The sequence below is a fragment of the Streptomyces sp. NPDC012835 genome, from assembly GCF_042900885.1.
Lineage (GTDB): Bacteria > Actinomycetota > Actinomycetes > Streptomycetales > Streptomycetaceae > Streptomyces.
In genome coordinates this window covers 310,972-361,912 of sequence record NZ_JBIBBW010000007.1, presented here as the reverse complement: position 1 = coordinate 361,912, position 50,941 = coordinate 310,972, and the positions used below count along the sequence as shown (strand labels likewise).

Below are 50,941 nucleotides of genomic sequence, written 5' to 3'. Positions count from 1 at the left end.
GGGGGGACCCTGTGGGAGAGTAGGACGCCGCCGAACAATCATTGTGGGAATGCCCCGCACCAGGTATCTGGTGCGGGGCATTTCTGCGTTCAGGGGGAAAATATCCAGGAGTCCGGGCTGCTCGGCGCGCTGGTTCGGGGCGCTCTCGACTGGGCGTGGTCGCTGGAGGAGCCCCGGCCGGGCCGGATGCGGCTCTATGTGCACGAGGCGAACCAGCGGGCCCGTGCCGCCTATCCGAAGCTCGGGTTCACGCCGACCGGCGACAGCGTGCCCACGGCGGACAATCCGGCTTCCAGCCGAAGTGGAGTTGGCGACTGCCCGACCGTGAGGCGCGTCGCCCCTGCTCACCCGCACGGACCGCACTTGTGCTCAAGCGCGGCCGGTGGCGCCTGCCTGCGATCACTCGCGAAGTCGGGAACGGTACTCGCCCGGCGGCATGCCTCGGGCACGTCGGAAGGCACGGCTGAAAGCGTGCGGAGAGGCGTAGCCGACCGCGCCGGAGATCGACTCCACGGGCTCATCGGTATCGCGGAGCCGGACGGACGCCAGGTCGATGCGCCACTGCGTCACGTACGCGCCCGGCGTCTGTCCGAGGGCGGACCGGAAACGCCTGGACAGCGTCGCCCGGGAGACGCTCGTCGCGGCGGCCAGGGTCTCCGTGGTCCAGGGGTGTCCCGGTCGGGCGTGGACACATGCCAGAGCGTCGCGCACCACCGGATCACGCATCGCACCCAGCCATGAGCCGGAGTCCTCCTGCGGGTGGCGGGCCAGCCAGGCGCGTACGAACTGGACGAGCAGAAGGTCGACGATGCTGTTGATGGCGGCGGTGGTGCCGATCTGCGGCTGTGCGAGCTCGGCGGCGAGAAGTTCGACGGTCCTACTGAGCTGCGCGTTCTCCTGGGCTGTGACGTGCATCGGCCGAGCGAGGGAGGTGAGCACCGGTGTGCGCACCTCCGCGTCCTGCTCATAGTGCAGGACGATCACCTCCGTCCGCACCGGCTCCGCGCCCAGCCGCAGGGCCCGGCCATCGCCGAAAGCCCGGGCCGTCTCCTCACGGTCGCAGGAACCCATCGTCACGCCGGCGCCGCCGGCTATCCCGTGTGCGGTGCCCGGCGACACCAGAACGGCGTCACCGGCCCGTACCTGAAGAGGTTTCTCACCTTCGACGTGGAGCCACATCGTGCCGCGGGACACCACGTGCAGGGCCGCTCCTGGAGAGGAGTCCAGCCACAGGCCCCAGGTTCCACCGGCCTTCAGCATGACCCCGAGCGCCCCACGCGCACCCGATACGCGCAGGGCCTCCGCGAGTACGTCCATCGTTCCATTCTCGTCGACGGGCGTCAGACCACGTCAAGAACGATCTTGCCGTGCACCTTCCGCGCGAACAGCGCCCGGACGGCGTCGTCCACGTCCTGCCAGCTGCCTCGCAGTCCGACCGGTGCCGAGAGCCTCCCGGCGGCCATGAGGCCCAGCAGGTCCGTCAGCTCCCCGCCGGTCGGCGTCATGTCGCCGTAGGTGGCGATGCCGCGGGGCTCACCGAAGCCGAACAGGGCCCCTGGCGGGAAGGTGGTCTCCTGCCCCGAGGAGTAACCCACCAGGTGGATGGTGCCGCCCTCGGCGAGGGAACTCCACGCCTGGGCCACCAGCGGCCCGCCGACCGTGTCCAGGACGAGATCGAACCGGTCCTCGGTCTCGGCCAGGTCGGTCAGGACCCTGCCGGCGCCGAGTTCGCGGAGCCCGGCGGCCCGCTCCGGCGAACCGACGAGTGCCGTCACGCGGGCGCCCGCCAGCGCCGCCAGCTGGACGGCGAAACGCCCCACGCCCCCGCTGGCGCCGGTGATCAGTACGTCGCGCGCCAGCAGGGAACGCTTGCGCAGCACCCGGAACGGGGTGACCCCGGCGATCCCCAGCGCGGCCGCGTCGGCCAGATCGACGCCCTCGGGGACGGTGCCGAGCGAGGCGGTGCCGACCGCCACCCGCTCCGCCCACGCGTGGGGAGCCATTCCCACCGCGACGCGCGTACCTTCGGGCGGCCCCGAGCCGTCGGACGCGGCGCGCACCACGACGCCGGCCGCGTCGTGACCGTGCACAGCGCCGGCCGGCCACTGGTCCACGTAGTTCAGCTCTCCGAAGTTGAGACCGATGTGCCGTACCTCCACCAACGCCTCACCGGCGGACGGTACGGGCTCATCGACATCGGCGAACCGGATGGGTCCGGCCGCACTGTGATCGACCACAAGGGCGCGCATAAGGGGTGTGTTTCCTTCTCTCGCGGGTGCGCCGGAACACTCGGCGCGGCGGCAGATCGAGTGCGCACATGCCGCACTGCCGCCTCCTTGAAACCCTACGCAGGGCCGGCACAGCGACCAGCCCCGTGAGAGCCGATCAGTTGACGATCTGTGTCAACGCGGCCCGCGCGCGGCGTCGAGCCGTGCACGTGTCCCGGTGGACGGATCGGAACGCCGAGGCGGCGCGAGTGCGGCGCAGCAGACGCCCTGAGCAACGCGCCCTCCGGGCGGACGGCGCTGCTTTCGCCGCACGCCCTAGTCCGGCAGGCTCCGGCCCGACAGCTCGTGCTGCGGCCAGCGGTCCTTGCCCTGCTGCGCGGAGCGGAGCAGAGCCAGCGTGGGAAGTCCCTGGCGCTCGCCCGCTTCCAGCAGTTCCGGAAGCCGCTGGAACGGCGCCACGGCCGCGATGTCGTCCAGGACCAGTGTCATTGGTGGGTCGAGCCGACCGTCAGATCGCCGTGCGGCCATGCGGCGGCCGTGCTCGACCACGTGCGAGGTGAGTGCGGTGAGCAGAGGCATCGCACCCGGGCGGGATCGGGGATCTTCGATCGCTTCACCCACCACATAGAGCGTGCCCCCCTCGTCGGCAAAGGAATCCAGGACGAGCGCATCAGTTCGGTTCGGTGTGCAGGCGTCCCGGATGTGGACCGACGACAGGGCGGCCAGCGCATGGCCCGTCAGCCGCTGTGCCGTCTCGCGGCGTTCGGGATGGGCGGTGAGCGCGGACTCCAGCAGGCCCGCCTGTCCCGACGCCGCCTTCGGGTGGGTGCGCAGTATCCGTACCGCCTCCTGGGCGCCGCCGCCCTGGGTCCAGCGCAGCACCTGCTTCACGGGCCGGCCGTCCACCGCCGCCGCGTGCAGCCAGCAGCGCAGCAGGGTCTCCGCTGTGTCGGCCATGGCGGCGTCCAGCAGGGCGCGGGGCCGTACGGGGGAGAGCAGCGCGCTCGCGCGCGCCGCCGCCGTGGCCGGGTCCTCGCACCCCGCGGTCGGGGACCAGTGGAGCCGGGCCGGGGTGTCGCAGAGGTGGCCGGGGTCGTACACGAGGACGGGGCCGAGCTTGGCCCGCGCGTCCTTGGTCAGCGCCCACACGGCCGGGTCGGACGTGACGACCAGCGCGGGGCCCCGGGCCTCCATGAGCGTCCGCACGGCGTACGGGCGGCGGGTCGCCTGATCGCCGTACCGGACGCGGGGGACGGGGACGGGAGCGGGGACCGGCGCCGGTTCGAGGGGCGCGGCCACCGGTGCCGGTACGGGTACGGTCGCGGGCCCGGCGGGCGCCGTCACGGGTGCCTGGCCCGTTGGTGCCTGAGCGACCGGTTCCTGAGCCACCGGTACGGGTGCCGGAGGCGGCTGAGGCGCCGGGGACGGCGGTACCGGCCGGGCCGGCTGCCGCGGCGGGCTCTCCACCGCCGTACTCCCCGCCCGTGCTTCCCTCGTTTCCTCCACCGGCTCCGGCTCCGGGCCCTGCTCCCGGCGCCGGGCCCGTACCGCGCGGTAGCGTGCCGTGACCCCCAGCGCGAACACCGTGAGCACGGTCAGCACCATCAGCTGACTGATCAGCAGGCCCCAGAACAGCCCGTATCCCGACAGCTCCCCCGGCGGGGTGCCCGGCCAGGCCGCCGGCAGGTCGTGCGGGGCCGCGGCGAGTTCGCGCATGGCCATGGGTGTACGGGGGAAGGTCACGCCCTCCGGCCAGCTGCCGTGCGCGAACAGGCCCGCCAGACCGGTGGCCGTCCAGACCAGCAGCGTCAGCCCCAGCAGGAAGCCCAGCAGCCCGACCAGCAGGCCGTCGGGGATGCCGCGTTGGGGCCCCGGCCCGCGCGGCGCTTCGTACGGGGGCGGGTCGTAGCGCGGCATGTCATGCCACCGTCGACTCGGAGGACTCGTTCAGCCGTCGTTGCCTCTCCAGGAGCGCCGCCCGCTGTTCCGCCTCCCAGTCCGCGGCTCTCATGTCCTCCGGCAGCGCGCCCGCCAGCGCGAGGGCGTCGGCGGCGTCCGATGCGTCGGAGGCGGCGGAGTTCTCCGTCATGGCGCGGTCGGTGAAGACGAGGGGCCGTTCCGCCTCCGTCACCAGGTGTTTGACGACCTGGACGTTGCCGTTGACGTCCCAGACGGCGATGCCGGGGGTGAGCGTCGGGATGATCTCCACGGCCCACCTGGGCAGGCCGAGGACCCGGCCGGTGGCTCTTGCCTCGTCGGCCTTCTGGGCGTAGATGGTGCGGGTCGAGGCCATCTTGAGGATGGCCGCCGCTTCCCGGGCGGCGGCGCCGTCGACCACGTCGGAGAGGTGGTGGACCACGGCGACGAAGGAGAGCCCCAGCCGGCGGCCGAACTTCAGCAGTCGCTGGAACAGCTGGGCGACGAAGGGGGAGTTGATGATGTGCCAGGCTTCCTCGACCAGGAAGATGCGCTTCTTGCGGTCGGGGCGGATCCAGGTGTGCTCCAGCCAGACGCCCACGATCGCCATCAGGATCGGCATCGCGATGGAGTTGCGGTCGATGTGCGAGAGGTCGAAGACGATCAGCGGGGCGTCCAGATCGATGCCGACGGTCGTCGGCCCGTCGAACATGCCGCGCAGGTCGCCGTCGACCAGCCGGTCCAGGACCAGGGCGACATCGAGGCCCCAGGCCCGTACGTCGTCCAGGGCGACGTTCATCGCCTCGGCCGACTCCGGCTCCGGGTGGCGCAGTTGGTCCACGATGTCCGTCAGGACCGGCTGGCGCTCGACGATGCTCTCGTTGACGTAGGCGTGCGCGACCTTGAGCGCGAAGCCGGAGCGTTCGTCCAGGCCGTGGCCCATGGCGACTTCGATGATCGTACGGAGCAGGGCGAGCTGCCCGGTCGTGGTGATCGCCGGGTCGAGCGGGTTGAGCCTGATGCCGTGGTCCAGCGCCGCCATCGCGTCCAGCCGGATGGGGGTTATGCCCAGCTCCTGCGCGATCAGGTTCCATTCGCCCGCGCCGTCCTCGCCCTGGGCGTCGAGGACGACGACCTGGCGGTCGCGGAACCGGAGCTGGCGCAGGACATAGGTCTTCTCCAGCGCGGACTTGCCGTTTCCGGACTCGCCGAGCACCAGCCAGTGGGGGGCGGGCAGCTGCTGTCCGTACAGCTGGAACGGGTCGTAGATGTAGCCCTTGCCGCTGTAGACCTCGCGGCCGATGATCACGCCCGAGTCGCCGAGCCCGGGGGCGGCGGTGGGCAGGTAGACGGCCTGGGCCTGGCCGGTCGAGGTACGGACCGGCAGGCGGGTCGTCTCCACCTTCCCGAAGAGGAAGCTGGTGAACGCGTCCGTGAGCATGGACAGCGGGTCTCGCACCACAGGCCCCTTTCGGCTCGTCGGCTGGCGGCGGTCGTCGGCTGGCGGCGTCCGGCGCTGGTCGGATTATCGGCGGATGCCGGTCGCGAACGGCAAGGTGTTCACAAAGGCGCGGTGGTGCTCGCGGTCGCACCACTCCAGCTTCAGATAGGACTTGCCGGCCGAGGCTCTGATGGTCCTCTTGTCTCTGGCGAGGCTCTCGGGGGACCTGGACGACACGGTGATGTACCCGACGAGGTTGACGCCGGCCGCTCCGCTGGCGAGGTCCTCGCCCCGCTGGTCGAGCCGGCCGTGCGCGGCGATGTCGCGCGGGTCGACCGTGCGGTTCATCTTGGCGGCGCGGCTGGCTTCCGCGTCGTCGTTGGTCTTCTCCGTCAGCATCCGCTCGATGGCGATCTCGGTGGGTTCGAGGTCCATGGTGACCGAGACCGTGCGGATCACGTCGGGGGTGTGGACGAGCAGCGGCGCGAGGAAGTTCACGCCCACCGGGGTCATCGGCCACTCCTTGACCCAGGCGGTGGCGTGGCACCAGGGCGCGCGGGTGGACGACTCGCGGGTCTTGGCCTGGAGATAGGTCGCTTCCATGGCGTCCAGCTCGGCCGGCCAGGCGTTTCGTTTCGTCATGGCCTGGATGTGGTCGATGGGGTGGTCCGGGTCGTACATGGAGTGCACGAGGGACGACAGCCGGCCCTGGCCGAGGGGCTGGCGCACCCGGATGTCGGCCTCGGCGAGGCGGGCGCAGATGTCGGTGAGTTCGCGCGCCATGACGACGGCGAGCCCCGCGTCCCGGTCGAGTTTCCGCGTACCGGCGGCCTGGCGGGCGGCGCGGGCCATGGCCTGGCCCTCGGCGGCGAGTTCACGGGTGTAGTGCATACAGGCGACGAGGTAGGCGCGGTGCTGCTCGCTGGAGGTGGAGACCATCGACTGGAGCTGGTCGTAGGAGTCCTGGAGCCAGCCGGGCGCCTTGGCGTCGCCGCGCTGGGCGACGTCCTTCTCGTGGGCGTCGGGGTCGGCGGGCAGGGTGCGGGCGAGCATCTGGAGCCGGGTGACGAAGCCGTCGCCGTTGGCGACGTGTTTGAGGAGGGTGCCGAAGCGGTCGACGAGGGCTTCCTGGTCCTCGCTGTCGCGCAGTCCGACGCCGGGGCCCTCGATCTCGATGGCGGCGGTGACGGTACGGCGGTCGGCGTGCAGCAGGACGGCGATCTCGTCGGGGCCGAAGGGGGCGGCCAGCCAGTTGATCCGGCCGATGCCGGGGGGCGGGCCGACCTCGACCTCGCGGCCGTCGAAGCGCGTACCGGCCTCCATGGCGCCGGAGCGGTAGGCGGTGCCCCGGCGCAGGGTGCGCTTGTAGCTGCGGTTGATCTCGAACCACTTGTAGAACGTGCGGTGTTTGTACGGCACGTACACGGCGGCCAGGGCGATCATCGGGAAGCCGGTGAGCGTCACGATCCGCAGCGACAGGACGGGGACGAGCAGACCGCACATCATGCCGAGGAACGCGCCGGCGATGATGAGGGCGATCTCGCCCGTCTCGCGGTTCTTGCCGACGATCGCGTTCGGCCGGGCGCGGCCGATGAGATACGTGCGGCGGGGCGCCATCGGTTGGGCCTGGGTCGTCAACGCCCTCCACCTCCTGTGCTGTTGTTGCCGGTCCCGGAGGAGCGGGGGCCGCGCGCGCTGTGCGGGGTGCCGCTGGTCGGGCTGCTGTTACGGGGCGGGGGCGCGGCGGAGGGGATGGATCCGCCGCCGGTCGCGCCCCCCTGGCCCCCGGCGGAGGAGCCGCGCGCGCTGTGCGCGGCGACGCCGCCGGAGACGGGGTTGGCGGGGCGGGCGCCGCCGCCGGGGGAGCCGCCCTGCTGGCCGCCGCGGCCGCTGTGGGTCTTGATGCCCTGGGAGACGAGGGCGGCGGGGGAGCTGATGAGGGCCGCGGCCTGGGCGCCGTCGGTGGCCTGCTTGCGGTTCGTGCGGGAGGCGGCGACCTCGTCGCCGAAGCCGGGCACGAAGCGGTAGATCATCGCGGAGGCGAAGATCGCGAGCAGGATGATGGCGAGGCCGGAGACGACGGCGGAGAAGGCGTCGGGTCCGTTGTCGGCGGAGAGCGCGCCGGCCAGGCCGAGGACGATCACGATGACCGGTTTGACCATGATGACGGCGATCATGATGCCGGCCCAGCGGCGGACGTGGCCCCACATGTTCTTGTCGACGAGCCCGGCGTAGACGACGGTGCCGAGCAGGGCGCCGACGTAGAGCAGCGCGGCTCTGATGATCAGCTCCAGCCAGAGCACTCCGGCGGCGAGGATCGACACGAGGGCGACGACGATGAGCATGATCGGGCCGCCGCCGATGTCGTCGCCCTTTTTGAGGGCTTCGGCGAAGCCGCCGAAGAAGACGTCGGTCTGTCCGCCGGTGGCGGAGGAGATGACGTCGGTGACGCTGTCGGTGGCGGAGACGATCGTGTAGAGGATGAGCGGGGTGAAGGCGGAGGCGAGGACGGTCAGCCAGAGGAAGCCGATGGCCTCGGAGAGCGCGGTGGTGAGCGGCACGCCGCGGATGGCGCGCTTGGCGACCGCGAGGAGCCACAGGACGAGCGTGAGGACGGTGGAGGCGGCGAAGACGACGGCGTACTGGCGGAGGAAGGCCGGGTTGGTGAAGTCGACGTTCGCGGTGCTCTGTACGGCCTCGCTGAGCTTGCCGACGATCCAGGCGGCGGCGTCGGCGCAGCCCCGCGCCAGCGAGGAGAGGGGGTCGAGGGCGTCGGTGGAGGTGGTGCCGGCGCGGTCGGAGCGCGCTCCCTTGGCGCCGTCCTCGCAGTAGTCCTTGGCGAGGCCGACGATGAGTTCGCACGGGTTGTCGCCGGCGCTCGGCGACGGTGAGGGCGCGCCGGGCGAGGCGGGGGCGGACGGCGTCGGTTCCGCCGAGGCGCGGGTGGCGAGGGTGACGATCAGGACGGAGGCGCCCGCCAGCGGGGCGGCGAGCGTGGACGCGCCGAGGCGACGGCTACCGGGCATAGGTGAAGCCTCCGTATCCCTGGACGGCCTGGGCGATCTCGTCGGCGGACGAGGCCCGGTTGCCGGCGCTGACCGGCGTGGGGCCCTGGGTCTGGCTCGAAGAGGTGATCTTCCAGTCGCCGTCGATCCAGCTGAGCTGCTGCGTGAGGGTGAACCAGGTCTCGGTCACGGGCTTGGTGGACCCTTCGCCGGCCAGTCCCACCAGGCCGGTGGACCAGACCTCGACGGTCGCGGCGGTGCTGCCGGCCTTGGTGACCTTGGTGCCGATCGGGACCGTTCGGGAGACGAAGGTGAGGCCCGAGGGCGCTGAGCCGTCCTCGTCGAGCCCGACGGTCTTGAGGAACTCGGGGGAGTAGGCGCGGTCCAGGTCGGTGAGGAGGCCGTCGGCCTTGGCGGGGTCGTGGGTGGCGCGGATGATCGTGTCGCGCCCATTGGCGGTGAACATGCCGACCGAGCCGAGGGCCACCGCGTAGTTCGCCGCCGCGCTCGCCGCGCCCTGTTCGTCGCGGGTGAATCCGGAAGGGATCGTTCCGCTCTTGCCGGTGACCGGTTTCACGCCCGAGGCCGCCGTCGGGTCGGCCTGCGGTCCCGAGCCGGCCCGCGAGGTGTCGTGGGGGGCGTCGGTCCGGCCGCCGCCGCGGTTGGCGAAGGCGATGGCGGCGATGAGCAGGACCACGACGCCGACCGCCGTGATCAGGGAGCGCGTGGGCCGGGGCGGGCGGCGGGCCGGGGCGTAGGGGTCGCCGGTTCTGCCGTCGGGCAGGCGGGTGCGGGTCTGGCCCGTACCGCCGAAGCCGTCGCCCGAGCGGCCGGTGTCGCCGCCGTAGCCCTGGTCGTCGCCGAAGCTCATGCCGGGTACGCCCCCTCAGCCGTGTGCCGGTCCGCGGTGCCCGCGAAGCCCGCGTAGTACGACGGTAGCCGTGCTGGTTGCCGCGCGGGCGCGGTGTGTTGACTCGACATCAGGGAGACGCGACCTCAGCCGGTGGGTGCGACGGGCGGGTGGTGTTGAGGGTGGTCCGGGGACGACCGGTGCGGATGGGGTCGGTGGATACCGGAGGACGGGCCCGGTACGCGGGCGCGGCTACGGGGAGCCGGGGTCCGGTGGGTGTCAGTGCCGCGACCGGGCGGGGTGCGCCGGGCGGGGCACTAGACGGCCATTCCGTACACGATCGTGAAGAGCGTGCCCAGTGAACCGATGATGAAGACACCGGTCAGTCCGGCGACGATCAGGCCCTTGCCCTGCTCGGCGCTGAACGTGTCCCTGAGTGCCGTCGCCCCGATCCGCTGTTTGGCAGCGCCCCAGATCGCGATGCCGAGGCAGAGCAGGATGGCCACGGCCATCACTACCTCGATCATGACGCGGGCCTCATTGCCCAGAGTCCCGAAAGGCCCCCAGTTCGGTGCGATGCCACCGATGATGGTGGTGATGTCGCCCTTCTCGGCCGCCAGGTACATGTAACTCACCGCCCCTGTTGGGTCGTTCACGCCCGTGCCCCCATGGCCCGGGTCACTCTCTATCTTCGCTGATGGAACCGGCCTCGTATGCCGCTTGGCTGCTCTCTTTACCCGATCCCCGCACATATGACCGACGCCGGGGCGCTGACCTGGCACGGTACGCGTATACGTGGACGCACATGGTTACTCTGTGTATCACGCTGCGTGACTTTGGGCAATGACTGTCGTTGTTACACCTTTACGGTCATGACTTCCCCGAACCTCCACAGCTCTCTCCCCGTCCGCCTCCGGCCAGCGGCCCCGCCCGCCTACACTGGCGCACGACGGTGGCCCTGACGCGAGGGGTGTTTGACGGTGCGTAAGGCATGGGTGATCGTGACCGCCGTCGGCGGGCTGGGGACGAGCTTCGTCGCCCTGCTCGTCATCGGCACCTACTCCGCGGCGGCCGGCATCGCCGGGAGCGGCGGGACGGTGGCGCTGGCCAAGGGGGCCGTGCCCGCCAAGTACCAGCCGCTGGTGCAGAAGTGGGGCAACTACTGTCCCGCCATCAATCCGGCTCTGCTCGCCGCGCAGTTGTACCAGGAGAGCGGCTGGAACCCGACCGCGCAGAGCCCCGCCAACGCCAAGGGGATCGCGCAGTTCATCCCGGGGACCTGGGCGGCGCACGCGGTCGACGGGGACAACGACGGCGTCAAGGACATCTGGAACCCGGCCGACGCGATCCCCTCGGCGGCGTCGTACGACTGCGAACTGGCCGGTTACGTCAAGGACGTGCCCGGCGACCCGTCCAGCAACATGCTGGCGGCCTACAACGCGGGGGCGTACGCCGTCATCAAGTACGGGGGCGTGCCGCCGTACCGGGAGACGCAGAACTACGTCAAGGTCATCCGGACGCTGGAGAAAAGTTTCTCCCGGCCCGTCGGGCGGGTGGAGCCGTCCAAGCAGGCCGCCGCCGCCATCTACTTCGCCCAGCAGAAGCTCGGCACGCCCTACCTGTGGGGCGGCAACGGCACGGCGGAGCAGGGCGGGCGGTTCGACTGCTCCGGGCTGACGCAGGCGGCGTACCGGACCGTGGACATCGAGCTGCCGCGAGTGGCCAACGACCAGTACAACGCGGGCGAGCACCCCTCGCGGGACGAACTGCTCCCCGGTGACCTGGTCTTCTTCTCCGACGATCTGACCGATTCGCGGGCGATTCACCACGTCGGGCTGTACGTCGGCGGCGGGTACATGATCAACGCTCCGTACACGGGGGCCGTGATCCGCTTCGACAAGATCGATACTCCGGACTACTTCGGGGCGACCCGCGTCACCGAGGACGGCGCGAAATCGCTCCCCACCGAGCTGCCGGAGAACCGCCCGAACGCCTGATCCAAGCCCTGCGGAGCCGAGTGAACCGGAGGGCGCTGCGAGGCGCGCGACAGGGGTGAGTGGCCGGAACCCTTCGCCTTGTCGCCGCTCTGAACTGCGACTATGTGTCACTCTTCGATAACGTCATGGTGATCGTTCGGTCGCGAGTGGAACGTGGACGGCGTGTGGGCCGTTCCCTGGACGAGGGCTGCGGTACTGATCACGCAGCATGTTCCCCACCGGCCACGCGGGTCGGTGGAGGCCGCGCATACGTGGTGTGCGGCGCGCGGGAGACAAGGCAAGGGGCCGCGGCAGATGGCTGGACTCGTACTGGATGGGTCGAACCCCGATGTGAGCCTGCTCTACGACATCAACGGGCTCTCCAAGGACGCCCCCTCGTGGTTCGACCGCGCCCTGTCGTTCACCGGCGAGTACGGGATCATGATCGGGCTGGTGCTCGTCGTGCTCGGAGCCTGGTGGAGCGTGCGCAGGGCCGGCTCGGCGGAGGATTCGGTCACCGCTGTCGCCGGGCTCCTCTGGGCGCCCGTGGCCGCCGCCGTCGCGCTGCTGATCAACATCCCGATCCGGGGCTTCGTGGAACGCCCCCGGCCCTTCCTCGACCACAAGGGAATCGAGGTCCTGGTCACCGGCAAGACGGACTACTCGTTCGTCAGCGACCACGCCACCATGGCGATGGCCGTCGCGGTGGGCGTCTTCGTCGCCCACCGCAGGCTCGGCCTCGCCGCGATCGGGCTGGCGCTCCTCGAAGGCTTCTGCCGCGTCTACATGGGCGTCCACTATCCGACCGATGTGATCGGCGGCTTCGCGCTCGGCACGGCGGTCGCCCTGCTCCTCACCCCGCTCGCGCTCGCCCTGCTGACGCCGCTCGTCTCCGCCGTCGCCCGCTCGCACCGGCTCGGTCCGCTCGTACGGTCACGGTCGGCGCGCGAGCGGGACCGCACCGAACCGGAGGTCGGACCGGTCGGCGGGACCCGGCCGCTGGGCATTCCGGGGCAGCGGCCCGACGACAACAACCTGGCCGCCTGACCGGGCGGCGGCTCCGGTCCGCGCGGGCGTTCCCGGCCGGTCCGGACTCAGCGCACCGCCGCCGCGCCGACCACGACGTTCGAGTCCCAGTGGCCCTCGGCGTCGATGACCCCGCCGCAGGTGATCAGCCGCAGCTGCGGGTCCGGCACCGGACCGTAGACCAGCTCCGTGGGGAACGCCCCGGTCGGGTACGTGTCCACGGACGTCACCCGGAACCGCACCCGCCGCCCGTCCCCCAGCTCCGCCTCGACCGCGTCGCCGGGGCGCAGCCGGCCCAGCCTGGCGAAGACCGCGTTCTTGATGTCGTCCCGGCCGCCCACCACCGGCACGGTCCCCGGGTTGGCCGGGGCGTCGCGGTGGCCCACGAGCACGGCGGGGCCCGGCTCGCCGGGGCGCGGGCCGTGCGCGTACCAGCCGACCTCCATCGCGTGCCGGAAGCCCGGCGCGTCCAGGGTGCCGCTCTCGTCGAGCGCGAGCGGCAGCACGCCCGCGTCCACGCCGAGCGCCGGGATACGGAGCCGTACCGGCGCGGAGGACATGTCCGGGACACGGACGACGCGGGGCTCCGCCGTGGCGCCGGTCCCGGCGCCCGGCCGGCGCGCCGACGGCGCGGACCCCGTCGCGGACCAGGGACCGGCCGCCGGGGGGAGGAAGCGCAGGAGTACGGCGGCCACCAGGCCCAGGGCCGCCACGGCGAGGAGCGCCTTGATCGCCGTGTCCGTCCGCCGTGGGGTGCCCGCCGGGCCGGGGGTCAGTGCTCCCCGCCCGTCGCGCGCCGCTGGAGGCGGCGTACCAGCAGGATCGTGCCGGCGGACGCGGCGGCCGTGGTGCCGATGGCCAGGGCGAGTTCCGCCGCGGCCGACCGTCCCGCCGGGCCGGGCGGGCGGGCCGCGTCGACGGCGGCCAGATGGTCGGCGCCGCCCCGGGCCGCGCCGGAGGGGGTGACCTTCAGGGCGCCGACAGCGGCGGACGCGGTCGGCGGTACGGCGGCGGGCGCGGACGCGGACCCCGGCGAAGCCGTGCGCACCGGCGGCCGACCGCTCACGTCCGCGTCCCCGCTGGCCCGCGCGGTGGCGCCTGACGTCGGCGGACGCGGCCTCGACGTCGACGACGCGGTCTCCGCCGCCGACGCCGCCGCCTCCACGGGCACCCGGCCCGGCTCGGTGTCCGTGAGCGCCCGCCCGCCCGGTGCGGCCGGCCGGTCCACGGCCATGGCTCCGCCGAGCGCGAGCAGGAGAACGGCGGCGGCGGCGAACGCGGCTATCCGCGATCCCGGTCCGGTTCGTTGCATGGGTACGCCCTCGCGAGTCGGTTCGGTGCCCCCCGTGCGGCTGTTGCTACGTACAGGCCACCGTCCGCCGGCCCGGACGGCCACCTCGGTGAGCCGTCCGGGCTACCGCGCGTCACGTCCCCGCCCCGACCGGACCGGCCACCGGATCGGACCCGGACCTACCGGGCCGGGCTACAGGGCCTGCGGGAAGTCGAACAACCGGTCCGGGTCGTACCGCTTCTTGAGCCGGCTCAGCCGCTCGGCGGCCGGACCGTAGTACGCCGAGCGCCAGTTGGGCAGCGTGGGATCGACGTAATTCTGGTACGCGGCGCCCGACGCGTACCCGCGCATCGATCCATGAGCGCTTTTCAGCCATGCCCGCTGGGTGGTTCCGGCGGTTCCGTGCGGCCACGCGGCGATGTACTGCGCCAGCATCCGGGAACCCCGGTGGACGAAGGACGTGGCCAGCGGGTCCACCCGGTTGACGGCGCCGCCGAGCGCGGTGAGCGAGAGCGACCCGGTGCCGCCCGCCGCGGTGGGCAGCCGGGTGTACCGGTCGGCCGCCGCGACCAGCGCCCGGATTCCGTCGGCGGAGAGCGACCGGTCGAAGAAGTCGGAGGCGGCGGCGTACGTCTCGCGCTTGAGCGCGCCGCGCAGGGCCCGGCCCGGCGTCTCGCCCGGCAGCCGGCACTGGTCCTCGGAGTACTCGGAGCATCCCGCGTACACGAGCATGGCCTCCTCGTAGCCGCGTTCCCGCAGCGAGACGGAGGCGGCGTAGCCCGCGCGGTCGCCCAGGCGGTCGACGGCGTCGCGCAGGCCGGACTCGCCGCCCAGGCCGAAGGCGGAGACGGAGAGGGTGGGGGCGACACCGCCGGGGCCGGCGTCGAGGTGCAGGGAGGACCAGATCTCGTCGGGCTGGTCGGGGCCCCACTCCTGCCAGGCGGCGATCACGTCCGCGGCCTTCGACCACGGCCAGGTCAGATACGCGGAGGTGGTGGTGGGCGCCGGATGGGTGTCGAAGCGGAGTTCGGTGACGACGCCGAAGTTGCCGTTCCCCGCGCCGCGCAGCGCCCAGAACAGGTCCTTCTCGCGTCGCGCGTCGGCGGTCAGCCGCTTGCCGTCGGCCGTGATGAGGGTGGCGGAGACGAGGCTGTCGCAGGTGAGACCGTAGGCGCGGGCGGCGACGCCGTGGCCGCCGCCGAGGGTGAGCCCGGAGATGCCGACGGTGGGGCAGGACCCGGCGGGGATCGTGCGGCCGTGGCGCGCGAGGGCCCGGTAGACGTCGGCGAGTTTGGCGCCCGCGCCGATGATGCCGTCCGACGCCCGGCTCAGTGAGTCCAGCGCGGATATGTCGATGACGAGGCGTCCGTTGCCGCTGGACCAGCCCGCGTACGAGTGGCCCCCGTTGCGGATCGAGACGGGGGTGGAGTGGGCGCGGGCGAAGGCGAGGCACTCCTGGATGTCGGATTCACCGGCCACATAGGCGATGGCCGCGGGCTTCAGGTCGTCGAAGCGGGTGTTGTAGAGCCGGCGGGCCGAGTCGTACGTGGCGTCCTGCGGCCGGACGAGCCGGCCGTCGAGGCCGTGCGCCAGCGCGCTCCAGTCGGGTGCGGCGGCGGAGGTGCGGGGGGCGGGGACGCGGCCGGTCGAGGTGGTCGCCGGGCCTCCGCCGCCCTTCGCGTCCGGGCTGTGCGGGGCGTCCGTGCCGCCGCCGGGTCCGGTGGAGCAGCCGGTGGCGACGGTGGTCGCGGCCAGTGCGGCGGCGGTGAGCAGCGTGCGCCGTTGCATACGACGGACCTCCTGGTGGCTGAGCCCGGGGCGCGGGTACGGCGTCCCGTTCCGTTGTTGTGGGGACGGGACGCGCGCGGCTCCGGGTTCCCGGATTCCCACGGGTTCCACCGGTTCTGCGGCTTCCACCGGTTCGGCGAGCGGGGCGTTGTGCGCGCGGACGGGAACGGGACGCCGGGCGGACGACCGGCCGGGCGCGGGTCTCCGGGCTACCGGCCGTCGGGGCGTGGCGCCTCGGCGTGCGAGCCCGCGTCCGTGCGCGCGAGGTCGCGCGATCTGCGGGCCGGACCCGACCAGCCGCAGACGCAGCGCGCCAGGCAGAACGAGCCGCGTTCGACCGTCGAGGTCCGGTGCGCCGGCGTGGTGCCCGGCGGGGTGGCGGTGGGGGGAACGGAGGTGTCTTGCTCGCACACCTCTCCACCGTACCCGCGCGTAGCTGTCCGGTATCCACCACTGTCGGGTGGGTTCGGCGTGACGGGGGGCGCGGGGCGTCGTTATCCGGTGCGGGTGCGATTCGGACAAGCGGCGGCTGGGTGTTGGGGGTCGGCAGGCGATGGTGACGGGGCAGCACAGACGCGGCGGCGCGGCGGTCGCTGCCATGACCGTGGCCGGGGTCGTGGCCATGACCGCCGGATGCGCGGGCGGTGGCGTGAGCGGTGGCGCCGGCGAGGCCGCCGCCGACCGCCCGGGACGGCAGGCAGCGTCGGTGCGGAAGGCGGCCGATGTCCTGCTGGCGGCGGGGAGTTCGAAGGCCCGTACGTCGATAGAGATGGCGGCCGGCGGGACCCGGGTGACCATCAGGGGCGAGGGCGGCTACGACTTCGGGCGGCGGATGGGGCACCTCCGCCTCGTGCTGCCCAAGGACCCCTCGGGCGCGGACGAGCACCGGCCCATCACCGAACTGCTGGCGCCCGACGCCCTGTACATGAAGAACCGCGGCGCCGGGGTGCCGGACGACAAGTGGGTCAGGGTCGACTCCACCACCCTGGACGACGGGAACCTCGTCACGGGCGGCGCGACCGATCCGCTGACCGCCGCCGAGCTGCTGCGCACCGCGACGGACGTGAGGTTCGTCGCCGAGCAGGACCTCGCGGGCACCCGGGTGTGGCACTACCGGGGCGTCGCGGACATCGCGCGGGCCGCACGGACGGCCTCGCCGTTCGCGCGCGGGGCACTGGCGGCCGCGGCGAAAGGGTTCGCCAGGGAAGCGGTGCCGTTCGACGCGTATCTGGACGAGGCCGGGCGGCTGCGCAAGGTGCGCCACCGGTTCAGCTACGTCAACCAGGGGCGTACGGTCGCGGTCGCGTCGACGACCCTGCTGTACGCCTTCGGGGAGCCGGTCGTTCTCACGCTTCCGCCGAAGGGCGACATCTACGACGGCGAGATCGGGACCTGAGCCGCCGGTGGCCGGCCGGGCGCCTTCGCCGACCGGCCCCGAGCCGCCGCTACGGACCCGGCCGTAACCGTCCAGGACCAAGCCGGAAATGGTCCGGACGTGCCATGCGCGGTGTGTATCACGCTCCCTACGCTAGGAAGTCGAGACCGGCAGGAAGAGGTGACAGCACGTGGCCCTGTCGCGCACGCCCGCAGTCCACGACCACGTGGCCCTCGCCGAGATCGAGTGGTGCGGGGAGCTGATGATCGCCGCGTCGGCCACTGACGGGGACCGGCTCAGCCCCGACCGTATCGACGAGGTGCTGAACGTACGGCGCGAGCGCCCCGTGCCGTCCGCCCGCCCCCATCAGCCGTCCCGGTCGCCCCGGCGGCGGGAGTCCTGCGGGGGCGGCGAGTGAGAGGGCGCCGGGCGCGGTGACGGCGCGGCGGTCGGGGCCTGCCGGCTGTCCCCGTCGCGATCGGCCTCGTCCCTGTCGTCCCCGTCCCTGCCGTCCCCGTCGCGATCGGCCTTGTCCCTGCCGTCCCCGTACCTGCCGTCCCCGTCGCTGCCGTCCCCGTCCGGCGCCGGGTGCTCCGCCGTCCGGACCGGCCCGCCCGTGAAGTAGCGGATCAGCATGGAGACGAGTTCCCGCTCCATGCCGGGGATGTCGATGGGGTCGGGCGCGGCGATGAGCTGGTGGACGGTGAGTTCGACCGTGGAGACGGCGAGCCGGGCGGCGATGTACGGGTCGTCGACCCGGGCCTCCGGGTGGTTCTCCAGCAGTTCGCGCACACAGGTGACGCGCGCCCGCTCGTGCCGGGAGATCCTCTCGATCAGCTCGGGCGACCGGGGCGCCTGCTCGAACATGACGCGGAGCAGCTGCGGGTCGTCGAGGTGGTTCTCGATCGCGGCGCGCACGTGGCCGCGCACGATCTCTTCGAGTGACGTGGCGAGCGCGCCGCCGTCGACGGCCGGGAGGGCGCCCATCCCGGTGTCCAGGTGGCGGGTCATCAGCTCCACGAGGATCGCGTCCTTGTTCGGGTAGTACTGGTACAGCGAGCCGATCGAGATCCGTGCCTGCTCCGCGATCCGGTTGGTGGTCCCCGCGGCATAGCCGTACTCGGCGAAAACGTGAGCAGCGGCGGCGAGGATGCGCTGCCTGGTGAGCTCGGCGCGGGCCTGGCGTGGCTCTTTACGTGGCTGAAGCCGGCGACGGGCCGATGTCATGGCACCTCCTGGACAGTCCCGCGAAAGCGAGTGGCGCGAGACCTGAGTAATTACTCACAATGTTGCCATGAGCTGCGGCGGAGCGATACGTGGAGCCGTCGGCAGCAGCCCGGCACGCCCTTGTGAGGAGTCTTCGTGACGACACATGCAGGCATACGGCCCCGGCGGGTTCCGCCGGCCGAGGTCCTCGCCAGGCTCGGGGAACCCGAGCCCATGGCCAAGGCCAAGATCTTCGACCACGTCGACGAGCAGTGCCGCCGCTTCATCGCGCACGCGCCGTTCCTGGCCATGGCCACGGCGGACGCGGCGGGGCGCGTGGACAGCTCACCCCGTGGCGACTATCCGGGGTTCGTGAAGGTCCTGGACGAACGGACCCTGGCGATTCCCGACCGGCCCGGCAACAAGATCGCCGACTCCTTCCGCAATCTCGCGGAGAACGACGGGATCGGGCTGCTCTTCCTGATACCGGGGGTGCGGGAGACGCTGCGGGTCAACGGCTCCGCCTATCCCACCGACGAACCCGAGGTGCTCGCCCGGATGCGGACCGAGGCCAGGGAGCCGGAGCTGGCGATCGTCGTCGAGGTGGCGGAGGTCTACCCGCACTGCGGCCGCGCGCTCATCCGCTCCCGGCTGTGGGACCCCGCGAGCCAGGCCCTCGCCCGGGAGATCCCGTCGGCCGGCGAGTTCGCCGTCGCCATGCTCGGGCTCGACATCCCGGCGGAGGCGCTCGACCGGGGTCTCGTCGACGCCTACCGGAAGCTCTACTGACCGGGCCATGGGTGAATCACGGTGAATGAACCACTGACGCAGCGGACCGTCGTCGACCGGATCGACCGGGTCGCCGAGGACGTCGTCTCCCTCGTCCTGCGCGGTGCCGCCAGTCCGCTGGCGGCCTGGGCGCCGGGAGCCCATATCGACCTGGCCCTGCCGAACTGGCTGACCCGGCAGTACTCCCTGTGCGGAGATCCGGCGGACCGGGAGTCCTACCGCGTCGCGGTCCGGCACGAGCGCCTGAGCCGGGGCGGTTCGGAGTACGTCCACCGCTTCCTGCGCCCCGGCCGGCCCCTCGACGTGTCGTTGCCGCGCAACCACTTCCCGCTCGAACCCGCGCCCGCCTACCTGTTCCTGGCGGGCGGGATCGGGATCACCCCGGTCCTGCCGATGCTGCGGGCGGCGGTCGCCGCGGACGTTCCGGCGTCGCTCGTCTATCTGGGGCAGTCCGTCGCGACCATGCCCTTCGTGGACGAGCTGCGTTCCTCGTACGGCGAGCGGGTACGGATCGTCGCCACGGGCCGGCAGGGCAGACCCGATCTCGCCGCCCTGGCCGCCGCGCTGCCGCCGGGCGCGCTCGTCTACTGCTGCGGTCCGGCGCCGATGCTCGACGCGGTGTCGGCTGCGTTCCCCGCCGACCGGCTGCGTACGGAGCGGTTCCAGCCGATGGCCAGGACGTTCGCCCCGAACACCGGGTTCGAGGTGGTGTGCGCCCGGTCGGGCGGGACGGTCCCGGTGCCGCCCGACGAGTCGCTGCTCGACGCCCTCAACAACGCCGGACATCCGTTGCCCTCCGGCTGCCGCGAAGGGGTCTGCGGCAGCTGCGAACTCACCGTCCTCGACGGCGGGATCGAGCACCGGGACGACATCGGCGCGCCGGCGGGACGCATGTACGCCTGCGTCTCGCGGGCGCTGTCCCGGCGGCTCGTCGTGGACCTCTGACCCGTACGACAGAGAGTGGAGCAAGACATGCTGCCCAAGGTGCGCGCACCGGAGACGCGACGAATGATCACCCTGGAGGTACGCCGGAACACGAGGCTGTCACCGGGTTTCTCGGCCATCACGCTCGGCGGCCCCGAACTGGAACACCTGGAGCCGATGGGCTACGACCAGGCCGTGCGGCTGTTCCTCCCCCGGGAGGGGCAGGACGGGCTGACGATGCCGACCCTCTCCAGCGAGGCGTGGATGGCGCAGGTGCTCGTGCTGCCGAAGTCGCGCCGGCCCCGGGTGCGCAACTACACCATCCGCCGGACCCGGCCGGAACTCAACGAGGTGGACATCGAGTTCGCGCTGCACGGCGTCGGCCCGGCCGCCGCCTGGGCCCGGGGCGCCAAGCCCGGGGACCCGGCGGGGATCTTCGACATGGGTATGAGCTATCTGCCGCCGGCCGGAGCCGAGTGGCAGCTGCTCGTCGGCGACGAGAGCGCCGTGCCCGCGATCCTCGCCATCCTGGAGCACGCTCCCGCCTCGCTGGTCGCTGACGTCTTCCTGGAGGTGGCCTCGGACGAGGACATCCGTACGGACATCACCGCTCCCGACGGCGTACGCGTGCACTGGCTGGCCCGTGACGGCGCGGACGTGCGGCCCGGCGCCCTGGCCCTCGAAGCGGTCAGGGCGCTCGCGCCGCGACCGGGCCGCTCCTACACCTGGGTCGCGGGGGAGTCGGGTCTCGCCACCGGGGTCCGCCGCCACCTGGTGCGGGACCGGGGTGTGCCGAAGGCCGACATCGCGTTCTACGGCTACTGGCGCTACGGCCGCTCCAGCATCGGCTGATCCGGCCCGGGCTGATCCGGCCCGCCCCGCCCCGCCGGGCACGGTGGCCGGCGGTGCCGGGGGCGTCGGCCGGGCCCGGTGGCCGTGTCGGTTATGTCACGCGCGTCAGGTGTTTCCGGCGGGTCAGGTACGCAACAGCCGCGCGATCGCCTTCGTCGCCTCTTCCACCTTCGCGTCGATCTCCGCGCCGCCCTTGACCGCCGCGTCGGCCACGCAGTGGCGCAAATGCTCCTCCAGGAGCTGGAGCGCGAAGGACTGGAGGGCCTTCGTGGAGGCCGAGACCTGGGTGAGTATGTCGATGCAGTAGACGTCCTCGTCCACCAGCCGTTGCAGGCCCCGGATCTGGCCCTCGATCCGGCGCAGCCGCTTGAGGTGCTCGCCCTTCTGGTGGTGGTAGCCGTGCACCCCCCGGTCGTGATCGGTGGTGACGGGTGCGGCTGCGGAGGGCGCGTCGCTCGTCGCCGCGCCTGCCGCCTCGGTGGTCGTCATCGCGTCCTCCCGCTTGTGCTGACCGAAGTACTGACCGGAAAAGGGGTATATACCCCACCTGGGTATATGGTACCCGTCTGTGAACCTTGGGGCAGGGCCATGTGCTCATCACCTTGCCCCATGAGTGACACTGGGACAGCCGGTTAGCCGTGGCCGGATGATGCGCCTAGCATCACCCCTGACCGAATCCATGTAACCCGAGGACCCCACGTGCGATTTCGTCTGACCCCCAGGGAGACGAGCTTCTACGACATGTTTGCCGCGTCCGCGGACAACATCGTCACGGGCTCCAAGCTCCTGATGGAACTCCTCGGGGCGGATTCCTCCGCCAGGGCCGAGATCGCGGAGCGGATGCGGGCGGCCGAGCACGCGGGTGACGACGCCACTCACGCGATCTTCCACCAGCTGAACTCCTCCTTCATCACGCCGTTCGACCGCGAGGACATCTACAACCTCGCCTCGCAGCTCGACGACATCATGGACTTCATGGAGGAGGCCGTCGACCTGGTCGTCCTCTACAACATCGAAGAGCTGCCCAAGGGCGTCGAGCAGCAGATCGAGGTCCTCGCCAGGGCCGCGGAGCTGACCGCCGAGGCCATGCCGCATCTGCGGACGATGAGCAACCTCACCGAGTACTGGATCGAGGTCAACCGGCTGGAGAACCAGGCGGACCAGATCCACCGCAAGCTGCTGGCCCATCTCTTCAACGGCAAGTACGACGCGATGGAGGTGCTCAAGCTCAAGCAGATCGTCGATGTGCTCGAAGAGGCCGCCGACGCGTTCGAGCACGTCGCGAACACGGTGGAGACCATCGCGGTCAAGGAGTCCTGAACCACGTGGACACCTTTGCGCTGATCGTGACCATCGGTGTCGCGCTCGGCTTCACGTACACGAACGGCTTCCACGACTCCGCGAACGCCATCGCGACCTCGGTGTCCACCCGGGCGCTCACCCCGCGCGCGGCCCTCGCGATGGCGGCGGTGATGAACCTCGCCGGGGCCTTCCTCGGCCAGGGGGTCGCCAAGACCGTCAGTGAGGGCCTGATCGCCACCCCGCACGGCTCGCGGGGGATGGGCATCCTCTTCGCCGCGCTCGTCGGCGCGATCGTCTGGAACCTGGTCACCTGGTACTTCGGGCTGCCGTCCTCGTCCTCGCACGCGCTGTTCGGCGGCATGGTGGGAGCGGCGCTGGCCGGCGGCACGGAGGTGATCTGGAGCGGGGTGCTGGAGAAGATCGTCATCCCGATGTTCATCTCCCCGGTGATCGGGCTGGTCGTCGGCTATCTGGTGATGGTCGGCATCATGTGGATCTTCCGCAGGACCAACCCGCACAAGGCCAAGCGCGGTTTCCGCATAGCGCAGACCGTGTCGGCGGCGGGAATGGCGCTCGGCCACGGTCTCCAGGACGCGCAGAAGACCATGGGCATCGTGGTGATGGCGCTGGTCATCGCCGATGTCGAGGGACAGGGCGACGCCATTCCGGTCTGGGTGAAGATCGTCTGCGCGCTGATGCTCTCACTCGGCACGTACGCGGGCGGCTGGCGCATCATGCGCACCCTGGGCCGCAAGATCATCGAGCTGGACCCGCCGCAGGGGTTCGCGGCGGAGACCACGGGCGCGTCCATCATGTTCGGTTCGGCGTTCCTCTTCCACGCCCCGATCTCCACGACGCATGTGATCACCTCCGCGATCATGGGTGTGGGCGCGACGAAGCGGGTCAAGGCGGTGCGCTGGGGGATCGCCAAGAACATCATTCTGGGCTGGTTCATCACCATGCCGGCGGCGGCGCTGGTGGCGGCGCTGAGCTTCTGGGTCGTGAATCTGGCGTTCGGCTGACCGTACGCGAAAAGAGGGCCCGCCCCCTGGGAGAGGGGGCGGGCCCTTCGTCGTGCGGTGGCACCGCCATGCAGCACCGCAGGACGCTCGATCGCCCACCCGGGCCCGAAGGCGGGCCTAGCCGAAGCGGCCGGAGATGTAGTCCTCCGTCGCCTGCACGGACGGGTTGGCGAAGATCCGCTCGGTCTCGTCTATCTCGACCAGCTTGCCGGGCTGGCCGACGGCCGCCAGGTTGAAGAAGGCCGTACGGTCCGAGACGCGTGCCGCCTGCTGCATGTTGTGCGTCACGATGACGATCGTGAAGCGCTCCTTCAGCTCCCCGATCAGGTCCTCGATGGCGAGGGTCGAGATCGGGTCGAGGGCGGAGCACGGCTCGTCCATCAGCAGGACCTGCGGCTCGACCGCGATGGCGCGGGCGATGCACAGGCGCTGCTGCTGGCCGCCGGAGAGCCCGGAGCCGGGCTTGTTCAGCCGGTCCTTGACCTCGTTCCAGAGGTTGGCGCCCCTGAGCGACCGCTCGACGATCTCCGCCAGGTCGCTCTTGCGGGCCATGCCGTTGAGCCGCAGCCCCGCCGCGACATTGTCGAAGATCGACATGGTGGGGAACGGGTTCGGGCGCTGGAAGACCATGCCGACCGTACGGCGGACCGCGACGGGGTCGACGTTCGCGCCGTACAGGTTCTCGTCGTCCAGGAGCACCTTGCCCTCCACGCGGCCACCGGGGGTGACCTCGTGCATGCGGTTCAGGGTGCGCAGGAAGGTGGACTTGCCGCAGCCGGACGGGCCGATGAAGGCGGTCACGGAGCGGGGCTCCACGGTCATGGAGATGTCGTCGATGGCGCGGTGGGAGCCGTAGTAGGCGGTCAGGCCGCTGACGTCGATGCGCTTGGCCATGTGGGATCACTGCTTCTTTCCGGTGGGCCCCGCGGCGGCGGAGCCGGATATCGGGGCCTCAGCGGCCGGTCTTGGGGGCCTTCCAGCGGGCGATGCCGCGCGCCACCAGGTTGAGGACCATCACGAACGCGATCAGCAGGAGAGCCGCCGACCAGGCCCGGTTGATCGACTCGACCTCGCCGATCTTGTACTGCTCGTAAATGTAGAAGGGCAGCGAGGACTGGGCTCCGTTGAAGGGGTCCATGTTGATGAACTGGCTGCCGTAGACGAGCAGGATGACCGGCGCGGTCTCACCCGCGATACGCGCGATGGCGAGCATCACCCCGGTGGAGATGCCGCCGACCGCGGTCGGCAGGACGACCTTGAGGATCATGCGCCACTTCGGCACGCCCAGGGCGAGCGCGGCCTCGCGCAGCTCGTTCGGTACGAGCTTGAGCATCTCCTCGGTGGAACGCACCACGACCGGCACCATCAGGATGCTCAGGGCGATCGCGCCCATCAGCCCCGACGGGCCGATCTTGGCCATCAGCATGATCGACAGGATGAACAGACCCGCGACGATGGACGGGATACCGGTCATGACGTCCACGAAGAACGTGACGGCCCTGGCCAGCGGGCCCTTGCCGTACTCCACCAGATAGACGGCGGTGAGCAGACCGATCGGCGTGGCGATCACGGTGGCGATGCCGACCTGCTCCAGGGTCCCGATCAGCGCGTGGTAGACGCCGCCGTTCGGGTCCGTGCCGATGACTCCGGCCATGGAGTGCGTCAGGAAGTGGAGGTCCAGGGAGTTCGCACCGCGGCTGACGGTGGTCCAGAGCAGCGAGACCAGCGGGATGACCGCGAGGACGAAGCAGACCCAGACGACGCTGGTGGCGAGACGGTCCCTGGCCTGCCGGCGGTTCTCGACCACCGTGGTGACGGTGTACGAGACGACGAGGAAGGCCACGACGGCGATCAGGCCCCACTGGACCTTGCTGCTCAGCCCGGCGCCCGCGCCGACGCCGGCGCCGACGAGGAGGCCGGCGGCGGCGAATCCGGCGGGCGCCCAGCGCGGCAGGCTGCGCTGGCTGAGGCTTCCCGGCCCGCCCGGCGGTTCCACCGGGGTGCGCGTGTCCTTGATGGCGGTGTTGGTCATGCGTTGGCCCCCGAGTACTCCTTGCGGCGCGCGATGATCAGCCGGGCCGCGCCGTTCACCAGCAGGGTGAGGACGAAGAGGACCAGACCGGAGGCGATCAGGGCGTCACGCCCGAGCGGGTTGGCCTCGTCGAACTTCGCCGCGATGTTCTGGGCGAACGTGCCGCCGCCCGGGTCGAGCAGGTGGAGCGAGATCAGATAGTTCGGGGAGAGGACCGTGGCGACGGCCATGGTCTCGCCGAGCGCGCGGCCGAGCCCCAGCATGGAGGCGGAGATGACGCCGGAGCGTCCGAAGGGCAGCACGGAGAGCCGGATGACTTCCCAGCGCGTCGCGCCGAGGGCGAGGGCCGCCTCCTCGTTCATCCGCGGCACCTGGAGGAAGACCTCCCGGCTGACGCTGGTCACGATCGGCAGGATCATGATCGCCAGCAGGATGCCGACGGTGAGCATGTTGCGGGCCACGCCGGGCTGGGTCTGGTCGAAGACGTACGTCCAGGCGAAGTACCGGTCGAGCCAGAGGTTGAGTCCGCCGAGGTACGGGACGAGGACGAGGGCGCCCCAGATGCCGTAGATGATGCTCGGCACGGCGGCCAGCAGATCCACCACGTAGGCGAGGGGCGCGGCCACCTTGCGCGGCGCGTAGTGCGAGATGAACAGCGCGATGCCGACAGCGATCGGAACCGCGATGACCATCGCGATGATCGAGCTGACGACCGTGCCGAAGAGCAGGACCGCGATGCCGAAGACCGGCGGGTTCGCGGAGGGGTTCCAGTCGAAGGTGGTGAAGAAGTTGCCCTGGTCCTTGGAGATGGCGATGGCGGCGCGGTAGGTCAGGAACCCCGCGATCGACGCCATGACCACGAGCAGCAGAATGCCCGAGCCCTTGGAGAGGCCCGAGAAGATCTTGTCGCCCGCGCGCCCCGTGGAACCGCTGAGGGAGGGGCCGGCGGGGGGCGCCGGCGGGGCCGGCGGGGTGTCTATCGGGGTGGTGGAAGCCATGTCTTTCCGGTCTGTGTGGGGGAGCGGGGCTCCCCTGGCGGCGGTGCACCGGATGGGGGGGATGGGGCGGGCCGGCCGTGGTGGGGCCGGGCTGGGTGCCGGGCCGGAGGGCCGGGCCGACCGGCCGGCCCGGGGGGCGGTTGCGGGAACCGCCCCCCGGGAGGCGCCCCGGGGGGCGCCTTGGCCGGCTGCTAGCTGAGGGAGGCGACCGTCTCGCGGACCTTGGCGTTGATCTCCGCCGGGATCGGCGCGTAGCCGGCCTCGGAGAGCACCTTCTGGCCCTCGTCGCTGGAGGTGTAGGTCAGGAAGGACTTGACCGTGCCGAGGGAGTCGGGCTTGTTGCCCTTGTCGCAGGCGATCTCGTACGTCACCAGGACGATCGGGTAGGCGCCGTCGGCCTTGGTGGCGTAGTCGAGGTCGAGCGCCAGGTCCTTGCCGGTGCCCTTGATCTTGGCGGCGGCGATGGCCTTGGAGGCGTTCTCGGAGGTCGCCTCGACCGGGGCGCTGGCGCCGGTGTCGATCTTGACGGTGGAGATCTTCTGCGAGGTGGCGTAGGAGAGCTCGAAGTAACCGATCGAGCCGTCGACCTGCTTCACCTGGGTGGCGACGCCGGACGAACCGGACGCGGCCTGGCCGCCGGGGGCGGGCCACTTCTTCTCGGCCTCGTACTTCCAGTCCGTGGCGGCGGTGGCGCCCAGGTACTTGCCGAGGTTCTGCGTGGTGCCGGAGTCCTCGGAGCGGTGGAACGCCTGGATCGGCTTGTTCGGGAGCTTGACGTCGGGGTTGAGCTTCTTGATCGCCGCGTCGTCCCAGTTCTTTATCTTGCTGTCGAAGATCTTGGCGAGCGTGGGGGCGTCGAGGACCAGGCTGTCCACACCCTCCAGGTGGTAGCCGATCGCGATGGGGCCGCCGACCATCGGCAGGTTGATGCCCTGGCCGCCGTCCGTGCAGGTCTTCTTCGAGTCGGCGACCTCTTCGGGCTTGAGCGCCGAGTCGGAACCGGCGAAGCCGACGGAGCCCTGGTTGAACGCGACGATGCCCTCACCGGAGGAGGACGACCGGTAGTTGACCTGCACACCGGAACACGTGGCCATGTAGTTCTTGACCCACAGGTCCATGGCGTTCTTCTGCGCGCTGGAGCCGGAGGCGAGCAGCTCGCCCTTGGCGTCCTTGCACATCGCGCTCGACGCGGCGCTGGTCTGCTTCGCCGCGTCACCGGAGCCGTCGCTGTTGTTGTCCGAGCCGCACGCCGTGAGAACCAGGGCGCCGGAGACGGCGAGGGCACCGAGCGCGGTGGCGCGCAGCCCGTTCTTGCGCTGAAGCTTCACTTCGGGTGTTCCTTCCAGAAGCCGCCGGTGGCTTTCGTTCTACGGCGGCGTGCGAGGTGGTGGTGGGTGCGGCGGCCATCCGCGCACCGTGTAAGGCCGAAATTAGGCAGAACAGGTGAAGCCGTCGACGGGGACGAGTGAACGGCAGGTGAACCGTGGCGGGCGGCCCGGTGCGGGGGCGGATCCGTACCGGGCGTCACTGTGCGTGTGCGGCGGCAGGGCCGGTGCGGGAGAGCCGGGACGCCCTCGTGCGGTATCTCCGCGCCCTGGACATGGACGACATCGCCGTGGTCGTGCGCCGGGCCGCGAGGACGGAGTCGGAGTATCGGACCTGACCCGACCCGGCCTGGCCCTCCGGTCGGGTGGCGTCAGGTCGGCTTGGGCCGTACGAGTGGACCGGGGGCCGGGCGCCGGAATCCTGGAATACCGGCCACCGCGCCACGGGTTGGGCCGACATGGCAGACACTTCCTTTGACCCGCACACGCTGCTCGCGCAGAGCCGCCTCGGTGTGCTCGCGACGATCAAGTCCGATGGAGGCCCGCAGCTTTCGCCCGTCATGCCGTCGTACGACCGGGACGCCGGTGTCATTCGGGTGTCGACGACCGAGGCGACCGCCAAGACCGCGAACCTGCGCCGGGACCCGCGCGCCGCGCTGGAGGTGACCAGTCCGGACGGTTGGGCGTGGGCCACCGCCGAGGGCTCGGTCACGCTCATCGGGCCGGGGACCGACCCGCAGGGTCCCGAGGTCCAGGCGCTGGTGGACTACTACCGTGCCGTGGCCGGCGAGCACCCGGACTGGGACGAGTACCGGTCGGTCATGGTGGCCGACCGCAGGGTGCTGATCACGTTGACGGTCGGCAACGTGTACGGCTCCAAGGTCCGTTGAGCCGCGGACCCTCGACCTGCGGGTGTCGGTTCACGTCCCGTGCGGTGACTCCAGCAGCGCGTCCACCAGCAGGCGGTCCCTGGGCTGGGTGAGTCGGGGGCGGGCCTCCGCCGGGGGGAGCCACAGCACACGGTCGACCTCGTCGTTGGGGGTGAAGCGGCCGGCGGTGGCCTCGGCCGCCCAGTAGGTGACCTCCTTGGGGCGGCCCTGGGCCTCGTAGTGGACCGTGTCGAGGAAGGGGCCGGGGGCGCAGTGGTGGCCGGTCTCCTCCAGTACTTCGCGGACCGCCGCCGTCAGGGCGGATTCGCCGCGCTTGAGTTTGCCCTTCGGGTGGGACCAGTCGTCGTACTTGGGGCGGTGGACGAGGCAGAGCTCGATCCGGCCCGTCCGGGAAGGGGCCGGGCGCCACAGGACGCACCCCGCCGCGCGCACCGGGCCGGGGGGCCGGCCGGGTACGGGGCCGGGTGGCCCGGGCGCCGTCATCGGTGCGCCGCCGTCTGCCGCCAGAGCTGCTGGAAGGCGTAGCGGGCGGCCTCGACCTCGTGGCGCTGGTCGGCGTGGAGGATGCCGAGCGCGTAGGCCGTCGCGGGGGCGATACGGGGGGTGCGGGCCGCGTTCGCGGCGGCGGCGGCCGCTTCGGCGGCGTCGCGGTGGCGGTCCAGGGCCTGGCCGGCGGCCCGGAGAGCCGGGTCGGGGGCGCCGCCGGCGTACCGGACCTCCTGTGCGTAGCGGTGCATGCGCAGGAGCCGGCGTACGTGGTGCCAGGGCGCGTCCTGCGCCTCGCCGTCGGAGGCGGTGGCCGGGCCGTGGACCAGGGCGTCGGCGTTGTACGGATGGGCCGCGCGGGCCAGCGGGAGCGTCGCCACGGCGTCCAGCAGCCGGCGCTCGGCCGCCTCCACGGGGGCGGCCAGCGCCTCGGCGGCGGGGCCCTGCGCGAGCGGTGACAGCAGGAGTTCGGAGGCGAGCACGGCCACGGTGTCGGCCACCGCGTGGAAGCGGGACGAGCCGAGCGCCTGGAGCGTCGCGGAGTGCGCGCGGGTACGGGCCAGGGTCAGCCGGCGTTCGAGCAGCGCGCCCGCCCGGGAGGCCCCGACCGTCAGCGTGCCCGCCACCGCCGTACCCGCCGGTGACGGACCATCCGGCGACGGATCACCCGGCGGTGTCTCCGTACGCGCCCCGGGCAGCGCCGCCGCACCCGCCCCGCCGGTCCCGCCGCCCGACAGCCGGGCCAGCGCCCCGAGCAGCCGGTGCAGCCGGGCCGCGCACGCGTGTTCCTGGGCCAGGGTGCCGGAGAGCCAGCCCAGCTCCGTACGGAACGGGTCGGCCCAGCCGGGGTCCAGCAGCGGCCGGAACGTGTGCAGCCCGCCGCCGATCCGGCGCGCCGCGCCGCGCATCGTACGGGCCGCCGCCTCGGCCGACGCGGTGTCGGCGCCGCTCTCGCCGTACAGCCGCAGTCCGCGCAGGAAGTCACCCGCGCGCGCGTGCAGATACCCGGCGAGAAGATCGCCCCCGCTGAGCCCCCCGCCCGGTCCTTCGGTCAGGTCTGCCGCGCTCACCGGGGCGGTCGCGCGGTCGGTGTCCACTTCATGGTGCTGCACGCCGGCGCCTCCGGGCGTCAATGAGCATTTCCTGTACGTGCCGCAGCGGCCGGCCCTCGGCGTCCGTGGAGTGCCGGGTCCAGTTGCCGTCCGCGCCGAGGTGCCAGGAGGACGTGGTGTCGGACATCCCGGTCTCCAGCAGCCGGGTCATCGCCGCCCGGTGGGCGGGGTCGGTGAGCCGCACCAGCGCCTCGATACGGCGGTCCAGATTGCGGTGCATCATGTCGGCGCTGCCGAGCCACACCTCGGGCTCGCCGCCGTTGCCGAAGGCGAAGACCCGGGAGTGCTCCAGGAAGCGGCCGAGCACCGAGCGGACCCGGATGTTCTCCGACAGCCCGGCCACCCCCGGCCGTACGGCGCAGATCCCGCGCACCCAGATGTCCACCGGCACGCCCGCCTGCGACGCCCGGTAGCAGGCGTCGATGACGGCCTCGTCGACCATCGAGTTGACCTTGAAGCGGACATAGGCGGGACGGCCGGCGCGCTGGTGCGCGGCCTCCTTGTTGATACGGGAGACGAGCCCGTCGCGCAGCGACTTCGGCGCGACCAGCAGCCTGCGGTAGGTCTCCCGGCGCGAGTAGCCCGACAGCCGGTTGAACAGGTCGGAGAGATCCGCGCCGACCTGCGGGTCGGCCGTGAGCAGCCCGAGGTCCTCGTAGAGCCGCGCGGTCTTCGGGTGGTAGTTGCCGGTGCCGACGTGGCTGTAGCGGCGGAGGTTCTCGCCCTCCTGCCGTACGACCAGGGAGAGCTTGCAGTGCGTCTTCAGCCCGACCAGGCCGTAGACGACATGGCAGCCGGACTCCTCCAGCTTCCGCGCCCACTTGATGTTCGCCTGCTCGTCGAAGCGGGCCTTGATCTCGACCAGCACCAGGACCTGCTTGCCCGACTCGGCGGCGTCGATCAGCGCGTCCACTATCGGCGAGTCGCCCGATGTCCGGTACAGCGTCTGCTTGATCGCCAGCACGTCCGGATCGGCCGCCGCCTGCTCCAGGAACGCCTGGACGGAGGTGGAGAACGAGTCGTACGGGTGGTGCAGCAGGACGTCCCGCTCCCGCAGCGCGGCGAAGATGTCCGGCGCGGAGGCGGACTCCACCTCGGCGAGGTCGCGGTGCGTGCCCGCGATGAACTTGGGGAACTTCAGCTCGGGCCGGTCCAGCGCCGAGATCCCGAACAGCGCCGTGAGGTCGAGCGGACCCGGCAGCGGATAGACCTCCGCGTCGGACACCTTCAGCTCGCGCACCAGCAGATCGAGGATGTACGGGTCGATGGACTCCTCGACCTCCAGCCGCACCGGCGGGCCGAAGCGGCGCCGCGTCAGCTCCTTCTCCAGCGCCTTCAGGAGGTTCTCGGCGTCGTCCTCCTCGACCTCCAGGTCCTCGTTGCGGGTGACCCGGAACATGTGGTGCGCGAGCACCTCCATCCCCGGGAACAGCTCCTCCAGATGCGCCGCGATCACGTCTTCGAGCGGCACGTACCGCTGCGGCGAGGCTTCGAGGAAGCGGGAGAGCAGCGGCGGCACCTTGACCCGCGCGAAGTGGCGGTGGCCGGTGACCGGGTTGCGTACGACGACGGCCAGGTTCAGGGAGAGGCCGGAGATGTACGGGAAGGGGTGGGCCGGGTCCACGGCGAGCGGGGTGAGGACGGGGAAGATCTGCTGGCGGAAGAGGGTGAACAGGCGCGCCTGCTCCTTCTCGGTCAGCTCGGGCCAGCGGATGATGTGGATGCCCTCGTCGGCCAGCGCGGGGGCGACGTCCTGCTGGTAGCAGGCGGCGTGCCGGGCCATGAGCTCCCGGGAGCGGGTCCAGATCAGCTCCAGCACCTCGCGCGGCTGGAGGCCGGAGGCGGAGCGGGTGGCCACGCCGGTGGCGATCCGCCGCTTCAGGCCGGCGACCCTGACCATGAAGAACTCGTCCAGGTTGGACGCGAAGATCGCCAGGAAGTTCGCGCGTTCGAGGAGCGGCGTGGCCGGGTCCTCGGCCAGCTCCAGAACGCGTTCGTTGAAGGCGAGCCAGCTGCGCTCCCGGTCGAGGAAGCGGCCCCGGGGCAGCTGCGTGCCGTCGGGGTGGGCGCTCTCCTCGTACACGTCGAGGTCGGAGTCCAGGTCGGGTTCGAGATCGCCCGCCGAGCCCGTGGCCGCGACCGTATGGGGCCGGTGTGCGGCTATGAAGCCGACGGAGGGCTGCTGCGGGGGCTGGCTGCTGACGGCCGGTACCTCGGCGGGCTGCTGGCTCATGTCCCCATGGTGCCGCTCGGAGGGGTCGGCAAGCGCGTCGGAGAGAGCCGGGGCGAGGTGGATCCTGCCGTTCCTCGGTGTGGGGGGCACAGCGGGCTGCATTGGGAGAGGGTCGCAAGGGCGGCTGAATGGCCGGTAACGGCGACATGACGTGCAGGGAAGCGGGACGGGGCCCGCCGGGGGTACGCGGGGCCGGCGGGCCGGTACGGGGCGGTCCGGGCCGGTACGGTCCGGGGGCGGTCCGGCCCTCGTACCGGCCCCGGCCCTCGTACCGGCCCCGGCCCTCGTACCGGCCCCGGGCCGGACCTCCCCGCGTCACCCACGCGCCGGATCAGGCGTGCAGCCGCCGCAGCACCCGGAACGCGGCGTGCAGCGCGAGCGCCGCCAGGGCGAGCAGAATGCCCGTCTCGATGAGCTGGAGCGGCCAGAAGTGCGAGGACGGCTGGTACTCGTGGTACGTCGTGACGCCTCCGGAGCCGTCCTGGAGCGGCGTCCTGCCCCACTCGACGACCCAGCTGCCGTCCGGCCGGTTCACATCGCCCGTCACCCTCGTGACCGGCATCAGCCGCCCTCGTATCCCCGCCCCGAAGGCGCACATGACGCCTCCCGTCACCACCGCGGCCACCGCCATGGCCGGGACGGTACGGCGGACCAGCAGCCCGGTCAGCGCGCCGACGGCGCTGCCGAGGACCACGTACCCGACCAGCAGCGGGCCGAGCGCCAGGTAGACGTAGACGTCGTGCCAGGGCAGCTCGTAGACCTGGTGCGGGCCGGTGGACCAGCTCCACCGGAAGAACGCGGCGAGTACGGCCGTACCGGTGACCGCCCAGACCGCCGGGACCGTGATCTTCGCCAGCAGCCAGCGGGCGGGGGAGCAGGACTGGGTCCAGGCGAGCCGGTAGGTGCCCGATTCCAGCTCCCGCGCGATCACCGGGCCCGCGACGAACCCGCCGAGAGCGCTCGGCAGCAGGAGCAGGAGGAAGCCGAGCTGCTGGCTCAGGCGCAGATAGGCGCGCTCCGCGTCCCAGTAGTCCCTGACCCGCTGGGCGCACGCGGAACGTTCGTCGTAGACGTCGCACCCCGACGCGGTGAAGTCGCTCAGCGCGGAGCCGATGTTCAGCCGCTGGTGGATCAGCAGCCCGATCGCGATGAGCAGCAGCACGAGTCCGGCCCACAGGGTCCGGCGGTGCAGCCGTACGGTGAGCCCGGCCGGGCCGCGCGGTATCAGGGTGCGCGGGCGGGTGCGCGGGCGCGTTGCCGTGGTCGTGCCGGGGTCTCCGTCGTGGTGTGCCGTGCTCATGCCGGAACCTCCGTCGTGGTGCGGTGGGCGGACGGGGTGAGCAGCGGTGGCGCGTCGGGGGAGCGCAGGTGCGCGAGCAGGAGTTCCTCCAGCGAGGGTTCTTCGGGGTGCCAGTGGTCGGGGACCGGGCCGAGGGGCCGTACGAGCGCGGTCAGGGACCGCCCGGTCGTCCGGCACTCGACCACCGTGTGCGCCTCGACCTCGGCGCGGGCGTCCGCCGGGCCCGTCACGAGGGTGTGCGCGGCGAGGAGTTCCTCGGTCTCACCGCCGAGCCGTATCCCGCCGCCGTCCACCAGCAGCAGGTAGTCACAGGTCTCCGCCAGCTCGGTGAGGATGTGTGAGGAGATCACGACGGTGGTGCCGTGCTCGCCCGCGTCCGCGAGCAGCGCGCCCATCAACTGCTGCCGGGCCAGGGGGTCGAGGTCGGCCATCGGCTCGTCCAGCAGGAGGAGTTCGGGGCGCTTGCCGAGCGCGAGGGCGAGCGCGACGCGGGTGCGCTGGCCGCCGGAGAGCGCACGGACGCGCAGGGCGTGATCGAGCCGTCCGCCCGCGACGATCCGCTCGGCGACCGCGTCGTCCCAGCGCTCCGGGTTCAGCTCGCGGCCCATCCGCAGCGTCTCGCCGATCGTCAGCTGCGGATACAGCGGCTTGTCCTGGCCCACGTACGCGACACGCTCCCGCACGGCGGCGGGTTCGGCCGAGCCGAGGGTACGGAGCGAGCCCTCGGTGGGCGCCAGCAGCCCGGCCGCGTGGGCGAGGAGGGTGGACTTGCCCGCTCCGTTGGGGCCGACGAGCGCGCAGACGCGTCCGGCGGGGACGCGGAAGGTGCAGTCGCGCAGCGCCCAGTGGTGCTTCCCGCCGGGCCGCCCGTACCGCTTGCCGAGGCCGGTCGCCTCTATCGCGGCCGTTGTCATGTGTCGTCCCCTTCTTCGTTCTTGGAGCTTTCGTCGCGTGCCGAGGCGTCGCGTGCCGAGGCGTCGCGTGCCGAGGTGTCGCGTGCTGAGGTGTCGAGTACCGAGGCGTCGAGTACCGAGGTGAAGAGCGCGGTCATGTCGTCCCGGTCGAGACCTTCGGCGCGCGCCCGGTCGGTCCAGGCGGCCAGCTCCGCACGCAGCGCGCTGTCCGCCGAGCCCCGGCCGAGCGTCCCCCGGACGAACGTCCCGAGCCCGCGCCGCCCTTCGGCCAGCCCCTCGCGCTCCAGCTCGCGGTACGCCTTGAGGACGGTGTTCGCGTTGACGGCGGTCGCCTCCACGACCTCACGGGCCGTGGGCAGCTTGTCGCCGGGCCGCAGCAGGCCCAGGCGCAGGGCCTGCTTGGTCTGCTGGACGATCTGGAGATAGGTGGCCACCCCGCTGCGCCGGTCGATGCGGTACGCGATCATCGCGCAACCACCCTTTCACTAAGGAAGTAGTGAAAGGGTGGCGTACGGAGGTGCCGCCGTCAAGTCCCCGTCAAGTCCTCGGCCCCCGTACGCGTCACTTCGCACGCGTCACTTCGCACGCGTCAGTCCAGCGACCGCGCCGCCGCGGCTGTCACCGCCTCCGCCACCGCCGCCAGCGCGGGGGAGTCGAGGCGCCACTGCTGCCAGTACAGGGGGACCCGCAGGGAGCGGCCCGGAGCGAAGCCGACCAGCGCGCCCGAGCGCAGCCGGGGCTCGGCCTGGCTCCTGGGCACCAGCCCCCAGCCCAGCCCGGCCGTCACCGCGTCGGCGAAGCCCTCGTTGGAGGGGACGCAGTGCCGCAGCGCGCTCGCGCCGCGCCCGCCGGTGAGTTCGCGTACGAAGGTGTCCTGGAGTTCGTCACGGCGGTCGAAGCAGACCAGGGGCGCCGCCGGGAGCAGCACCTCCAGCTCGCCCGACAGCCACCGCGCCGCGAACTCCGGTGCGGCGACCGGCAGATACGCCATGCTGCCGAGCCGGCGCACCGAGCAGCCGGCCACCGCGTCGGGCGAGGAGGTCACCGCCGCCATCACCTCGCCCTCGCGCAGCAGCTCCGTCGTGTGGCCCTCGTCCTCGCGGCGCAGGTCGAAGCAGATCCCCGCGTCATGCGCGAGCGCGGCGAGCGCGGGCAGGAACCAGGTGGCGAGGGAATCCGCGTTGACCGCGATGGACAGCCGCGGGTGCTCCCCGCCGTCGTCCATCCCGAGCGCCGAGCGGGCGTCGCTCTCCAGCCGGGCCAGCTGACGGGCGAAGCGGACCACGACCTGCCCGGACGCGGTCGCCCCGACCGGCTTGGTGCGGGTCACCAGCACGCGGCCGGTGCGCTGCTCCAGGGCCTTGACCCGCTGGCTCACGGCGGAGGGCGTCACATGCAGGACGGAGGCGGCGGCGTCGAAGGTCCCCTCGTCGACCACCGCGAGCAGGGTGCGGACCAGATCGTGCGGCAGTTCGGACATCATGGGTGCCATTATTCCTGCTCATGATGCGTAAGAAAATTTAGCTGGTCTAATTCTGTGCCGCTCTCTAGCGTGCCTGTCATGGGAACCGCGCTCACCGCCGCCGCCGCCGGATTCGGCACCGGCCTCTCGCTCATCGTCGCCATCGGCGCGCAGAACGCCTTCGTCCTGCGCCAGGGCATCCGTCGCGAGGCCGTCCTGCCGGTGGTGGCGATCTGCGCGCTCTCCGACGCGGCGCTCATCGCCTGCGGCGTCGGCGGGCTCGGCGTGCTGGTCACGGCCTGGCCGTCGGCGCTGGTGGCGGTACGCGTCGTCGGCGCCGTCTTCCTGCTCTGCTACGGCGCCCTCGCCGCCCGGCGGGTGCTGCGGCCGTCCGCCCTGCACGGCGAGGGCCCGACGGTGCGCTCGGGGCGCCGGGCCGTGCTGACCTGTCTCGCCATGACCTGGCTGAACCCCCATGTCTATCTGGACACGGTGCTGCTGCTCGGCGCCGTCGCGGCCACCTACGGCTCGCTGCGCTGGGAGTTCGGCGCCGGGGCGGTGCTGGCGAGCCTGTGCTGGTTCGCCTCCCTCGGCTACGGGGCCCGTCTCCTGGCCGGCTTCTTCCGCCGGGCCTCGTCCTGGCGCGTCCTCGACGGGCTGGTGGCCGCGACGATGCTGGCGGGAGCGGCGGCGCTGGCCACGGGGGTCTGAGCCGGTCCCTGAGCCGGACCGGTCTCTGAGCTGGTCTTGGGGCGGCCGTCTCTGGACCGGTCTTGCGAACCTTCGGTCCGGGCCGGTCTTGCGGACCTTCGGTCCGGGCCGGTCTCCGAGCTGTCGTCCCCCCGAAAGCCCTCCCCCAAATCCTCCCCGAAATCCTTCCCCGAAGGCGCTCCACCCGAAGGCGCTCCACCCGAAGGCGCTCCACCCGAAGGCGCTCCACCTCAAAGCCCTCCCCCCGCCCGAGCGCGTCGGGGATCATGAGGCATGCGCACGGATGACTGGCAACTCACCGAAGACGTCGACGATTTCCTCGCCCGGGCCGGAGGCTTCCTGCGTTCGCGGCCCGCCCTGCACACCATGCCCCTGACGGTGACCGAGAAGCTGCGGGCGCACGGACCGGACGTGTACGGCGCCGGGGCCACCTTGTTCGGCCGACTGGAGCGAGGGGGCGAGGTGTGCGCCACCTTCTACCGCCTCCCGTCGCGCGGCCTGAGCCTCACGCCCCTCACCCCCGGGCAGGCCGACTCCCTCGCCGCGTACCTGGCCGGCCTCGGCCGCTCCTTCCCCAACGCCAGCGGCGACCACGACACGGCCACCGCTTTCGCCGAGGCGTGGCAGCGGCACACGGGCGTGACGGCGACACTCGCCACCCGCATCCGGCTGTACCGCCTCGGCGAGCTGACCCCACCGGAGCCTGGACCGGAGGGGCGGGGCCGCACCGCGGGCGGCCGGGACCTCGATCAAGTCGTGCGCTGGTGCGGCGAGTTCGTCGACACCGTCGGTGAGGTGCCCGCCGTGGACGCCGCCTCCTGGGCCGGCTCGCGCTTCGCCGACAGACACTTAACCTTCTGGGAGACCCCGGACGGCACCCCCGTCTCCATGGCGGCCGCGACGTCGATGGTCGCGGGCATGGTCCGGGTGGACCCTGTGTACACCCCGGCCCATCTCCGCGGCCGTGGCTACGCGGGCGCGGTGACCGTCGCGGTGAGCAGGGCCGCGCTGGCCGCGGGCGCGAGCGACGTCGTGCTCTTCGCGGACCCCGCCAACGCCACGAGCAACGCCCTCTATCAGCGCATCGGATACGTGCCGGTGGCGGAGTGGGCCGTGTACAAGTTCTCCGGCCCGAACCTCCCGGAGGGATCGACACCGAGCCCGGCGGCCGTGGACCCGGACGCCCCCGAGGGGGTCTGACCGAAGATCCATCGAAGATCCACCTCGCGACCGAACAGGGGCGGAAAGCCGCTGTCGCCGCTGGTCGCAGCCGGCAACGAACGGCTGTGACCAGCGCTTTCGCGACAGCCCCTAGGGCACGGCTCCGGCCGCGCGTACGTCGGCGAGTGCCTGCCGTGCGAGCGGGCCGAAGCCCTCACTGTTGTCGGTGCCGATCCACTGGTCGTAGGCGATCTCCCAGGCGAGCGAGCCCAGTTGCGCGGCCACACGCGCGGTCAGGCTCGGGACTCCGCGGCGGTTGAGGGCCTCGATCATCGAGGCGGTGAGCTTGATCCTCTTCAGGGCTTCACGCTCGCGCAGTTCCGTATGGGCGTTCAGAACGGCCTGGCGCCGGCCGCTGAACTCACGGCGGTCGGCGGTGAAGAACGTCCGGCCGAGCGCGTCGAGGGCCTCCGCCACCGCGTCGAGCGGCCCGGCCTCCGGCGGCGCCGAGGCGATCCCTTCGACGAGCAGGCCGGCCACCGTGTCCCCGCCGAAGAGCACCTCGCGCTTGTCCGGGAAGTGCCGGAAGAACGTGCTCTTGGTGAGCCCGGCGTGCTCCGCGATCTCGATCACGGTCGTGTTCTCGTAGCCCTGTTCCTCGAAGAGGTCGAGGGCAGCGGCGGCGAGTCGTCCGGGTGCGTCGGGTTGCCAGCGAGCCATGGGAACAGTGTACGGGACTTGGTCCCATCAGTGGTGTACGGTCGATAAGACCAAGTCCCATCACTGGCCAGGAGAGATCACCGATGAGTAAAGCTGTCCGCTACCGGCGATTCGGCGGTCCCGAAGTACTCGAAGTGCGGGAGGTACCCGAGCCGCACGCCGCACCGGACGAGGTTCGCGTCCGGGTCACGGCCGCCGGGCTGAATCCGATGGATTGGCAGATCAGCACCCAGCCCGACATGGCGGCGCGGTTCGGTATCCGATTGCCGGCCGGGTTCGGCAGCGACTTCGCCGGAGTGGTGGACGAGGTGGGCGCCGAAGCCACCGGATTCGCGGCGGGCGACCGGGTGTACGGGGCGGCGATCGGCCGGTCCGTCGCCGATTTCGTGCTGGTCAAGACCGCAGACCTGTGGCACACCCCGGACGGCGTCGGCGACGAGGTGGCGGCCACGCTTCCGGTGTCCGGCCTGACGGCCGCCGCCGCGCTCGCCGCGATCGGACTCCGCGCCGGGGACACCGTCCTGATCGGTGGAGCGGCGGGTGGCGTGGGCATCTTCGCCGTGCAGCTGGCGAAGCTTGCGGGGGCCCGGGTGCTCGGCACCGCCTCCGAGCGCACGTTCGGATTCCTGCGCGGGCTCGGCGCCGAACCCGTGGCATACGGCCCCGGCCTGGCGGACCGGGTACGGGCCCTGGCGCCCGAGGGGATCAGCGCCGCGACCGACCTGTTCGGAAGGGAGACGGCCGAGACCGCGCTCAAGCTCGGCGTGGCACCCGAGCGGATCTCTGTCGTAGCCGACGGCCCCGCCCCGCCGCCCGGTGTCCGCAAGGCCGGCGCCCTCGACGCGGCTCCGGGCACCCTGGAACGGATCGCCGACGCGATCCACGCCGGCGGGATCACGGTTCCGATCGCGGCGACCTTCCCGGTCGAGCAGATCCGCGAAGCCGTGACGACGCAGGCCGAGCGGCACGTTCACGGCAAAATCGTGATCGCCCTGTGAACCGGCACGAGGTGGACCCGGCGGCCAGCAGCGCACGTCCGCGACAAGCCCTGGCGCGCGCTCAGGTCCCCGCCGTACACGCTCAGGTCCCCGCCGTACACGCTCAGGTCCCCGCCGTACACGCTCAGGTTCCCGCGCCGTGCGCGCTCACGTCTCCGTGCGGTACATCAGGTCCACCTCGTGCGTGGCGAAGCCCAGCCGCTCGTACACGGTGACCGCCGCCGTGTTGTCGGCGTCCACGTACAGCATCGCCGTCGGCAGCCCCTCCGCCGCCAGGTGCCGCAGCCCGATCGCCGTCAGCGCCTTGCCGAGGCCGCCGCCCTGCGCGTCCGGCCTGATGCCGACGACGTACACCTCGCCCAGCCGCTCCCGCGCGTGCACCTTGGTCCAGTGGAAGCCGATCAGCTCGCCGTCGCGCTCCGCCAGGAAGAATCCCTTCGGGTCGAACCACGGCTCGGCCGTACGGTCGTCCAGGTCCCGCTGCGTGAGTCCGCCCTGCTCCGGGTGGTGCGCGAACGCGGCGGCGTTGACCGCGAGCCAGGCCGCGTCGTCCTGCCCAGGGACGAAGGTACGGACGGTGACGCCGGCCGGCAGCACCGGTTCCGCGACGGCCAGCGGGTTCAACGGGCGCCGCAGCTGGCGCAGTTCGCGGAAGAGCGTCAGCCCGAGTACCTGCGCCAGGTGCCGCGCGGCCGACTTCCCGCCGTGCGCCCACGCCCGCAGCCGCTTCCCGGAGGCCGCGAGCAGCGCCGTGCCGAGCGCCCGGCCGTGCCCCCGGCCCCGGCGGCCGGGGCGGACGACCATCTCGGCGGCGGGCGCCTCGACGGGGTCGGTGTCCTCCAGCTGCCCGTACCCGACGAGTTCGCCGTCGGCGGTGAGCAGGAAGTGGTGCACGCCCTCCCGGTGCCCGCCGCGCAACTGGAGGCGGCCCTGCTCGGAAACGGCCTGCACCCCGTCGGAGGCGGCGGCTTCCGCGAGCAGGCCGAGGACGTCCTCGGCCTGCTCGGGGGTGAGCGCGTCGAGGGTCTGGATCTGCCGGCCGGACTCGCGGGCTGCTGCGTCAGTCATGCGTCGAGGGTACGGCGACGGCGCGGCGACCGGCCGTAGCCGGGGGCACGTGCCCATGCCCCCGCCACCGGTGACGGTGGGGGCGACCCGGCACGAACCCGGTCCTTCCCCGCGGCCGCAACGGCCGTCAGCGACCTCAATGGCAACCAGCTCGTAACCCGCCGCCCCCTGTTGTGCTACGCGCGTTGACCCTAGGCTGCCGCAGGCGGACCTCTGCGGTTTCCGGAGCTTCGCGAGCCCCCCACGGCGGCCCATCTCACTCAGCACACGCAGAATCCAAGGGGATCGATGTCAGCGACACCGCAGAAGAACCGCGCGGCACGGCGGGTGCTCGCCGCTGCCGCGGGGCTGGCCACCGTAGGCGCCCTGGTCGCCGCGATGCCGGCCACCGCGCAGGAGGGCCACACGCAGGCCAAGGCCCAGGCGCACGGCGGCAGCCAGAGCCACGGCCACCAGAAGCCGAAGCCCAAGCCGCGCACCGTCGACGTGCAGCTCCTCTCCTTCAACGACCTGCACGGAAACCTTGAGCCCCCGGCCGGTTCGGCGGGCTCGGTCAACGAGACGCAGGCCGACGGCACGGTCAAGGCGATCCCGGCCGGCGGTATCGAGTACCTGGCGACCTCGCTGCGCACCGCGCGCAAGGGCCACCCGTACTCGATCACCGCGGCCGGCGGCGACATGGTGGGCGCCAGCCCGCTGCTCTCCGGCCTCTTCCACGACGAGCCGACCATCGAGGCGCTCAACAGGGTCGACCTCGACGTGACGACCGTCGGCAACCACGAGTTCGACGAAGGCGCCGTCGAACTCGCCCGGCTCCAGAACGGCGGCTGTCACCCGACAGAGGGCTGTTACGAGAAGGGCAAGAAGTTCAAGGGCGCCGACTTTCCCTACCTCGCGGCCAACGTGACGTCGGAGAAGACCGGCAAGCCGATCCTCAAGCCGTACACGGTCTGGAAGAAGAACGGCGTCAAGATCGGCTTCATCGGGGTGACCCTGGAGGGCACGCCGAACATCGTGACCGCCGAGGGCGTCAAGGGGCTCAAGTTCCACGACGAGATCGAGACCGTCAACAAGTACGCCAAGGAACTCGACAAGCAGGGCGTCAAGTCGATCGTCGCGCTGATCCACGAGGGCGGCGCCCCCGCCTCCACCTCGTACAACTACGACTGCGACAGCCCCGGCGCCGGTGACGGCATCTCCGGCCCCATCGTCGACATAGCGAAGGGCATATCGCCCAAGGTCGACGCGCTGGTGACCGGCCACACGCACCAGGCGTACGCCTGCACCATCCCGGACCCGGCGGGCAACCCGCGCCTGGTGACCTCGGCGTCGTCGTTCGGCAAGCTGTACACGGACACCACGCTCACGTACGACCTGCGCACCAAGGACATCGTCCGTACGAGCGTCAAGTCGGCGAACCACATCGTCAGCCGTGACCAGGCCAAGGCCAAGGACATGACCTCGCTGATCGACCGGTGGAACAAGCTCGCCGCGCCGATCGCCAACGCCCCGCAGGGCTACATCTCGGCGGACATCAACGGCCGGGGCGCCACCACCCCCGAGACCCCGCTCGGCGACCTGATCGCGGACGCGCAGCTCGACGGGTTGTCGGCGGCGGACAAGGGCGGCGCGCAGATCGCCTTCATGAACCCGGGCGGGGTCAGGTCCGACCTGGTCTACAAGGCGTCGGGCAGTGAGGGCGACGGAGTGGTGACGTACGGCGAGGCGTTCACCGTCCAGCCGTTCACCAACATGATGAACGTCGTCACTCTGACGGGCACTCAGGTGATCACCGCGCTCCAGCAGCAGGTCAGCGGCTCCAACGAGGCATCCCCGAAGATCCTCCAGGTCTCCAGGGGCCTCACCTACACCCTCGACCTGACGAAGACGGGCGCCGCCCGGCTCGTCACGGACACGGTGAAGCTGAACGGCGAGTCGCTCGACCCGTCGAAGACCTACCGGGTCGCGATGAACGAGTTCCTCGCGGGCGGCGGTGACGGCTTCGCCGCCCTGGGCCAGGGCACGGACAAGCTGGTCGGCGCGTCCGACCTGGACGTGTTCAACGCCTACCTGGCGGCCAACTCCTCGGCCACGGCCCCGCTGGCGCCGCCGGCGGCGGACCGGATCACGATCGTCAAGTAACCGGTACGAGTACGACCGGGAGCACGAGCAGGAGCACCACGCGGAGGGCGGCGGGCCATGAGCCTGCCGCCCTCCGCCGGGTCCCGGCCCGGTCGGCTCCGGTCAGTGGCGGCCGGGCTCGGTGCCCTCGGGGGCGTCGGTGAAGAGGGCCTCGGCCTCGGTCACGGTCAAGGACCGGTCCAGCCAGTGGGAGAGGGTGTCGGAGTCGGTGCAGCCGGTGATCCGTTCGTGGACCTCCTCCGACACGAAGACGTGCCGCCGGCCGAGCACGCGCAGGATGGAAACCGCCTGGCCTTTGGCCCGGCCCTCTTCCTTGCCTTCCTCCCGGCCCTCTTGGCGGCCCTCGGCCTTGCCCTCGGCGATTCCGGCCGCCCTGCCCTCGATCCGGCCCTCGGCGACACCTGCCGCCTTGCCCTCGGCCTCGCCCACGGTACGGCCCGCCGCGATGCCCTCGGCCTTGCCTTCCAGGTATGCCTCCTCGCGGAGCGTTCCCCTGCCCGGGAAGTGCGTGACGAACGTCATCAGGTCCCTCCATGTCTGCCGGGCCTCGCCGTCCGCGAGGCCGATTTCCAACAGGTCGCCGTAGTACTCGGCGGACGCCATGTCCGTCGCCCGCAGAGCCCGGGCCAGCGCTTCCAGTATGGCCGGGGCGTCCCGGCTGCCGCTGTGCGTCATGGCCGAGAAGGCGGCCATTCCCAGATCCCGCGCCGCCACCGAAGCGTCGGTGATGACGGGCACGTTGTCCGGCCCCAGCACCAGCGGATGCGTACTCAGCGCCGTCCAGCCCCTGGCCTCGCACCGGAACGGACCCGCCGCCCACGTCGCGGTCGGGCGGTCGCGGCAGACCACGAGCAGGAGCACCGGAAGCTTGTACTTCGCCTGTAAGTACGCCACGTAGTACGACCAGCTCGTGGCCTTGTCCGCGTCCCGGCGGCCCTGTGCCTCGATGGCGAGCAGGAACGGGTCACCGTCCGACGGCTCGACGCGCAGCACACTGTCCACCCGGCGCTCCAACGGCCGGATCTCCGTCGCGTCGCCGCTGACCACCTCGACGATCGCCTTCTCGGGCATCGGTACGCCCAGGAGACCGAAGACAGGACTGAGGATCTCGGGCCGCTCCTCGAAAATTCGATGAGATGCCTCGTGCGCTGATGTGACCATATCGGGGAATCTAGGGGGAACTCCCGACAGATACCCAGCTGAACAGGTAACGACCATCCGTTCGAGTAAAGGAGAGTTGGTCAGGTTGACTATGTTCGGGGCAATTGCCGCACGAGGCCGCCGGTCACGCTCAGTCCGGCTTCGTGGCCGGTCATGCTCAGTCCGGCTTCGTGGCCGGTCATGCTCAGTCCGACTTCGTGTACGTCAGCGACTCGCCGCTCGTCGTCACCCGGCGCAGCGTGCCGTCCGGTTGGACCGTGAGCTGCGTCGCCGGGCCGGGGGAGCAGGCCGAGGCGGGGTTGCCGGAGATCACCCGGGACGGCCCGATGTGAACGGGCGCCTCGGTGTCGGAGGACGGGGCCGTGACGAGGGGGGCCTGGAAGACGCACTTGTAGGTGCCGCCGTCCGCCAGCGGGCCCTCGGCCGTCAGGGTCATGACGGCGTCGCCCGGGGCGCCCTGTTCGATGACGAGCTGCCGCGTGCTGTAGCCGGACGAGGTGTCCACGCCGCCGCTCCAGGTGCCGACGTACTTCTTGGGCAGGTCGCCCTCCTTCTCCTGCTCGTCCGGTGACCGCGTGGGAGAGGGCGAGCCGTCCGCTTCCTCGACCCCGGGCTTGGACGGCTGCGAGGTGGCCGACCGGCCGTCCTTGCCGCTCTGGGCGTTCGTCGCGCCCTCGCCGCCCATGAAGGCGTAGACGGAGGCGCCCGCGCAGACCGCCACGATGACCGCGACCACGATGAGTGCCGCCGTGCCCCGGGCGTTGCGGCGCGGGGGTTCGGGGGTGGTGCCGTACGGGGGCGCCGAGCCGAAGGACGGGGACGGGGGGACGGGGGCGCCCGCGCCGCCGAGAGGACGCGCGGTCGGTCCGGTCGGTCCGGTCGGTCCATTCGGTCCGCTAACTCCGCCCACCACACCCGGCACACCCGGCACGCCCGGTCCGCCGTACCCCGGCTGCGGATAGCCGTAAGACGCAGGGGCAGGGGCAGGGGCAGGGGCCTGAGCCGGGACCTGCCCCTTCGGCGCCGTGGGGGAGGTCGCTGCGGTGGCGGTGGTGGTTGATGCGGTGGGTTTGACCGGAGGGGGCGGCGTGATCGGTGTGTTCGGTGTGACCGGAGAGGCTGAAGTGCTGCGTGACGGCGGCGGATTACCCGCACCCGCGCCCGCCGGGCTCCCCGCACCCGTACCCGTCCCCTCCGGGGCCGGGCCCTTCGCCGGCGCCGCGCCCGTACCCGTACCCGTCCCCGTCCCCTCCGGGTCCGGGCCCTTCGCCGGCGCCGCGCCCGGAGCGTCCTCCGGTATCCGTATCTGCCTCGTCGGGTCCTCGTGCTCCAGCAGCCGCACCGCGTGCTGCCCCAGCCGCGCCAGCAGCCCGCCCGGCAGCCACGGTTCCCCGCCCCCGCCCGGCCCCGCCTGCACGTCCACCGACTCGCCGACCTTGGCCAGGATGTCGTACGTGGTCGGCCGCATGGCCGGGTCCTTCCGCAGACAGCCGCGCACGAGCTGCACCAGGCCGTCGGGGAGCGCGGACAGGTCCGGCTCCTCCTGCGCGATGCGGAACATCAGCGCGTGCGCGCCCGTCTCCGTGCCCCCGAACGGCAGCCGGCCCGTCGCCGCGTACGCCAGGACCGAGCCGAGGCAGAACACGTCGCACGCCGCCGTCACCCGGTCCCCGCGCACCTGCTCGGGCGACATGAAAGCGGGCGAGCCGACCAGCGCGCCGGTCCTGGTCAGACCCTCGTCGGCGACCGTCTCCAGCGCGCGGGCGATCCCGAAGTCGATCACGCGCGGGCCCTCGATGGTCACCAGCACGTTGGACGGCTTGAGGTCGCGGTGGATGAGTCCGGCCGCGTGTATGTCCTGGAGCGCGTGCGCGAGACCCGAGGCGAGGATGAGGACGGAACGTTCCGGCAGCGGACCGTGATCGCCCGACACCACCGATTGCAGGCTCGGCCCCGCCACGTAACCCGTCGCCAGCCACGGCACCTCGGCCTCCGTGTCGGCGTCGAGCACGGGCGCCGTCCACGCCCCGCCGACCCGCCGCGCCGCCGCCACCTCCTGCCGGAACCGGCCCCGGAACTGCTCCTGTTCGGCCAGCTCGCGGTGTACGAGCTTGACGGCGACCGTACGGCCCCGTTCCGAACGCGCCAGATAGACCTGGCCCATCCCGCCCGTGCCCAGTCTCGCCAGCAACCGGTAGGCGCCGATGTGTCGTGGATCTCCTGCTGCCAGCTTTTCCATGGCCGCGCGGCCCCTCCTGTACCAGCACTGTGTCGCCCCGGATCATCTCGCACGCCGGGGACCGACCGGTCGAGTATCTCGAACGAAGCGTCGGCGAACGCGCGATCGAAAGCGACCGCCGCGCTCGGCAGAGTGCCCACCTGAGCCCTCCAGGCCATACAGAGTGGCCATACCGCCCGGCCTCCGCCCCTCTCTACCCTGGCCATCATGAACCCTGATGCCACCCCGCACGCCGACCCCCGGGCCGGAGCCGCCGTGAAGGCCGCCGACCGCGCGCACGTGTTCCACTCCTGGTCCGCGCAGGAGCTGATCGACCCGCTCGCCGTCGCGGGCGCCGAGGGCGCGTACTTCTGGGACTACGACGGCAACCGCTACCTCGACTTCACCAGCGGCCTCGTCTTCACCAACATCGGCTATCAGCACCCCACCGTCGTCGCCGCGATCCAGGAGCAGGCTGGGCGGCTCACCACTTTCGCGCCCGCCTTCGCCATCGACGTACGGTCCGAGGCGGCCCGGCTGATCGCCGAGCGCACCCCCGGCGACCTCGACAAGATCTTCTTCACCAACGGCGGCGCCGAGGCCGTCGAGAACGCCGTCCGGATGGCCCGGGTGCACACCGGCCGCCCCAAGGTGCTCTCCGCGTACCGCTCGTACCACGGAGGCACCTCCACCGCGATCAACCTGACCGGTGACCCGCGCCGTTGGCCGTCCGACAGCGGGTCGGCCGGCGTCGTCCACTTCCACGCGCCGTTCCTCTACCGCTCCCCCTTCTACGCCGCCGACGAGGCCGAGGAGTGCGCCCGCGCCCTGGAGCACCTCGAAGCGACCATCGGCTTCGAGGGCCCGGCCACCGTCGCCGCGATCGTCCTGGAGACCATCCCCGGCACGGCGGGCATCATGATGCCGCCGCCCGGCTATCTCGCGGGCGTGCGCGAGATCTGCGACCGGTACGGGATCGTGTTCGTGCTGGACGAGGTGATGGCGGGCTTCGGCCGTACGGGAAAGTGGTTCGCCGCCGAGCACTTCGACGTCGTGCCCGACCTGCTGACCTTCGCCAAGGGCGTCAACTCCGGCTATGTCCCGCTCGGCGGCGTCGCCATCTCCGGCGCCATCGCGGACACCTTCGCCACCCGCCCCTACCCCGGCGGACTGACCTATTCCGGCCATCCGCTGGCGTGCGCCGCCGCCGTCGCGACCATCGGGGTGATGGAGGACGAGAAGATCGTCGAGCACGCCGCGCACCTCGGCGCGACCGTCCTCGGCCCGGGGCTGCGCGAACTGGCCGCCCGCCACCCCTCGGTGGGCGAGGTGCGCGGTACGGGCGCGTTCTGGGCGCTCGACCTCGTACGGAACGCCGAGACGCGCGAGCCGCTCGTGCCGTACAACGCGTCGGGCGAGGCGAACGCGCCGATGGCCGCCTTCGCCGCCGCCTGCAAGAAGGGGGGCCTGTGGCCCTTCGTGAACATGAACCGTACGCACGTGGTCCCCGCCTGCAACATCACCGAGGCGGAGGCGAAGGAGGGGCTGGTGACCCTGGACGCCGCGCTGACGGTCGCGGACGAGCACACCGTGTAGACGGGAGCACGCGGCCCGGCCGGGCGCGCGCCTCCCGGTGGCGGAGAGACGGCAGGGAGACCGCCGGGAGACGGCCGGGAGACGGCTGAGGGGCGGCCGGGAGACGGCCGGGAGACGGTTGAGGGACGGCTGAGGGACGGCTGAGGGACGGGACCCGGCCCCCGGCCGTCTCTCCGCTCTCCCCCGTCCCGCCCGTCGCCCGCTGCTCTAAGGTGTCCCAGAGCCGGACGAGGGGACGGACGAGGGGACGGAACGATCATGCGCGCCAGCGGACCTGTCACCCGCAATACGTTGCGGCAGCAGATCGCGGACGCGCTGCGTGACGAGGTGCTCGCGGGTCGTTTACTCCCCGGCCAGGAGTTCACCGTCAAGCAGATCGCCGAGCAGTACGGCGTGTCCGCCACCCCCGTCAGGGAGGCGCTGGTCGATCTCTGCGCGCAGGATCTGCTCGACTCGGACCAGCACCGGGGGTTCCGCGTCCACCAGTTCACCGTGGACGACTTCCGGGGCATGGTCGAGGCCCGCGCGCTGATCGTGGATGCCGTCTTCCGCGATCTGGAGGGCGAGCGGCTGGCCGCCAGGGCGCACGGCGCCGCCCTGGTCTCCGTACGGCGCAGGGCCGAGGAGTCCGCGCGCGCGGCCAGGGCCGGGGATCTGAACATCCTCATCGGCTACGACCTGCGCTTCTGGCGCGAGTTGTGCTCCCTGGTCGCCAACCGCTACGTCGCGGAGTTCCTGCACCGGCTGCGCGTCCAGGCGTGGGTGTTCTCCGTACCGTTCCTGCGTGACGACGCGGAGGGCGGGAAGTGGCTCTGGAGCGGGCACGAGCGGCTGGTGGACGCGCTGACCCTCGGCGACGCGGTGGCGGTACGGACCGTGATCGCCGAGTACGACGATCATTCGCTCATGTGGGCGGACAGGCTGGAGCGTTCACGGCGGTGACGGAGCACGCGAGGGGCGCGGGACCGGCGGACACGGCAGGCGGCGCAGGGCCCGATGCGGGTACACACGCACCCGCCGACGCGGATACGGACGCCGATGCGGGTACACACACCGATGCGGGTACGGACTCCGACACGAGTACGCGCGCCGGTACGGGCACACCCGCCGGCGCGGATACGGACGCCGATGCCGGTACCGGCCCCGGCGCCCCCGGCCCCGGCGCCCCTGATCCCGGCGCCCCCGGCCTCGACCTCACCGTCGTCGTCCCCGCCTACAACGAGGAACACCGGCTCCGCCCCACCCTCGACGCCGTCGTCGGCCACCTGCGCGCCGATCCGGACCGCTGGGGCCGCTGGGAGCTGATCGTCGTGGACGACGGCTCGACCGACCGCACGGCCGCCGTCGCGGCGGAGGCCGCCGCCGCCGAGCCGCGCATCCGCGTGCTGGCGGGCGAGGGCAACCACGGCAAGGGGCACGCGCTCCGCCGGGGCGTGCTGGCCTCCCACGGCCGGCGCGTGCTGCTGACCGACGCGGACCTCGCGACCCCGATCGCCGAACTCGACCGCCTCGACGCCCAACTCACGGCGGACGGCGGCGAGGGCGCGGCGATCGGCTCGCGCGCGCACCCCGACGCGCGGATAGAGGTACGGCAGCTCGCGGTGCGCGAATGGCTCGGACGCCTCGGCAACCGGCTGATACAGCGGGTCGCGGTCGACGGCATAAGCGACACCCAGTGCGGCTTCAAGCTTTTCGAGGGCGACCGGGCGCGGGCCGCCTTCGCGGACTCACGGCTGGACGGCTGGGGCATCGACGTCGAGATAATCCGCTTCTTCCGGCGGTCCGGCGAGCCCGTGACGGAGGTGCCGGTGCGCTGGTCGCACCAGCCGGGGTCGAAGGTACGGCCGCTGGACTACGGCAGGGTGCTGGTGGAGCTGATACGGCTGAGGGTGCGTCCCGGCGGAGGACCCGGCGCAGGACCAGGCGCAGGACCCGGCGGACGACCCGGCGCAGGACCCGGCGGACGCCTCGGCGGCTTCGCGCGCCGCGCGTTCGACCGCCACCCCCGTCTCCGCACCGATCTCGCCGTCGCCGGCCTCTTCCTCCTCGCCTCCCTCTGGCTCTACAAGGGCCTGTGGGCGGACCTCGACCACGCGTATCTCGCCGACGCCGGGGCTGACCAGGACCAGTGGGAGTGGTTCTTCGCCGTCACCGCCGACAACGTCGCGCGTCTGCGCAACCCGCTGTTCACCACGTTCCAGAACTTCCCCGACGGCGTGAACCTCATGGCCAACACCGTCATGCTCGGGCTCTCCGTCCCCCTCGCGCCCGTCACGCTCACCCTCGGCCCCGTCGTCACCTGGGCGCTGGTCCTCACCCTCGGGCTGACGGCCACGGCCTGCTCCTGGTACTGGCTGTTCGCGCGCCGGCTCACCCACCACCGCCCGGCCGCCGCCCTCGGCGCGGCCCTCGCCGCCTTCGCGCCGCCGATGATGTCGCACGCGAACGCGCACCCGAACTTCCTCGTGCTGTTCATGCTTCCGGTGATCATCGACCGGACCCTGCGGCTCTGCGACGGAGGGAGCGACGGGGGGAGCGACGGGGGGAGCGACGGAGGGAACGACGGAGGGAACGACGGGAGGAACGTCGTACGGGACGGGGTCCTGCTCGGCCTCTTCGCCACGTACCAGGTCTTCCTGGGCGAGGAGCCGCTGCTGCTGGCGGTGCTGGGCACGCTGATCTTCGTCTGCGCGTACGGCGTCGTACGGCGCGATGCGGCGCGGGCGGCGCTGCGCCCCCTGCTGCGCGGGGTCGGGTGGGGGCTGCTGGTCTGTCTGCCGCTGGTCGCGTTCCCGCTGGGCTGGCAGTTCTTCGGCCCGCAGAGCTATCACAGCGTGCTGCACGGCGACAACGCGGGCAACAGCCCGCTCGCCTTCCTGGAGTTCTCCGGACGCGCGCTGTTCGGCGACGAGGCGACGGCCGACGCCCTCGCCATGAACCGCACCGAGCAGAACGCCTTCTACGGCTGGCCGTTGATCTCCCTGACGCTGGGGATCGTCGTCTGGCTGTGGCGGCTCGCGGTGGTCAGGGCGCTGGCCTTCACGGCGGTGGCGGCGGCGCTGCTCTCGCTGGGGCCGAAGGTCCGTATCCCGTTCACGGACGTGGTGCTGCCGGGACCGTGGCGCGCCCTCGCGCACCAGCCGCTGTTCGAGTCGGTCATCGAGTCCAGGGTGGCGATGATCTGCGCCCCGGCGCTGGGCGCGCTGCTGGCGCTGGCGGTGGACCGGCTGGCGGACACACGGGCGGACTCCGGGGACCCGTACCGTCCGGACGGCCCGCGCGGCCTGCGCGGCCTGCGCGGTCCCGGGGGCCCGCACCGTCCGGATGGTCCGCGCGATCTCGGTGACCTCGGCGCGCCCGGTGACCTCGCGGGGCCGGCCCCCGTGCAGCGCCGCCTCCACCGGATCGTCGGCCTGGCCGCG

At 72.0% G+C, this 50,941-nt stretch carries 44 protein-coding genes and 2 pseudogenes (1 of these 46 cut by a window edge); 17 read left to right on the top strand and 29 right to left on the bottom strand.

Annotated elements, in window-relative coordinates:
- Window positions 1-399 precede the first annotated feature (399 nt).
- The 8 genes from ACFY6S_RS27295 to ACFY6S_RS27260 all read right to left on the bottom strand — a co-directional run bounded on the left by ACFY6S_RS27295 (window position 400) and on the right by ACFY6S_RS27260 (window position 10,067).
- Complete coding sequence (locus ACFY6S_RS27295; RefSeq protein WP_388826868.1) at window positions 400-1,317, bottom strand: cupin domain-containing protein; 918 nt, start codon at window positions 1,315-1,317, stop codon at window positions 400-402.
- Between the two features lie 23 nt (window positions 1,318-1,340).
- Entirely contained in the window at window positions 1,341-2,249 is a 909-nt protein-coding gene (locus ACFY6S_RS27290; RefSeq protein WP_388826871.1) for a zinc-binding dehydrogenase, read from the bottom strand.
- 294 nt (window positions 2,250-2,543) lie between these two features.
- Entirely contained in the window at window positions 2,544-4,145 is a 1,602-nt protein-coding gene (locus tag ACFY6S_RS27285; RefSeq protein ID WP_388826874.1) for a type VI secretion protein, read from the bottom strand.
- A gap of 1 nt (window position 4,146) precedes the next feature.
- A complete protein-coding gene (locus ACFY6S_RS27280; protein ID WP_388826877.1) occupies window positions 4,147-5,604 on the bottom strand; it encodes an ATP-binding protein in 1,458 nt (485 codons plus the stop codon).
- Window positions 5,605-5,670: 66 nt separating this feature from the next.
- Window positions 5,671-7,224 carry an SCO6880 family protein gene (locus ACFY6S_RS27275; protein ID WP_388826880.1) on the bottom strand — a complete coding sequence of 518 codons (1,554 nt, stop codon included), beginning with the start codon at window positions 7,222-7,224 and terminating at the stop codon, window positions 5,671-5,673.
- Window positions 7,221-8,612: a hypothetical protein gene (locus ACFY6S_RS27270; RefSeq protein WP_388826882.1), complete on the bottom strand. Its 1,392-nt coding sequence runs from the start codon at window positions 8,610-8,612 to the stop codon at window positions 7,221-7,223. The genes ACFY6S_RS27275 and ACFY6S_RS27270 overlap by 4 nt, the downstream gene beginning before the upstream one ends.
- The gene (locus tag ACFY6S_RS27265) at window positions 8,602-9,462 is read right to left on the bottom strand and encodes a hypothetical protein (RefSeq protein WP_388826885.1); all 861 of its coding nucleotides are present in this window, start codon (window positions 9,460-9,462) and stop codon (window positions 8,602-8,604) included. The genes ACFY6S_RS27270 and ACFY6S_RS27265 overlap by 11 nt, the downstream gene beginning before the upstream one ends.
- A 296-nt stretch (window positions 9,463-9,758) precedes the next feature.
- The gene (locus ACFY6S_RS27260; protein WP_003985768.1) at window positions 9,759-10,067 is read right to left on the bottom strand and encodes a hypothetical protein; all 309 of its coding nucleotides are present in this window, start codon (window positions 10,065-10,067) and stop codon (window positions 9,759-9,761) included.
- A gap of 354 nt (window positions 10,068-10,421) precedes the next feature.
- Here ACFY6S_RS27260 and ACFY6S_RS27255 point away from each other — a divergent pair, with 354 nt between their 5' ends.
- Both ACFY6S_RS27255 and ACFY6S_RS27250 read left to right on the top strand, forming a co-directional pair.
- The gene (locus ACFY6S_RS27255) at window positions 10,422-11,438 is read left to right on the top strand and encodes an NlpC/P60 family protein (protein ID WP_388826888.1); all 1,017 of its coding nucleotides are present in this window, start codon (window positions 10,422-10,424) and stop codon (window positions 11,436-11,438) included.
- 294 nt (window positions 11,439-11,732) lie between these two features.
- Window positions 11,733-12,464: a phosphatase PAP2 family protein gene (locus ACFY6S_RS27250; RefSeq protein ID WP_388826891.1), complete on the top strand. Its 732-nt coding sequence runs from the start codon at window positions 11,733-11,735 to the stop codon at window positions 12,462-12,464.
- Window positions 12,465-12,511: 47 nt separating this feature from the next.
- Here ACFY6S_RS27250 and ACFY6S_RS27245 read toward each other — a convergent pair whose 3' ends face one another.
- The 4 genes from ACFY6S_RS27245 to ACFY6S_RS27230 all read right to left on the bottom strand — a co-directional run bounded on the left by ACFY6S_RS27245 (window position 12,512) and on the right by ACFY6S_RS27230 (window position 15,935).
- On the bottom strand, window positions 12,512-13,156 hold the full coding sequence (locus tag ACFY6S_RS27245) for a sortase domain-bontaining protein (RefSeq protein ID WP_388826894.1): 645 nt from the start codon (window positions 13,154-13,156) through the stop codon (window positions 12,512-12,514).
- 59 nt (window positions 13,157-13,215) lie between these two features.
- Complete coding sequence (locus ACFY6S_RS27240; RefSeq protein WP_388826897.1) at window positions 13,216-13,755, bottom strand: hypothetical protein; 540 nt, start codon at window positions 13,753-13,755, stop codon at window positions 13,216-13,218.
- A gap of 171 nt (window positions 13,756-13,926) precedes the next feature.
- Window positions 13,927-15,522, bottom strand: coding sequence for an FAD-binding oxidoreductase (locus tag ACFY6S_RS27235; protein ID WP_388826900.1), 1,596 nt, complete (start codon window positions 15,520-15,522; stop codon window positions 13,927-13,929).
- 209 nt (window positions 15,523-15,731) lie between these two features.
- Window positions 15,732-15,935 (bottom strand): hypothetical protein, encoded by a 204-nt coding sequence (locus ACFY6S_RS27230; protein WP_388826903.1) that lies wholly within the window; start codon window positions 15,933-15,935, stop codon window positions 15,732-15,734.
- A 140-nt stretch (window positions 15,936-16,075) separates the two neighbouring features.
- Between ACFY6S_RS27230 and ACFY6S_RS27225 the strand changes: the two genes are divergently transcribed.
- Together ACFY6S_RS27225 and ACFY6S_RS27220 are read left to right on the top strand one after the other, a co-directional pair.
- Complete coding sequence (locus ACFY6S_RS27225; protein ID WP_388826906.1) at window positions 16,076-16,918, top strand: hypothetical protein; 843 nt, start codon at window positions 16,076-16,078, stop codon at window positions 16,916-16,918.
- 169 nt (window positions 16,919-17,087) lie between these two features.
- Window positions 17,088-17,315, top strand: coding sequence for a hypothetical protein (locus ACFY6S_RS27220; protein WP_388826909.1), 228 nt, complete (start codon window positions 17,088-17,090; stop codon window positions 17,313-17,315).
- Window positions 17,316-17,503: 188 nt separating this feature from the next.
- Here ACFY6S_RS27220 and ACFY6S_RS27215 read toward each other — a convergent pair.
- Window positions 17,504-18,124, bottom strand: a pseudogene (locus tag ACFY6S_RS27215) (TetR/AcrR family transcriptional regulator); the annotation flags it as partial.
- Between the two features lie 135 nt (window positions 18,125-18,259).
- On the opposite strand from ACFY6S_RS27215, the gene ACFY6S_RS27210 reads away from it, so the two are divergent.
- From ACFY6S_RS27210 to ACFY6S_RS27200, 3 genes are read left to right on the top strand one after another with little or no spacing between them, the layout of a single operon-like run.
- Window positions 18,260-18,892, top strand: coding sequence for an MSMEG_1061 family FMN-dependent PPOX-type flavoprotein (locus tag ACFY6S_RS27210; RefSeq protein ID WP_388826911.1), 633 nt, complete (start codon window positions 18,260-18,262; stop codon window positions 18,890-18,892).
- 21 nt (window positions 18,893-18,913) lie between these two features.
- On the top strand, window positions 18,914-19,837 hold the full coding sequence (locus ACFY6S_RS27205) for a PDR/VanB family oxidoreductase (RefSeq protein ID WP_388826914.1): 924 nt from the start codon (window positions 18,914-18,916) through the stop codon (window positions 19,835-19,837).
- Between the two features lie 27 nt (window positions 19,838-19,864).
- A complete protein-coding gene (locus ACFY6S_RS27200) occupies window positions 19,865-20,668 on the top strand; it encodes a siderophore-interacting protein (protein WP_388826917.1) in 804 nt (267 codons plus the stop codon).
- A 123-nt stretch (window positions 20,669-20,791) separates the two neighbouring features.
- On the opposite strand, the gene ACFY6S_RS27195 is transcribed toward ACFY6S_RS27200, so the two are convergent.
- Window positions 20,792-21,157, bottom strand: a complete 366-nt coding sequence (locus ACFY6S_RS27195; protein ID WP_388826920.1) for a metal-sensitive transcriptional regulator — start codon at window positions 21,155-21,157, stop codon at window positions 20,792-20,794.
- Window positions 21,158-21,367: 210 nt separating this feature from the next.
- On the opposite strand from ACFY6S_RS27195, the gene ACFY6S_RS27190 reads away from it, so the two are divergent.
- A complete protein-coding gene (locus tag ACFY6S_RS27190) occupies window positions 21,368-21,988 on the top strand; it encodes a DUF47 domain-containing protein (protein ID WP_388826923.1) in 621 nt (206 codons plus the stop codon).
- A gap of 5 nt (window positions 21,989-21,993) precedes the next feature.
- A complete protein-coding gene (locus ACFY6S_RS27185; RefSeq protein ID WP_388826926.1) occupies window positions 21,994-22,992 on the top strand; it encodes an anion permease in 999 nt (332 codons plus the stop codon).
- 117 nt (window positions 22,993-23,109) lie between these two features.
- Here the strand turns inward: ACFY6S_RS27185 and pstB are convergent, their stop codons facing one another.
- From pstB to pstS, 4 genes are all read right to left on the bottom strand, one after another.
- Window positions 23,110-23,886: a phosphate ABC transporter ATP-binding protein PstB gene (gene pstB / locus ACFY6S_RS27180; RefSeq protein ID WP_388826929.1), complete on the bottom strand. Its 777-nt coding sequence runs from the start codon at window positions 23,884-23,886 to the stop codon at window positions 23,110-23,112.
- Window positions 23,887-23,944: 58 nt separating this feature from the next.
- The gene (gene pstA / locus ACFY6S_RS27175; RefSeq protein WP_388826932.1) at window positions 23,945-25,024 is read right to left on the bottom strand and encodes a phosphate ABC transporter permease PstA; all 1,080 of its coding nucleotides are present in this window, start codon (window positions 25,022-25,024) and stop codon (window positions 23,945-23,947) included.
- Window positions 25,021-26,022 (bottom strand): phosphate ABC transporter permease subunit PstC, encoded by a 1,002-nt coding sequence (gene pstC, locus ACFY6S_RS27170; RefSeq protein WP_388826935.1) that lies wholly within the window; start codon window positions 26,020-26,022, stop codon window positions 25,021-25,023. Before pstC ends, pstA begins: the two co-directional genes overlap by 4 nt.
- A 191-nt stretch (window positions 26,023-26,213) precedes the next feature.
- Window positions 26,214-27,350, bottom strand: coding sequence for a phosphate ABC transporter substrate-binding protein PstS (pstS, locus tag ACFY6S_RS27165; protein WP_388826938.1), 1,137 nt, complete (start codon window positions 27,348-27,350; stop codon window positions 26,214-26,216).
- Between the two features lie 455 nt (window positions 27,351-27,805).
- On the opposite strand from pstS, the gene ACFY6S_RS27160 reads away from it, so the two are divergent.
- On the top strand, window positions 27,806-28,237 hold the full coding sequence (locus tag ACFY6S_RS27160; protein ID WP_388826941.1) for a PPOX class F420-dependent oxidoreductase: 432 nt from the start codon (window positions 27,806-27,808) through the stop codon (window positions 28,235-28,237).
- 30 nt (window positions 28,238-28,267) lie between these two features.
- On the opposite strand, the gene ACFY6S_RS27155 is transcribed toward ACFY6S_RS27160, so the two are convergent.
- From ACFY6S_RS27155 to ACFY6S_RS27125, 7 genes and pseudogenes are all read right to left on the bottom strand, one after another.
- Complete coding sequence (locus ACFY6S_RS27155; protein ID WP_388826944.1) at window positions 28,268-28,720, bottom strand: NUDIX hydrolase; 453 nt, start codon at window positions 28,718-28,720, stop codon at window positions 28,268-28,270.
- Window positions 28,717-29,778 (bottom strand): CHAD domain-containing protein, encoded by a 1,062-nt coding sequence (locus ACFY6S_RS27150; RefSeq protein WP_388827729.1) that lies wholly within the window; start codon window positions 29,776-29,778, stop codon window positions 28,717-28,719. Before ACFY6S_RS27150 ends, ACFY6S_RS27155 begins: the two co-directional genes overlap by 4 nt.
- Window positions 29,779-29,821: 43 nt before the next feature.
- On the bottom strand, window positions 29,822-32,068 hold the full coding sequence (locus tag ACFY6S_RS27145; RefSeq protein ID WP_388826946.1) for an RNA degradosome polyphosphate kinase: 2,247 nt from the start codon (window positions 32,066-32,068) through the stop codon (window positions 29,822-29,824).
- 331 nt (window positions 32,069-32,399) lie between these two features.
- Window positions 32,400-33,368 (bottom strand): ABC transporter permease, encoded by a 969-nt coding sequence (locus ACFY6S_RS27140; protein ID WP_388826948.1) that lies wholly within the window; start codon window positions 33,366-33,368, stop codon window positions 32,400-32,402.
- Entirely contained in the window at window positions 33,365-34,282 is a 918-nt protein-coding gene (locus ACFY6S_RS27135; RefSeq protein ID WP_388826950.1) for an ABC transporter ATP-binding protein, read from the bottom strand. The genes ACFY6S_RS27140 and ACFY6S_RS27135 overlap by 4 nt, the downstream gene beginning before the upstream one ends.
- A gap of 107 nt (window positions 34,283-34,389) precedes the next feature.
- Window positions 34,390-34,749 (bottom strand): annotated as a pseudogene (locus ACFY6S_RS27130) (GntR family transcriptional regulator); the annotation flags it as partial.
- A 122-nt stretch (window positions 34,750-34,871) separates the two neighbouring features.
- A complete protein-coding gene (locus tag ACFY6S_RS27125; RefSeq protein WP_388826952.1) occupies window positions 34,872-35,765 on the bottom strand; it encodes a LysR family transcriptional regulator ArgP in 894 nt (297 codons plus the stop codon).
- 78 nt (window positions 35,766-35,843) lie between these two features.
- Between ACFY6S_RS27125 and ACFY6S_RS27120 the strand changes: the two genes are divergently transcribed.
- Both ACFY6S_RS27120 and ACFY6S_RS27115 read left to right on the top strand, forming a co-directional pair.
- Window positions 35,844-36,455: a LysE/ArgO family amino acid transporter gene (locus ACFY6S_RS27120; protein ID WP_388826955.1), complete on the top strand. Its 612-nt coding sequence runs from the start codon at window positions 35,844-35,846 to the stop codon at window positions 36,453-36,455.
- Window positions 36,456-36,728: 273 nt separating this feature from the next.
- Window positions 36,729-37,655, top strand: a complete 927-nt coding sequence (locus tag ACFY6S_RS27115; protein WP_388826958.1) for a GNAT family N-acetyltransferase — start codon at window positions 36,729-36,731, stop codon at window positions 37,653-37,655.
- A gap of 111 nt (window positions 37,656-37,766) precedes the next feature.
- Here the strand turns inward: ACFY6S_RS27115 and ACFY6S_RS27110 are convergent, their stop codons facing one another.
- Window positions 37,767-38,336: a TetR/AcrR family transcriptional regulator gene (locus ACFY6S_RS27110; RefSeq protein ID WP_388826961.1), complete on the bottom strand. Its 570-nt coding sequence runs from the start codon at window positions 38,334-38,336 to the stop codon at window positions 37,767-37,769.
- A gap of 83 nt (window positions 38,337-38,419) precedes the next feature.
- On the opposite strand from ACFY6S_RS27110, the gene ACFY6S_RS27105 reads away from it, so the two are divergent.
- Window positions 38,420-39,334 carry an NADP-dependent oxidoreductase gene (locus tag ACFY6S_RS27105; protein ID WP_388826964.1) on the top strand — a complete coding sequence of 305 codons (915 nt, stop codon included), beginning with the start codon at window positions 38,420-38,422 and terminating at the stop codon, window positions 39,332-39,334.
- Between the two features lie 147 nt (window positions 39,335-39,481).
- Here ACFY6S_RS27105 and mshD read toward each other — a convergent pair whose 3' ends face one another.
- The gene (gene mshD / locus ACFY6S_RS27100) at window positions 39,482-40,402 is read right to left on the bottom strand and encodes a mycothiol synthase (protein ID WP_388826967.1); all 921 of its coding nucleotides are present in this window, start codon (window positions 40,400-40,402) and stop codon (window positions 39,482-39,484) included.
- A gap of 288 nt (window positions 40,403-40,690) precedes the next feature.
- On the opposite strand from mshD, the gene ACFY6S_RS27095 reads away from it, so the two are divergent.
- Entirely contained in the window at window positions 40,691-42,544 is a 1,854-nt protein-coding gene (locus ACFY6S_RS27095) for a bifunctional metallophosphatase/5'-nucleotidase (protein ID WP_388826970.1), read from the top strand.
- Window positions 42,545-42,646: 102 nt separating this feature from the next.
- Here the strand turns inward: ACFY6S_RS27095 and ACFY6S_RS27090 are convergent, their stop codons facing one another.
- On the bottom strand, window positions 42,647-43,705 hold the full coding sequence (locus ACFY6S_RS27090) for a hypothetical protein (protein ID WP_388826973.1): 1,059 nt from the start codon (window positions 43,703-43,705) through the stop codon (window positions 42,647-42,649).
- Between the two features lie 184 nt (window positions 43,706-43,889).
- Window positions 43,890-45,944 carry a serine/threonine-protein kinase gene (locus ACFY6S_RS27085; RefSeq protein ID WP_388826976.1) on the bottom strand — a complete coding sequence of 685 codons (2,055 nt, stop codon included), beginning with the start codon at window positions 45,942-45,944 and terminating at the stop codon, window positions 43,890-43,892.
- A 207-nt stretch (window positions 45,945-46,151) separates the two neighbouring features.
- Between ACFY6S_RS27085 and ACFY6S_RS27080 the strand changes: the two genes are divergently transcribed.
- The 3 genes from ACFY6S_RS27080 to ACFY6S_RS27070 all read left to right on the top strand — a co-directional run.
- Entirely contained in the window at window positions 46,152-47,519 is a 1,368-nt protein-coding gene (locus ACFY6S_RS27080; RefSeq protein WP_388826979.1) for an aspartate aminotransferase family protein, read from the top strand.
- A gap of 258 nt (window positions 47,520-47,777) precedes the next feature.
- Entirely contained in the window at window positions 47,778-48,461 is a 684-nt protein-coding gene (locus tag ACFY6S_RS27075) for a GntR family transcriptional regulator (RefSeq protein ID WP_388826982.1), read from the top strand.
- Window positions 48,458-50,941, top strand: the 5' portion of a protein-coding gene (locus ACFY6S_RS27070; RefSeq protein ID WP_388826985.1) for a glycosyltransferase. 555 nt of this gene lie beyond the right edge of the window; 2,484 of the gene's 3,039 nt are visible here — the first part of the coding sequence; its start codon is at window positions 48,458-48,460; the stop codon falls past the right edge of the window. The genes ACFY6S_RS27075 and ACFY6S_RS27070 overlap by 4 nt, the downstream gene beginning before the upstream one ends.

Coding starts and splice junctions, on each gene's coding strand:
- ACFY6S_RS27295 (WP_388826868.1), bottom strand. CDS start 1,317: ATGGACGTACTCGCGGAGGCCCTGCGCGTATCGGGTGCGCGTGGGGCG.
- ACFY6S_RS27290 (WP_388826871.1), bottom strand. CDS start 2,249: ATGCGCGCCCTTGTGGTCGATCACAGTGCGGCCGGACCCATCCGGTTC.
- ACFY6S_RS27285 (WP_388826874.1), bottom strand. CDS start 4,145: ATGCCGCGCTACGACCCGCCCCCGTACGAAGCGCCGCGCGGGCCGGGG.
- ACFY6S_RS27270 (WP_388826882.1), bottom strand. CDS start 8,612: ATGCCCGGTAGCCGTCGCCTCGGCGCGTCCACGCTCGCCGCCCCGCTG.
- ACFY6S_RS27265 (WP_388826885.1), bottom strand. CDS start 9,462: ATGAGCTTCGGCGACGACCAGGGCTACGGCGGCGACACCGGCCGCTCG.
- ACFY6S_RS27260 (WP_003985768.1), bottom strand. CDS start 10,067: ATGTACCTGGCGGCCGAGAAGGGCGACATCACCACCATCATCGGTGGC.
- ACFY6S_RS27250 (WP_388826891.1), top strand. CDS start 11,733: ATGGCTGGACTCGTACTGGATGGGTCGAACCCCGATGTGAGCCTGCTC.
- ACFY6S_RS27240 (WP_388826897.1), bottom strand. CDS start 13,755: ATGCAACGAACCGGACCGGGATCGCGGATAGCCGCGTTCGCCGCCGCC.
- ACFY6S_RS27235 (WP_388826900.1), bottom strand. CDS start 15,522: ATGCAACGGCGCACGCTGCTCACCGCCGCCGCACTGGCCGCGACCACC.
- ACFY6S_RS27225 (WP_388826906.1), top strand. CDS start 16,076: ATGGTGACGGGGCAGCACAGACGCGGCGGCGCGGCGGTCGCTGCCATG.
- ACFY6S_RS27200 (WP_388826917.1), top strand. CDS start 19,865: ATGCTGCCCAAGGTGCGCGCACCGGAGACGCGACGAATGATCACCCTG.
- ACFY6S_RS27195 (WP_388826920.1), bottom strand. CDS start 21,157: ATGACGACCACCGAGGCGGCAGGCGCGGCGACGAGCGACGCGCCCTCC.
- pstB (WP_388826929.1), bottom strand. CDS start 23,886: ATGGCCAAGCGCATCGACGTCAGCGGCCTGACCGCCTACTACGGCTCC.
- pstA (WP_388826932.1), bottom strand. CDS start 25,024: ATGACCAACACCGCCATCAAGGACACGCGCACCCCGGTGGAACCGCCG.
- pstC (WP_388826935.1), bottom strand. CDS start 26,022: ATGGCTTCCACCACCCCGATAGACACCCCGCCGGCCCCGCCGGCGCCC.
- ACFY6S_RS27160 (WP_388826941.1), top strand. CDS start 27,806: ATGGCAGACACTTCCTTTGACCCGCACACGCTGCTCGCGCAGAGCCGC.
- ACFY6S_RS27155 (WP_388826944.1), bottom strand. CDS start 28,720: ATGACGGCGCCCGGGCCACCCGGCCCCGTACCCGGCCGGCCCCCCGGC.
- ACFY6S_RS27145 (WP_388826946.1), bottom strand. CDS start 32,068: ATGAGCCAGCAGCCCGCCGAGGTACCGGCCGTCAGCAGCCAGCCCCCG.
- ACFY6S_RS27140 (WP_388826948.1), bottom strand. CDS start 33,368: ATGAGCACGGCACACCACGACGGAGACCCCGGCACGACCACGGCAACG.
- ACFY6S_RS27135 (WP_388826950.1), bottom strand. CDS start 34,282: ATGACAACGGCCGCGATAGAGGCGACCGGCCTCGGCAAGCGGTACGGG.
- ACFY6S_RS27125 (WP_388826952.1), bottom strand. CDS start 35,765: ATGATGTCCGAACTGCCGCACGATCTGGTCCGCACCCTGCTCGCGGTG.
- ACFY6S_RS27120 (WP_388826955.1), top strand. CDS start 35,844: ATGGGAACCGCGCTCACCGCCGCCGCCGCCGGATTCGGCACCGGCCTC.
- ACFY6S_RS27115 (WP_388826958.1), top strand. CDS start 36,729: ATGCGCACGGATGACTGGCAACTCACCGAAGACGTCGACGATTTCCTC.
- ACFY6S_RS27110 (WP_388826961.1), bottom strand. CDS start 38,336: ATGGCTCGCTGGCAACCCGACGCACCCGGACGACTCGCCGCCGCTGCC.
- ACFY6S_RS27105 (WP_388826964.1), top strand. CDS start 38,420: ATGAGTAAAGCTGTCCGCTACCGGCGATTCGGCGGTCCCGAAGTACTC.
- mshD (WP_388826967.1), bottom strand. CDS start 40,402: ATGACTGACGCAGCAGCCCGCGAGTCCGGCCGGCAGATCCAGACCCTC.
- ACFY6S_RS27095 (WP_388826970.1), top strand. CDS start 40,691: ATGTCAGCGACACCGCAGAAGAACCGCGCGGCACGGCGGGTGCTCGCC.
- ACFY6S_RS27090 (WP_388826973.1), bottom strand. CDS start 43,705: ATGGTCACATCAGCGCACGAGGCATCTCATCGAATTTTCGAGGAGCGG.
- ACFY6S_RS27085 (WP_388826976.1), bottom strand. CDS start 45,944: ATGGAAAAGCTGGCAGCAGGAGATCCACGACACATCGGCGCCTACCGG.
- ACFY6S_RS27080 (WP_388826979.1), top strand. CDS start 46,152: ATGAACCCTGATGCCACCCCGCACGCCGACCCCCGGGCCGGAGCCGCC.
- ACFY6S_RS27075 (WP_388826982.1), top strand. CDS start 47,778: ATGCGCGCCAGCGGACCTGTCACCCGCAATACGTTGCGGCAGCAGATC.